At 68.9% G+C, this 53,911-nt stretch carries 66 protein-coding genes and 1 tRNA gene (2 of these 67 only partly in view); 9 read left to right on the top strand and 58 right to left on the bottom strand.

Going from position 1 to position 53,911, the window contains the following annotated elements:
• The 4 genes from ACP15J_RS13045 to ACP15J_RS13030 all read right to left on the bottom strand — a co-directional run.
• Positions 1-1,836: the 5' portion of a discoidin domain-containing protein gene (locus ACP15J_RS13045; protein ID WP_424937592.1), read on the bottom strand. The gene continues 195 nt to the left of window position 1, outside the view; only the first 1,836 of its 2,031 coding nucleotides appear in the window; its start codon is at positions 1,834-1,836; its stop codon lies off the left edge, out of view.
• 625 nt (positions 1,837-2,461) lie between these two features.
• Positions 2,462-3,349 (bottom strand): rhodanese-related sulfurtransferase, encoded by an 888-nt coding sequence (locus tag ACP15J_RS13040; protein ID WP_424937593.1) that lies wholly within the window; start codon positions 3,347-3,349, stop codon positions 2,462-2,464.
• Between the two features lie 55 nt (positions 3,350-3,404).
• A complete protein-coding gene (locus tag ACP15J_RS13035) occupies positions 3,405-4,748 on the bottom strand; it encodes an LssY C-terminal domain-containing protein (protein ID WP_424937594.1) in 1,344 nt (447 codons plus the stop codon).
• A gap of 121 nt (positions 4,749-4,869) precedes the next feature.
• The gene (locus ACP15J_RS13030) at positions 4,870-5,640 is read right to left on the bottom strand and encodes a tyrosine-protein phosphatase (RefSeq protein ID WP_424937595.1); all 771 of its coding nucleotides are present in this window, start codon (positions 5,638-5,640) and stop codon (positions 4,870-4,872) included.
• Between the two features lie 228 nt (positions 5,641-5,868).
• Between ACP15J_RS13030 and ACP15J_RS13025 the strand changes: the two genes are divergently transcribed.
• From ACP15J_RS13025 to ACP15J_RS13015, 3 genes are all read left to right on the top strand, one after another.
• Positions 5,869-5,958: transfer RNA gene (locus ACP15J_RS13025), tRNA-Ser, on the top strand.
• A gap of 110 nt (positions 5,959-6,068) precedes the next feature.
• The gene (locus tag ACP15J_RS13020; RefSeq protein ID WP_424937596.1) at positions 6,069-7,016 is read left to right on the top strand and encodes a phosphatidylinositol-specific phospholipase C; all 948 of its coding nucleotides are present in this window, start codon (positions 6,069-6,071) and stop codon (positions 7,014-7,016) included.
• A 73-nt stretch (positions 7,017-7,089) separates the two neighbouring features.
• Positions 7,090-8,724 (top strand): hypothetical protein, encoded by a 1,635-nt coding sequence (locus ACP15J_RS13015; protein WP_424937597.1) that lies wholly within the window; start codon positions 7,090-7,092, stop codon positions 8,722-8,724.
• Positions 8,725-8,793: 69 nt separating this feature from the next.
• Here ACP15J_RS13015 and ACP15J_RS13010 read toward each other — a convergent pair whose 3' ends face one another.
• Positions 8,794-8,988: a hypothetical protein gene (locus ACP15J_RS13010; RefSeq protein ID WP_424937598.1), complete on the bottom strand. Its 195-nt coding sequence runs from the start codon at positions 8,986-8,988 to the stop codon at positions 8,794-8,796.
• 217 nt (positions 8,989-9,205) lie between these two features.
• Between ACP15J_RS13010 and ACP15J_RS13005 the strand changes: the two genes are divergently transcribed.
• The gene (locus ACP15J_RS13005; protein ID WP_424937599.1) at positions 9,206-9,631 is read left to right on the top strand and encodes an HNH endonuclease; all 426 of its coding nucleotides are present in this window, start codon (positions 9,206-9,208) and stop codon (positions 9,629-9,631) included.
• Here ACP15J_RS13005 and ACP15J_RS13000 read toward each other — a convergent pair.
• From ACP15J_RS13000 to ACP15J_RS12975, 6 genes are all read right to left on the bottom strand, one after another.
• Positions 9,553-10,068 carry an N-acetyltransferase family protein gene (locus tag ACP15J_RS13000; protein ID WP_424937600.1) on the bottom strand — a complete coding sequence of 172 codons (516 nt, stop codon included), beginning with the start codon at positions 10,066-10,068 and terminating at the stop codon, positions 9,553-9,555. The genes ACP15J_RS13005 and ACP15J_RS13000 overlap by 79 nt on opposite strands.
• Positions 10,069-10,237: 169 nt before the next feature.
• Positions 10,238-10,888: a phosphatase PAP2 family protein gene (locus ACP15J_RS12995; protein ID WP_424937601.1), complete on the bottom strand. Its 651-nt coding sequence runs from the start codon at positions 10,886-10,888 to the stop codon at positions 10,238-10,240.
• A gap of 99 nt (positions 10,889-10,987) precedes the next feature.
• On the bottom strand, positions 10,988-12,217 hold the full coding sequence (locus ACP15J_RS12990) for a multidrug effflux MFS transporter (protein WP_424980962.1): 1,230 nt from the start codon (positions 12,215-12,217) through the stop codon (positions 10,988-10,990).
• Between the two features lie 582 nt (positions 12,218-12,799).
• Positions 12,800-13,771, bottom strand: a complete 972-nt coding sequence (locus ACP15J_RS12985) for a carbohydrate ABC transporter permease (RefSeq protein ID WP_424937603.1) — start codon at positions 13,769-13,771, stop codon at positions 12,800-12,802.
• Positions 13,771-14,991, bottom strand: a complete 1,221-nt coding sequence (locus ACP15J_RS12980) for a carbohydrate ABC transporter permease (protein WP_424980961.1) — start codon at positions 14,989-14,991, stop codon at positions 13,771-13,773. Before ACP15J_RS12980 ends, ACP15J_RS12985 begins: the two co-directional genes overlap by 1 nt.
• 210 nt (positions 14,992-15,201) lie before the next feature.
• Complete coding sequence (locus tag ACP15J_RS12975) at positions 15,202-16,530, bottom strand: extracellular solute-binding protein (RefSeq protein WP_197220140.1); 1,329 nt, start codon at positions 16,528-16,530, stop codon at positions 15,202-15,204.
• A gap of 278 nt (positions 16,531-16,808) precedes the next feature.
• Between ACP15J_RS12975 and ACP15J_RS12970 the strand changes: the two genes are divergently transcribed.
• Positions 16,809-17,819 carry a LacI family DNA-binding transcriptional regulator gene (locus ACP15J_RS12970; protein WP_424937604.1) on the top strand — a complete coding sequence of 337 codons (1,011 nt, stop codon included), beginning with the start codon at positions 16,809-16,811 and terminating at the stop codon, positions 17,817-17,819.
• 54 nt (positions 17,820-17,873) lie between these two features.
• Here the strand turns inward: ACP15J_RS12970 and rplL are convergent, their stop codons facing one another.
• From rplL to ACP15J_RS12765, 41 genes are all read right to left on the bottom strand, one after another.
• Positions 17,874-18,263, bottom strand: coding sequence for a 50S ribosomal protein L7/L12 (gene rplL, locus ACP15J_RS12965; protein ID WP_424937605.1), 390 nt, complete (start codon positions 18,261-18,263; stop codon positions 17,874-17,876).
• A gap of 42 nt (positions 18,264-18,305) precedes the next feature.
• Positions 18,306-18,821, bottom strand: a complete 516-nt coding sequence (gene rplJ / locus ACP15J_RS12960; RefSeq protein ID WP_310018818.1) for a 50S ribosomal protein L10 — start codon at positions 18,819-18,821, stop codon at positions 18,306-18,308.
• Positions 18,822-19,157: 336 nt separating this feature from the next.
• On the bottom strand, positions 19,158-19,703 hold the full coding sequence (rplQ, locus tag ACP15J_RS12955; protein ID WP_424937607.1) for a 50S ribosomal protein L17: 546 nt from the start codon (positions 19,701-19,703) through the stop codon (positions 19,158-19,160).
• A 34-nt stretch (positions 19,704-19,737) separates the two neighbouring features.
• Positions 19,738-20,727 (bottom strand): DNA-directed RNA polymerase subunit alpha, encoded by a 990-nt coding sequence (locus tag ACP15J_RS12950; RefSeq protein ID WP_424937608.1) that lies wholly within the window; start codon positions 20,725-20,727, stop codon positions 19,738-19,740.
• Between the two features lie 119 nt (positions 20,728-20,846).
• Positions 20,847-21,245: a 30S ribosomal protein S11 gene (gene rpsK, locus ACP15J_RS12945; protein ID WP_045249905.1), complete on the bottom strand. Its 399-nt coding sequence runs from the start codon at positions 21,243-21,245 to the stop codon at positions 20,847-20,849.
• Between the two features lie 28 nt (positions 21,246-21,273).
• The gene (rpsM, locus tag ACP15J_RS12940) at positions 21,274-21,648 is read right to left on the bottom strand and encodes a 30S ribosomal protein S13 (protein WP_424937609.1); all 375 of its coding nucleotides are present in this window, start codon (positions 21,646-21,648) and stop codon (positions 21,274-21,276) included.
• Positions 21,649-21,829: 181 nt separating this feature from the next.
• Positions 21,830-21,946: a 50S ribosomal protein L36 gene (gene rpmJ, locus ACP15J_RS12935; protein ID WP_005050492.1), complete on the bottom strand. Its 117-nt coding sequence runs from the start codon at positions 21,944-21,946 to the stop codon at positions 21,830-21,832.
• Between the two features lie 67 nt (positions 21,947-22,013).
• Positions 22,014-22,235, bottom strand: a complete 222-nt coding sequence (gene infA, locus ACP15J_RS12930; RefSeq protein WP_018171468.1) for a translation initiation factor IF-1 — start codon at positions 22,233-22,235, stop codon at positions 22,014-22,016.
• A gap of 171 nt (positions 22,236-22,406) precedes the next feature.
• Positions 22,407-23,069 (bottom strand): thioredoxin domain-containing protein, encoded by a 663-nt coding sequence (locus ACP15J_RS12925; protein ID WP_197220029.1) that lies wholly within the window; start codon positions 23,067-23,069, stop codon positions 22,407-22,409.
• A 125-nt stretch (positions 23,070-23,194) separates the two neighbouring features.
• Positions 23,195-24,061, bottom strand: a complete 867-nt coding sequence (gene map, locus ACP15J_RS12920) for a type I methionyl aminopeptidase (protein ID WP_424937610.1) — start codon at positions 24,059-24,061, stop codon at positions 23,195-23,197.
• A gap of 1 nt (position 24,062) precedes the next feature.
• A complete protein-coding gene (locus ACP15J_RS12915) occupies positions 24,063-24,677 on the bottom strand; it encodes an adenylate kinase (protein ID WP_424937611.1) in 615 nt (204 codons plus the stop codon).
• Positions 24,674-25,996: a preprotein translocase subunit SecY gene (gene secY, locus ACP15J_RS12910; protein ID WP_197219988.1), complete on the bottom strand. Its 1,323-nt coding sequence runs from the start codon at positions 25,994-25,996 to the stop codon at positions 24,674-24,676. The genes ACP15J_RS12915 and secY overlap by 4 nt, the downstream gene beginning before the upstream one ends.
• A 104-nt stretch (positions 25,997-26,100) precedes the next feature.
• Entirely contained in the window at positions 26,101-26,664 is a 564-nt protein-coding gene (rplO, locus tag ACP15J_RS12905) for a 50S ribosomal protein L15 (protein ID WP_424980958.1), read from the bottom strand.
• Positions 26,664-26,849, bottom strand: a complete 186-nt coding sequence (gene rpmD / locus ACP15J_RS12900; protein ID WP_060960260.1) for a 50S ribosomal protein L30 — start codon at positions 26,847-26,849, stop codon at positions 26,664-26,666. Before rpmD ends, rplO begins: the two co-directional genes overlap by 1 nt.
• Positions 26,849-27,538, bottom strand: a complete 690-nt coding sequence (gene rpsE / locus ACP15J_RS12895; RefSeq protein ID WP_424980957.1) for a 30S ribosomal protein S5 — start codon at positions 27,536-27,538, stop codon at positions 26,849-26,851. The genes rpmD and rpsE overlap by 1 nt, the downstream gene beginning before the upstream one ends.
• Complete coding sequence (gene rplR / locus ACP15J_RS12890; protein WP_424937613.1) at positions 27,535-27,894, bottom strand: 50S ribosomal protein L18; 360 nt, start codon at positions 27,892-27,894, stop codon at positions 27,535-27,537. Before rplR ends, rpsE begins: the two co-directional genes overlap by 4 nt.
• 2 nt (positions 27,895-27,896) lie before the next feature.
• The gene (rplF, locus tag ACP15J_RS12885; protein ID WP_424937614.1) at positions 27,897-28,433 is read right to left on the bottom strand and encodes a 50S ribosomal protein L6; all 537 of its coding nucleotides are present in this window, start codon (positions 28,431-28,433) and stop codon (positions 27,897-27,899) included.
• 7 nt (positions 28,434-28,440) lie between these two features.
• Positions 28,441-28,839 (bottom strand): 30S ribosomal protein S8, encoded by a 399-nt coding sequence (gene rpsH, locus ACP15J_RS12880; RefSeq protein ID WP_197219908.1) that lies wholly within the window; start codon positions 28,837-28,839, stop codon positions 28,441-28,443.
• 132 nt (positions 28,840-28,971) lie between these two features.
• Positions 28,972-29,562: a 50S ribosomal protein L5 gene (gene rplE / locus ACP15J_RS12875; RefSeq protein WP_424937615.1), complete on the bottom strand. Its 591-nt coding sequence runs from the start codon at positions 29,560-29,562 to the stop codon at positions 28,972-28,974.
• Entirely contained in the window at positions 29,562-29,921 is a 360-nt protein-coding gene (rplX, locus tag ACP15J_RS12870) for a 50S ribosomal protein L24 (RefSeq protein ID WP_206702621.1), read from the bottom strand. The genes rplE and rplX overlap by 1 nt, the downstream gene beginning before the upstream one ends.
• Before the next feature lie 2 nt (positions 29,922-29,923).
• Positions 29,924-30,292: a 50S ribosomal protein L14 gene (rplN, locus tag ACP15J_RS12865; RefSeq protein WP_197220284.1), complete on the bottom strand. Its 369-nt coding sequence runs from the start codon at positions 30,290-30,292 to the stop codon at positions 29,924-29,926.
• Positions 30,289-30,582, bottom strand: coding sequence for a 30S ribosomal protein S17 (rpsQ, locus tag ACP15J_RS12860; RefSeq protein WP_197220283.1), 294 nt, complete (start codon positions 30,580-30,582; stop codon positions 30,289-30,291). The genes rplN and rpsQ overlap by 4 nt, the downstream gene beginning before the upstream one ends.
• Positions 30,582-30,896, bottom strand: coding sequence for a 50S ribosomal protein L29 (rpmC, locus tag ACP15J_RS12855; protein ID WP_197220282.1), 315 nt, complete (start codon positions 30,894-30,896; stop codon positions 30,582-30,584). The genes rpsQ and rpmC overlap by 1 nt, the downstream gene beginning before the upstream one ends.
• A complete protein-coding gene (gene rplP, locus ACP15J_RS12850) occupies positions 30,896-31,315 on the bottom strand; it encodes a 50S ribosomal protein L16 (RefSeq protein ID WP_197220281.1) in 420 nt (139 codons plus the stop codon). The genes rpmC and rplP overlap by 1 nt, the downstream gene beginning before the upstream one ends.
• The gene (rpsC, locus tag ACP15J_RS12845; protein ID WP_424937616.1) at positions 31,315-32,064 is read right to left on the bottom strand and encodes a 30S ribosomal protein S3; all 750 of its coding nucleotides are present in this window, start codon (positions 32,062-32,064) and stop codon (positions 31,315-31,317) included. The genes rplP and rpsC overlap by 1 nt, the downstream gene beginning before the upstream one ends.
• Entirely contained in the window at positions 32,064-32,456 is a 393-nt protein-coding gene (gene rplV, locus ACP15J_RS12840) for a 50S ribosomal protein L22 (RefSeq protein WP_424937617.1), read from the bottom strand. The genes rpsC and rplV overlap by 1 nt, the downstream gene beginning before the upstream one ends.
• 25 nt (positions 32,457-32,481) lie before the next feature.
• Positions 32,482-32,763, bottom strand: a complete 282-nt coding sequence (gene rpsS / locus ACP15J_RS12835) for a 30S ribosomal protein S19 (protein WP_197220002.1) — start codon at positions 32,761-32,763, stop codon at positions 32,482-32,484.
• A gap of 12 nt (positions 32,764-32,775) precedes the next feature.
• The gene (gene rplB / locus ACP15J_RS12830; RefSeq protein ID WP_424937618.1) at positions 32,776-33,615 is read right to left on the bottom strand and encodes a 50S ribosomal protein L2; all 840 of its coding nucleotides are present in this window, start codon (positions 33,613-33,615) and stop codon (positions 32,776-32,778) included.
• A gap of 20 nt (positions 33,616-33,635) precedes the next feature.
• Positions 33,636-33,959, bottom strand: a complete 324-nt coding sequence (gene rplW, locus ACP15J_RS12825) for a 50S ribosomal protein L23 (protein ID WP_197220220.1) — start codon at positions 33,957-33,959, stop codon at positions 33,636-33,638.
• Positions 33,956-34,612, bottom strand: a complete 657-nt coding sequence (gene rplD / locus ACP15J_RS12820) for a 50S ribosomal protein L4 (RefSeq protein ID WP_424937619.1) — start codon at positions 34,610-34,612, stop codon at positions 33,956-33,958. Before rplD ends, rplW begins: the two co-directional genes overlap by 4 nt.
• Before the next feature lie 5 nt (positions 34,613-34,617).
• Positions 34,618-35,277, bottom strand: coding sequence for a 50S ribosomal protein L3 (rplC, locus tag ACP15J_RS12815; protein ID WP_424937620.1), 660 nt, complete (start codon positions 35,275-35,277; stop codon positions 34,618-34,620).
• A 10-nt stretch (positions 35,278-35,287) separates the two neighbouring features.
• Complete coding sequence (gene rpsJ / locus ACP15J_RS12810; protein ID WP_017201594.1) at positions 35,288-35,596, bottom strand: 30S ribosomal protein S10; 309 nt, start codon at positions 35,594-35,596, stop codon at positions 35,288-35,290.
• Between the two features lie 493 nt (positions 35,597-36,089).
• Positions 36,090-36,314, bottom strand: coding sequence for a hypothetical protein (locus tag ACP15J_RS12805; RefSeq protein ID WP_424937621.1), 225 nt, complete (start codon positions 36,312-36,314; stop codon positions 36,090-36,092).
• A gap of 142 nt (positions 36,315-36,456) precedes the next feature.
• Positions 36,457-37,650 carry an elongation factor Tu gene (gene tuf / locus ACP15J_RS12800; protein ID WP_197219841.1) on the bottom strand — a complete coding sequence of 398 codons (1,194 nt, stop codon included), beginning with the start codon at positions 37,648-37,650 and terminating at the stop codon, positions 36,457-36,459.
• Between the two features lie 170 nt (positions 37,651-37,820).
• Entirely contained in the window at positions 37,821-39,935 is a 2,115-nt protein-coding gene (gene fusA / locus ACP15J_RS12795; RefSeq protein WP_197219842.1) for an elongation factor G, read from the bottom strand.
• 95 nt (positions 39,936-40,030) lie between these two features.
• On the bottom strand, positions 40,031-40,501 hold the full coding sequence (gene rpsG / locus ACP15J_RS12790; RefSeq protein WP_067247205.1) for a 30S ribosomal protein S7: 471 nt from the start codon (positions 40,499-40,501) through the stop codon (positions 40,031-40,033).
• Positions 40,502-40,506: 5 nt separating this feature from the next.
• Positions 40,507-40,875: a 30S ribosomal protein S12 gene (gene rpsL / locus ACP15J_RS12785; protein WP_135063305.1), complete on the bottom strand. Its 369-nt coding sequence runs from the start codon at positions 40,873-40,875 to the stop codon at positions 40,507-40,509.
• Between the two features lie 211 nt (positions 40,876-41,086).
• Positions 41,087-41,734: a hypothetical protein gene (locus tag ACP15J_RS12780; RefSeq protein WP_424937622.1), complete on the bottom strand. Its 648-nt coding sequence runs from the start codon at positions 41,732-41,734 to the stop codon at positions 41,087-41,089.
• A 69-nt stretch (positions 41,735-41,803) separates the two neighbouring features.
• The gene (locus ACP15J_RS12775; RefSeq protein ID WP_424937623.1) at positions 41,804-42,235 is read right to left on the bottom strand and encodes a hypothetical protein; all 432 of its coding nucleotides are present in this window, start codon (positions 42,233-42,235) and stop codon (positions 41,804-41,806) included.
• Between the two features lie 91 nt (positions 42,236-42,326).
• Complete coding sequence (locus ACP15J_RS12770) at positions 42,327-43,412, bottom strand: hypothetical protein (RefSeq protein WP_424937624.1); 1,086 nt, start codon at positions 43,410-43,412, stop codon at positions 42,327-42,329.
• Between the two features lie 100 nt (positions 43,413-43,512).
• Complete coding sequence (locus ACP15J_RS12765; protein ID WP_424937625.1) at positions 43,513-43,665, bottom strand: hypothetical protein; 153 nt, start codon at positions 43,663-43,665, stop codon at positions 43,513-43,515.
• A gap of 121 nt (positions 43,666-43,786) precedes the next feature.
• Here ACP15J_RS12765 and ACP15J_RS12760 point away from each other — a divergent pair, with 121 nt between their 5' ends.
• The 4 genes from ACP15J_RS12760 (at position 43,787) to ACP15J_RS12745 (ending at position 48,613) form a co-directional block, all read left to right on the top strand.
• Positions 43,787-45,088 (top strand): sensor histidine kinase, encoded by a 1,302-nt coding sequence (locus ACP15J_RS12760; RefSeq protein ID WP_424937626.1) that lies wholly within the window; start codon positions 43,787-43,789, stop codon positions 45,086-45,088.
• Positions 45,085-45,777, top strand: coding sequence for a response regulator (locus tag ACP15J_RS12755; RefSeq protein ID WP_424937627.1), 693 nt, complete (start codon positions 45,085-45,087; stop codon positions 45,775-45,777). The genes ACP15J_RS12760 and ACP15J_RS12755 overlap by 4 nt, the downstream gene beginning before the upstream one ends.
• A gap of 654 nt (positions 45,778-46,431) precedes the next feature.
• Complete coding sequence (locus ACP15J_RS12750; protein WP_424937628.1) at positions 46,432-47,784, top strand: acyltransferase family protein; 1,353 nt, start codon at positions 46,432-46,434, stop codon at positions 47,782-47,784.
• A gap of 136 nt (positions 47,785-47,920) precedes the next feature.
• Positions 47,921-48,613: a hypothetical protein gene (locus ACP15J_RS12745; RefSeq protein WP_424937629.1), complete on the top strand. Its 693-nt coding sequence runs from the start codon at positions 47,921-47,923 to the stop codon at positions 48,611-48,613.
• A gap of 33 nt (positions 48,614-48,646) precedes the next feature.
• Here the strand turns inward: ACP15J_RS12745 and ACP15J_RS12740 are convergent, their stop codons facing one another.
• From ACP15J_RS12740 to ACP15J_RS12715, 6 genes are all read right to left on the bottom strand, one after another.
• Positions 48,647-49,135, bottom strand: coding sequence for a YajQ family cyclic di-GMP-binding protein (locus tag ACP15J_RS12740; RefSeq protein ID WP_424937630.1), 489 nt, complete (start codon positions 49,133-49,135; stop codon positions 48,647-48,649).
• Positions 49,136-49,203: 68 nt separating this feature from the next.
• On the bottom strand, positions 49,204-50,421 hold the full coding sequence (locus tag ACP15J_RS12735; RefSeq protein WP_424937631.1) for an alpha/beta hydrolase: 1,218 nt from the start codon (positions 50,419-50,421) through the stop codon (positions 49,204-49,206).
• 99 nt (positions 50,422-50,520) lie between these two features.
• Complete coding sequence (locus ACP15J_RS12730; RefSeq protein WP_424937632.1) at positions 50,521-51,753, bottom strand: Dyp-type peroxidase; 1,233 nt, start codon at positions 51,751-51,753, stop codon at positions 50,521-50,523.
• The gene (locus ACP15J_RS12725) at positions 51,750-52,382 is read right to left on the bottom strand and encodes a copper chaperone PCu(A)C (RefSeq protein ID WP_424937633.1); all 633 of its coding nucleotides are present in this window, start codon (positions 52,380-52,382) and stop codon (positions 51,750-51,752) included. Before ACP15J_RS12725 ends, ACP15J_RS12730 begins: the two co-directional genes overlap by 4 nt.
• A 130-nt stretch (positions 52,383-52,512) precedes the next feature.
• Complete coding sequence (locus tag ACP15J_RS12720) at positions 52,513-53,202, bottom strand: copper resistance CopC family protein (RefSeq protein WP_424937634.1); 690 nt, start codon at positions 53,200-53,202, stop codon at positions 52,513-52,515.
• Positions 53,203-53,391: 189 nt separating this feature from the next.
• Positions 53,392-53,911, bottom strand: the 3' portion of a protein-coding gene (locus ACP15J_RS12715) for a hypothetical protein (RefSeq protein ID WP_424937635.1). It continues 125 nt past the right edge of the window; only the last 520 of its 645 coding nucleotides appear in the window; its start codon lies beyond the right edge, outside the window — the gene reads right to left on this strand; its stop codon occupies positions 53,392-53,394.

The raw sequence follows: 53,911 nt of genomic DNA, 5'->3' as shown, positions 1-53,911 counted from the left end.
GAACTCGGAGCTCCCGTTGTTCTCGAAGGAGATCATCGCCCCGGACACCGTGCGGGGCTGCGGGAAGACCACGTCGAGCCATTGGCGGTCGGTCCAGTCGCTCGCCCACCGGGTGTTCCTCCCCTCCGTCAGCACGTTCGCCGGGACATGTCCCCCCTGATGCCCGTTCGCGTAGGCCGTACAGGTCGCGAGGTCCACGAAGGTCTCGACCGTCGACCCCGCGTAGGTGAAGGTCGAGAACGATCGCGCCTGGAGGGTAATCGCCGCCTCCCTGTCTCCGTCCCGCACGGTGACCGGGACATCGTGGTCGTTGCGGTTGGCGAACAGCAGCGACGCCGTGCCGACCGCCCCCGCGATCCCCGTGACGTCGACGTTGGGCGTCGTGAGGTAGGCGGTTCCCGAGGTGGCGATGCTCCTCGTGCCGGGCTGGACGACCCGGCTGACCTCTCTGAGCACGTGGTAGGAGGGGTTGTACATGACGACCGGCGTTCCCGGGACGGAGAAGTCGACCGCCACCGGAGCGTGGCAGTTGTTGTTGACGTGGTGCGGCCCGCCGGCGGAGTCGAGGACCATGTTCCAGTCGATCCAGGTCTCCGTGCCGTTCTCGATGTCGTTGATGATGTCGTAGGCGTAGCGCTCGGCGGGGGTCCAGCTCCGCAGCCACGGACCGTTCTCCTGACCGCCCTCGGTCCCGTAGAGATGGATGTCGGGGAACTCCGCCTTGATCTCGCGGAGAGAGGCGAAGTCCTCGGACCACATCGGCGAGCCGGAGATGAGGTGCCACAGATCGCCGGCGTACCAGTGGAAGGCGATCCCGTCGATGTACGCCCGCGCCTGCGGGTCTGACAGGACAGCACGGTTGAAGCCGAGGAAGCCGTCGTGGTGGAGCGCGTCGTTGCCCTTGTCCCAGTCCCAGATCACGAGCCGGGTCTCCGGGGCCCGGCTCCTGATCCGCGGGCCGAGATGCTGCGAGATGAAGGCAGCCATGTTCCCCGTCGACCACCAGCAGCACTCCCACGGCGGGATGTTCTGCGCCTCGTTCTGCGTCGACAGCGCGTACACGGGAAGCCCCTCGGCACGGTACGCCTCGACGTACCTCGTCAGATACTCCGCGTAGAGCCCGTAGTGCTCGTCCTTGAGCGCACGCCCGCCCCGGGCGTAGCGCGTGACCGATTCCCCGCCCGCTCGGCCGGGCGCCTGCATCATCCAGGCCGGCGGCGCCCAGGGCGCGGCGAAGAGCTTGAGGTCGGGATTGATCGCCTTCGCCGCCTTGATCGCGGGGATCAGCAGCTCCCGGTCCTTGGCGATGCTGAAGCTCTCGAGAGTGGTGTCCTCCTTGTCCGCGTAGCTGTAATCGGACAGGGAGAAGTCGCAGGAGCCGACCGAGCTGCGCAGCACCGAGTACCGCGCCCCGTCCCGGGAGAAGTACGCGTTGTAGACCTCCTGCCGCTGCGCCGGAGACAGCCTGCTCAGCACGGACGCCGACGCCTCGGTCATCGCCCCTCCGATGCCCAGCATCGTCTGACGCCGCTGCCCGGAGAGCACCCGTACCAGGTTCGGAGACGGCGCCGAGGGCGTGGTGCTCGACGACCAGGTGATCTCGCTCTGCGACGAGATCGGCGCCGCACGGGACACCTGGGCACGCCACCCCACTCCCCGGCTCGCGTCTGCCGCCCCGCTCGCGTCCGCCGCGTCAGCGCCCTCCGCCCGACCCGCATCGGCACCCGCCCAGCGCGAGGCCACATCGCCCGTGGCGCCCGCCTCGGGCGCCGAGGCACCGGCGCCGATGGCCAGCGTCGTCATCACGCCTCCGACGAGCAGCGCGCGCCGGCTCACCGCAGCATCACCGGCATGTCCCGGATCCCGCTCCTCGGAGCTCCCTTGCGCGTCCGCAGTCCGACGTCCGACATTCTTCGATCTCTTCATTCCTTGCTTCCTTCTGACGTCACCGCTGTCGCCCGCCGGGAGCCGCGGACACCTGGTCGCCCACGAGGTCTTCGAGACGCGGGACGGTGCGAGAGCGCGCCGGGCCACGCCCCTCCGACGATCCGTCGCGCCACCAACGTCCGAAGACCCGCCCTCACGGGAGGCCTCGCATCGAGGCCTCAGAGTCGCCGGACGACGATCCGTGCGGCAGAGACCTCAGTCCCCTGCGATGACACGGATCATGGCCGGGCGGTCACGCTCTGAGAGGGCCGGTGGCTCTTCGATATCGGCAGCGCCTTGCGCTCTACGGACCTCCACGACGAGACGGACGGAACAGCGATGTTCTACGCCCCTACAACATCGATAACGGCCCCGGATGCCACGCGGACGAGGCTCTGGCCTCCACGTCCGCGCCCTTTGGCGCCCGAGACCTCCATCCCATCATCGTTTCCGTGATCGACGGGGACCGGACAGCGCGTGTCGTACCCTCCGGCCGTGAGAGCAGGGTGCTCCGCAGACAGGCCGCGCCGGCGCCTCAGGCGTGCGCGACGCAGGGAACCGCGCCGCAGCTCGTACAGACGACGGCCTGACGACGACAGGAGAGCTCCGGACAGTTCGCGGTCCGGCTGGTCGCCGCACCGCAGCCCGCGCAGGAGCCGAGCACCGCGGCGTGATCGCTGAAGTCGATCGAGCCTCGCCCGTCGAAGACGTAGAGAGACCCTTCCCAGAGTCCTTCGTCCCCGAACGTCTCCCCGTACCGCACGATCCCGCCGTCGAGCTGATAGACCTCGCCGAAACCCCGCGCGCGCATGAGGCTGGAGAGCACCTCGCAGCGGATCCCGCCGGTGCAGTAGGTGACGACAGGGCGATCCTTGAGGTCGTCGTAGACGCCGGAGTCGAGGAGCCCGACGAAGTCTCGCGTCGTGGTCGCATCCGGCACCACGGCACCACGGAACCGGCCGATCTCCGCCTCGAGCGCGTTGCGCCCGTCGAAGAACACCACCTCCTCGCCCCGTTCGGCGACCAGGTCATGGAGCGCCTCCGGCGTCAGCCGCGCCCCGCCGCCGATCACGCCGCGCTCGTCCACCCTGAGCTCACCGGGCGCGCCGAAGGAGACGATCTCCTCCCGCACCTTCACGCTGAGTCGGGGGAAGTCCGTGCTGTACCCCGCATCGTCGACGGCGGTGCCCTCACTCCACTTCACGTCCGCGTCACGGAACGGACCGTAGGAGCGGAACGAGCGCAGCCATCTCTTCACCGCGGGCAGGTCGCCGCCGAGGGTGCCATTGATCCCGTGCGGCGAGAGCAGGATCCGCCCCCGCAGATGCAGGGCCTCGCACAGGTCGCGCTGCCAGAGCCGGATCGCCTCGGGGTCCGGCAGCGGCGCGAAGGCGTAGAACAGCACGATCTTCGGGGTGGCCACCCGGAGAGTCTAGGACGAGAGCCTGGGCCGCGGTTCCCGTCCGCGACACGCCTCCTCAGGACGAAGCCGGCCGTCCCTTCGACGCGCGCCGACGCCGTGCCCAGGCTCCTGCGGCGTCGCTCGACAGCGCGAGCAGAGCCAGGCAGCTCATCGAGGCGGTCAGCAGCGTCCCATTGAAACGCAGCGCTTCCTGGCCGTCGACGTAGCTCACCGCGGTGCTGATCACGTTGACGGTGATCAGCACCATCAGGATCGCGCGCGAGCGCCGCCCCCGCCGGAGCACGAGCCAGCCCATGACCGCCTGGGCGAAGGTCAGCGCGACGCCGAAGCCCAGGGCGACGAAGCCGACGACACGGTCGACCTCGCTCTCCGCGGCGATCGCCTCCGTGATCTCGGGATCGAAGACGAACTTCAAGAGGTCGATGGCCGCGCCGAGCAACACGACGGCGACCGCGAAGATCACCTCCAGCGGCGCCCGGTGCACGATGTCGTCCGACTCGGCGGAGGCCCCGACGGGAGCCGCCGCGTCACGGGCGTCCTGCTCGTCGACGGCGACCTTGCCCACGTCCAGGATCGGCAGATCCCCGTCGGTGATGAACCGGTCGCCTCCGCCGTTACGGGCGTGATAGCCGGTCGTGAAGTCGCGGAGCACGCGCACCTCGACCGCGTCGTCCGCCTTCTTCGCACTTTCGACGACGTAGTCCCGCTCGATGTCGGTGTTCTCGTCGATGCGGTGGGTGAGCTGGAGGGTGAACAGCGACAGGCCGACGTCGGTGTCGTAGGTCCCCGCGCCGAGCCAGCCGACCTTCGCCCCGCCCGGCAGCATCCATCCCGGCGGGCAGTGCCAGAACCGCACGTGGTGGCGCTGCTTCGGATTGCCCGCGACCTCCTGCTGGTAGGCGACGTCATGTCGCCTACCGAAGAGCATGAGCGGCGAGACCGGCGCGGTCGGATAGCTCCGCCGCGTGATCGTCGAGACGATGATCCTCCAGGTCGAGGCGGCCGTGATCTCGTCGGCGCGATGCCATCCGCCTCTGGTCATGACGGCGTCGAGCTGGACCGCCGAGCCGTCCACCGCGAGGTTGACCGGGTCGCCGAGCAGCCCCTCGGCCGTGCGGGTGCGCCCGAAGAAGTAGTCCGGCACGTAGAGGTCGGAGAGCATCCGGTGCAGCCGTGGCAGGACGAGGTAGGCGGTGATCGCCCAGACCGGGATGAACAGCAGCACCGACCAGGGATAGCGGAACCCCTGCAGGCCGATGATCGTGCACAGCCAGACGGCCGAGGCAGTGCCGACGAGGAAGGCGACCCGGTCGAAGACGGTGGATGCGGGGAGCGGCTGCTGCATCCGCATGGCCCACCGCCGGCGCGACGGATGCTGTTCCAGCGACGGATCCTTCATCTGCTCCTCCTGGCTCTATCCTCGCACCCGTCGCCTCGCCGTTCGCTTCCCTGTCCTCGCCGTCACGGCGGGAGAGACGCGGCAGGAGGGCGGCTGCCGGAGTGCGAGATGGGACCGCGGATCAGGCCGTGAGGCGGGAGCGCAGGTCGTCCAGCTCGGCGTCCGAGAGCCCGCCCTCCGACAGGTACGCCGCCGATCCGCCGTTCCCGTCGATCCAGGCGAGCGCCGTCTCCATCGCCGCCGGGGGCGTGGCGGTGATGAGGTCGGTCACGGCCGGGATGATCGGCACGCCCCAGCCGCTCACCCGGGCCAGCATGCGGTCGGCCCATTCCCCCGCCAGATTGGCCTCGCTCGCGGCGTAGTCGGCGACGATCGCCGTGCGCTCGGCCCCGACCGCGTCCAGCAGGAGCGCCGTCGCGATGCCCGTGCGGTCCTTGCCGGCGGTGCAGTGCACCAGCACGCCGCCGCGCGCAGGGTCAGAAGGCCGCGCCACGAGCCGCGCGACCTCCGCGAACGCCGCCGCGCCGTGCTGGAGCATCCCGACATAGAGGTCGGGGAGGGTGGGGATCCGGGCCATGAGCTCCCGCAGGACCTCGGGCGTCATGTCCTCCGGCCGGGGCGCGGACATCGCCCCCTCGAGGACGGAGAGCTCGACGGTGCGGATCGCGGCGCCGGACGGCAGCCGGTCGGCCGCGTCGGCGCGCTCGACGTCGGTGCGGAAGTCCACGACCGCGCCGATCGGCCCCTCGGCGATGACGCGCAGCCCGTCATCGGTCACCGTCGCCAGCGCGTCGGAGCGGAAGAGCACGTCGGCACGGGTGGATCCGCCGTCGCGAAGCGGCATCCCTCCGGTGTCGCGCGAGTTGTGGGTCCCTGCGATCAGCACGGTCATGCGTCCTCCTCGGGGCGGTCGTCCTCATGCGCACGTCGTACGGCGACCGCGCGACGTTCGGCTTTCGTCCTGACATGATCCGGACGTGAGATCCGGGCGGTATGGCATCCGCACGGACACCCGAAGCCTATCGAGGACGACGTCGTGGTGTTCGGATGCCCACTCCCCCCGATGGACGTGAGCGGCCCGGGGGTCGGGTAGGATGGTCTGCGGCCCTCCGGGGCTCCTGGAGGATTCGCCTAGTGGCCTATGGCGCACGCTTGGAAAGCGTGTTGGGGATGAAACCCCTCGGGGGTTCGAATCCCCCATCCTCCGCCAGCAGCCTCCCTAGCCACCACTGGGGAGGCTTCTTCTTTGCCAGGACGCCCCACCCCCGCATCCAGGAAGTTCCCCGAATCTCTACTGATACACCTAGTATGTTCAGTCGGATGAGCCACCTCCCCCTCACCCGACGAGGATTCCTCTACGGCGCATCCGCGCTGATCGCCCTCGGCGCTCCCCTGGCCGCAGACGGCACGCAGGCTGCGGCGGCCACGCTCCCGCACCCTCGTCTCGCCGCAGACGCCGTCCCCCTGGACGGATGGATGTCGTTCCTGCCGGACACGGCTTCGCTGACATCCCTCTCCATCCCCGGGACGCACGACAGCCTGGCGCGGTACGGGGGCGCCATGGTCGCGTGCCAGCAGTACGGGGTCGCGGAGCAGCTTGAGCGCGGTGTCCGGTTCCTCGACGTGCGCTGCCGCGCGATCGACGGGGTCTTCACGATCCATCACGGCTTCGTCTACCAGGAGATCAACTTCGGGAAGGTCCTCCAGCACTGCAGGGACTTCCTCCGTCAACACCCGCGCGAGACCATCCTGATGCGCCTCCAGCAGGAGTACTCGTCGGCGTCGGCGGATGAGTTCAAGAGAATCTTCGACGCCGAGTACCTGTCGGCCGCGTCGGACATCCTTCGCATCGCCCAGACGGTGCCCACGCTCGGACAAGCGCGGGGAAAGGTGATCCTCCTCTCCGGCATGCCCTACGTGGGCGGCATCTGGTTCAACAGCGACAACCCCGACCTGGTCCTCGAGGACGAGTACTCGATCCCCACGCTCTTCCACCGAGGGCGCAAGTGGGACACCATCGTCGCCGCGCTCGAGAAGGCGCGAGAGGCTCCTCACGACAGGAGACTCCACATCAGCTTCACGAGCGGTTGGGGAATCGGGTGCTGCCCCTTCCTGGCGGCGGGGTACATGAACCCCGCTCTCGTCGAATGGCTCCGCACGCAGCCCGGCTCGACTCCCCGCCGCCTGGGCGTCATCCCGATCGACTGGATCGGCTGCTACGAGAAGGACCTGGTCTCCCTCATCGTGCAGCAGAACTTCGCCCCCTGATCGCGCGCTCCGACGACGAGACCGCCCCGGTGCTACTGTGCGGCCCAGCGACGGACAAGCCGAAAGGACCGCAATGGATGACCTCTGGCGCACGATCGAGGTCGCCGGCGCCCTCCCCGAGGAGTTCCTGAGAAGCGACGACGCCGCGGAGGCGCGCGAGATCGTCCGGGCGAGGCTGCGCCTCCTCTCCCTCGGCGCCGCGCCCGGGGCGCGGACGACGACCGCGCTCTCGCAGGCATCCCTCGCCGCAGTCAGCACGCGACTGGACGAGCGGTTGGCGCTCTATGAGCAGCGGGCTTCGGAGCTCCTGGCGGAGGTGAACCCGAGGACGGCGAGCAATCTCAGCTACTTCATCGCCGCGGGTTCCCGGCTGCGAGGACGACCGACGCCGGCCGAGGCCCCGCTACGACGCTGGATCTGGGTGGTCGGCGCGGGCGGCGGCGGCCGGCGCCCACCGGGGACCGGACTCGCAGCGTTCCTCCAAGCCGCCCTCGACTGGCGCAACCTGGCCATGGTGCGGCACATCGTCAGCCCGCTCGGGTTCGGCGGCGTCGAGACGATGACCGCGATGGAGCACGAGCAGCTGATCGGCTCACGAGTGCGATTCGGATGGAGCGCCGCGGAGGTCGCCCGATCCGTCGCCGCCCTGCGGCCCTCGCTGATCGACCCCGAGACCCTGGAGCGACTCCTCGAGTACTGCCGCGCGATGGCGGAGTCACCCGCCTGGTCTCACGGCCAGCCGGCGCCCGTGGCGAGCAGCGCCCGTGCGCTCGCCGCGGAGATGGCGGTCCGTCCGGGCCAGTATGCAGGGAGCACGTTCGGCGAGCTGAACGGCTCGCGACAGGCTCTCCTGCGTCCGTTCGTGATCGTCGACGAGGGGGTGTTCCCCGCCAGTCTCGACGCCGCCACCACGAGGATCCATCTGCCCGTCATCGGCTACGTGCGAAGGTCGATGCGTCCGAACGAGTCAGCTGCTCTCCTGGAACAGGTCTGCGAGAGCCTCCTCGCCCGGTGCCCCGGCCTGAAGACGATCGAAGGCCACAAGACCCTCACCGTCTCCGAGAGCAACGAAGGGGAGATCGACGTCGCTGCCGTGGATCGGGACAGGAGCCGATTCCTCGACGTGGAGGTCAAGGCCCATCTCGAAGGGGACATCGTGCCGACGACGCCCAGGCTCTTCGAACGAGGCGTGCGGAGCGTCATCGACCAGCTGGCCCTCCGTCGCGAGGCGTTCGAGGCCGGTCGGCGCCCCTCTGCGAACGGCGCTCCCGTCCCGCTCTCCGCCACCGCGCGCTTCACCGCGCTGGCGGTGCTGCTGCACGATTACTCCGGGACGATCTGGCGGCATCAGGAGGCCGGGGCACCGCTCGGCGCCAGCCTCATGACCATCGCCGATCTCGCCCTCGTGACCGCCGTCGTCCACGACGACAGGGAGCTCTTCCAGTACCTCGACATCCGAGATCGGGTCTTCGCGCGAGGCGGCGGCTTCGCCTGCGACGAGGTCGACCTCGTCGCGCTCTTCCTGGAGCACGGCCACGACGATCTCCGTGTCCAGCTCGACGCCCTCCCGCCTCGCGGCACGTTCCTCATCCCTCCGCGAGACGCGCCATCGCACCTGGTCACCGAGATGCGCACTCCTTCCCGAACGGCCGTCCGGAGGACGATCGCCGGCCTTCCTCGCGTCACCCCGCCGCTGCACGGGCTCTGATCGCTCACGAGCACGATGAACGCCCCCGCCGCGGGTCGCGGCGGGGGCGTTCATCGTGGACGAGACAACTCAGTCTCGCAGCTCGTCCTTCGCGTCGTTGCGCGCCTTCACAGCGTCGCGCTCCGCCTCGGCCTTCTTGACCTTCGCCTCGGCGGTCTTCTCGTCGACCTTGTCCTTGACCTTGTCGACGGTGTCCTCCACTGCACGACCGGCCTGCTTCGCAGCCTCGCCGATCGTCTCCTTGGCATCGTCGAAGACTCCCATGGGTCCGACCTCCTCCTGTTTCGTGGATGTCCGGCCAGGCTAGGAAACCGACCTGAGAGAATCCGAAAAGCGACACTCTCAGGCGACGCCCACCCCGGCAAAGGCAGCCCCCGCCAGACAGGCAGCTCTGCTCCCGGCATACCCCTGCACGCTGGCACGACGCTCCCTCCTGGCGCGGCGGCGCTCTCCGCCGCCCCGAGCGGGATACGGTCTCCTCATGGCCGTCCGTCAGACCCGTCGAGCCCGCGCGAGTCGTCGCCGCGCGCGACGGGTAGCAGCCTCGGGCAGCGACCTCAGCGAGGCGCAGTGGCGCCGCATCCTCGATGCGTGGGCGTGCTGCGCCTATTGCGGAGCCGACGGCGCCGCCCTGCAGAAGGACTGCGTGCTGCCCATCTCGCGCGGCGGACGCTACACGCTGGAGAACGTCGTCCCCGCCTGCCGATCCTGCAACGCCAGCAAGAGCAACGACGAGGTCACCTCCTGGATGAGGCGTCGACGCCTCGACGAGCCGCGGTTCCTGCTCCGATGGGCGAGGATCCTCCAGGCCATGCGGGAGCTCCCCGATCAGGCCTCGCCGACGCGGATCCCGAGGATCGCCGTCCCCTCCGGCGAGGGCAACGGGGAGAACCCGAGCCGGTCGTAGAACGCAGCGGCGCCGGTGTTCGCGGGGCTCATCCCGAGGTGCAGACGACGGACGCCGCGCCTCTCGAGCTCGGAGAACAGACTCCGCACGAGCTGACGCCCGAGCCCCTGCCCCTGCGTCTCGGGGAGGAGGTCGATGTGCAGGTGCGCCGGATACTCGACCGCGTTCGGCTCCTTGCCCGGGCCTCGTCCGTCTGCATAGTCGAGCAGCTTGTCCTGGCGGGTGGGCTCAGCGGCGGCGGACCGGGCATAGCCCCCCGCGCGCGGCGGCCACCACTCGTCGCGGAACCAGGTCTCGAACGCCTCGGTGTCGTCGGTGGCGACGATGTAGCCGATCGTGCGCCCGTCGTCCGACTCGACGACCCAGCTGAGCCCCGGGTCGCGCTCCACGTACGGGACGGCGAAGAGATCGCCCCAAAGCCGATCGTCGGCGAGCATCCCCGTCGCGTCTCCTCCGGAGTCGGCCGTTCTCAGGCACACCTCATACAACGCTTCGCGATCAGCGGGACGGTACGGACGGATATGCGGCACGGCGAGCTCCTGGAAGCGGGCGAGGCTGAGGTGAACGAGCTGAGGCGGGCGGGCCGAGACAGCGGGCCCGTCCAGCCTAGCGAGCGGAGACGCCGGACACACGGGCGAGGATCCCCCGCCCGGTCCGTCCGCGCACGATCCACGGCCACACAGCCGCCGCGACGAGGAGCGCAGCGCCGACGCCGATCACGGTGCCCCCGATCACGTCGCTGAACCAGTGGACGCTGAGCACCGTCCGCGAGAACGCCATCGCGATCACCCACAGCGTGCCACCGATCACGCTCAGGATGTTCGGGAAGAGCAGGCACAGCACCACGGCGATCGTCGCCGCGTTCGCCGCGTGACCCGAAGGGAAAGAGCCGAAGTCGGAGGCGACGAGGAGGTCCGGCGGCCGAGGCCTCCCGACGACGTGCTTGACGAGCTGAACCAGAGCGGCGCTCGCCAGGAAGGCGGCGAGCGCGAACGCGGCGGATCGCCACCCCCGGACCAGCAGCAGGATCGCCGCCAGGACGAGGGGGACGAGGAAGGTCGCGATCCATCCTCCGCCCAGACCGTTCATCACCAGGGCGAATCCGACAAGCGCCGGGGAGCGCCACTCGCCCATCTTGAGGTTCCAGGCGGCGTCGAGCGGCTGGAGGACACCTGCTCCCGCCATGACCAGCGCGCCGAGGACGGCGGCCACGCCCAGGCAGGCGATACCGGCGGCGAGGGCGCTGCGTCGGGTCATCCTCCCATTCTCGACGGCCGCGCTGGGAACCTCCTGCGGCGTCGGGCTGACTCCTATCCGGCTCTTATCGAGCGGCCTCGCGCCGGGCCCAGGCGCAGCTCAGGGGCTCAGCATCCCGACCGTCCGCGGCCTCACGATCAGCCACAGCGAGAGGATGCCCACCACCGCGCAGCCCACCATTACCGAGGCCATCGTCGTGGCGGTGATCCCGGCGTCCTTGGCGATCCAGCCGACGATCGGGGAGATGAGAGCTGCGACGCCGTTGTTGCTCGCGCCGAGGATCGAGGCGGCCGTGCCCGCGGCCTTGCCGTGCCTGTCGAGCGCGAGCACCTGCACGCAGGGGAAGCTGAACCCGCACGCGGTCATGAAGAGCCACAGCGGGACGACGGTGCCCCACAGGCCCAGACCCAGCTGGTCGGTCACGATGATCGCCGTCCCCGACAGCAGGAGCACCGCCGTGGAGACGGCGAGGACCCACTGCGGGCCGAACCGCGCGGCCAGACGAGAGGAGACCTGCACGCCCACCACCACGCCGACCGAGTTCGCGGCGAAGAGCAGGCCGTACTGCTGCGCATCGAGGCCGTGCGTCTGCTGGAACAGGAACGGGGACGCGGACAGATAGGAGAAGAGGCCGGAGAACGTCATCCCGCCGATGATGAGGACGCCGACGAAGACCCGATCCGACAGCACACTGCGATAACGCTGCCAGACAGTGGTGGCGCCGCGTTCCTGCCGTCGCTCGCGCGGAAGCGTCTCCGGGATGAGCACGAGCGCGGAGACCAGCATGACGGCTCCGTACACGGCCAGCACGATGAAGATGCCCTGCCAGGGCATGACGCCCAGCAGCCACGATCCGATCAGCGGGGCGACCACAGGAGCGACGCCGGAGACGAGGGCGAGTCGGGAGAGCATGACGACAAGCCGGCGCCCGCCGAACAGGTCCCGGACGATCGCCATCGCCACGACGCCGCCCGCGGCCGCGCCGATGCCCATCAGCACGCGCGCCGCACCGAGCAGGAGGAGCTCTGAGGAGAACGCCGCGGCCACGCTCGCCAGGACGTGCAGCGCCGTCACGGCGATCAAAGGGAAGCGCCGTCCCACCTTGTCGCTCAGCGGGCCGACGATCAGCTGGCCGATCGCGAACCCGATCATTGTCCCGGTGAGGGTGAGCTGGATCGCCGCCGCCGTCGTCTGGAAGTCGGCCTCGAGCACGGGGAAGGCCGGCAGGTAGAGGTCGATCGTGAACGGCCCCAGAGCCGTGAGCGCGCCGAGCAGGATGATGTAGACGACGCGCCGCGCGGCCGGGATCGCGTCGCCCGGATGCAGCATCACGGGCGCGGTGGCCGGGTTCGCCCCGAGCGTGCGGATCGCTCCGGTCGGTGTGGAGGTGCGGATGCTGCCGGTGATCGTCCGGATGCTCCCCGTCACGGCGCGTTCGGTCCCACTGTGGTGGTCGGTCCCGGTGTGGTCTGCCCTCGGATGCTCCGTGCCGGCAGCGCCGTCCCCCGCGCCGCCGGCCGCCGCACGCGCGACGGCGTCGTCGCCGGAGGGAATGGGCGCGGTAGGGGGAGTGGACGGGGTGTGTTCAGTCACAGGGGGACCTTCCAGGGAAGGGGCGGACAGGGACGACCGGAGGGACCGACCGGAGAGCACGGAGCGGACCGCGGATCACGCCACGCGCCGAGCATGAACGAGGCGACGCCACGAGCCCGGCGCCAAGACCGGTGCGCCGCGGACACAGGATCGCGGATGCTCGGTCGAACCGATTCGACCCGCGAATCCCCCCAGCCTACTCCCCGATCGGCCTGCGCGCAGCCGCACGCACGCCCGACCATATGCGCCCCGGACGCGCGAAAGCCGGGCCGGCGGAGGCGCGTACGCGCTCCTGCCGACCCGGCTCGCCGCCGCGTGCTACCCCTTGGTCGCTCCCGCGAGAAGGCCGCGGACGAAGAACCGCTGCAGCGCGAAGAAGACGATCAGCGGGACGATGATCGAGATGAACGTCCCCGCGGACTGCAGGAACCACTTGTCGCCCCACGATCCCGACAAGGAGTTCAACGTCTGCGTCAACGGCAAGGAGGACGATGGCGCGAAGATCGTCGCCACGAGGAGATCGTTCCAGACCCAGAGGAACTGGAAGATCCCGAACGACGCGATCGCCGGCATCGCCAGCGGCAGGACGATCCGGAAGAAGATCTGCCCGTGACCTGCGCCGTCCACCCGTGCCGCCTCCACGATCTCCCCGGGGATCTCGGAGATGAAGTTGTGCAGCATGAAGATCGCCAGCGGCATCGCGAAGATCGCGTGGGCGATCCACACGGTCGCGAAGCTGTGGTCCACGTCGCGCAGACCGAGCCCGGGGAACACCTGCACCTCTCCGATGGTGAGACCGCGCGAGAACAGCGACAGCAGCGGGACGAGCGCCATCTGGATCGGCACGATCTGCAGCGCGAACACGAACACGAAGATCACGTTCTTGCCCCAGAAGTCGATCCATGCGAACCCGTAGGCCGCGAGCGACGCGATCACGATCGGGATGACCGTGGCCGGGATCGCGATGGCCAACGAGTTGAGGAAGGACTCCCCGAGCGTCAGCGCGGTCCCGCCGGAGGTGAGCGCCTGGAAGTAGTTGTCCAGCGTGAAGCTCGGGTTGACGAAGACCGTCCACCAGCCCGTGCTGTTCGAGTCCGCGCCGGGCCGGAACGAGGTGACGAAGAGACCGAAGGTCGGGATCGTCCAGAAGATCGCGATGATCACGGCGCCGATCGTGGCGCCCTTCGACGTGAGCCGCTTCTGGGCGGTCTTCTCGTTGCGGCGGGTGTCGCGCTCGACCTGTCGCTTCGTGCGGTTGTCGGCGATGATCGCCGTCTGCGTGGCGGACATCAGCGGATCTCCCTCTGCTTGCGCATCTGTCGGGCGTTGTAGATGATCAGCGGCAGCACGAACAGGAACAGGACCACGGCAAGGGCCGAGGAGTGCCCGTAGCTCTGGAACCGCTGCTGCTGGTTCACCATCTCGAAGCCCAACACGGTGGTGTTCGCCCGTCCGCCGGTCATGACCGCGACGATGTCGTACACCTTCAGCGAGGCGATCGTGATCGTGGTGAGCACGACGATCATCGAGCTGCGGATCCCGGGGAAGGTGACGTTGCGGAACCTCTCCCAGGCGTTGGCGCCGTCAAGCGCGGCGGCCTCCAGCTGCTCGGTGGGAACCGCCTTGATCGCGGCGGAGAGGATCACCATCGCGAAGCCGGTCTGCGTCCAGATGAACACGATCAACAGGAAGAACGTGTTCAGCAGGGGCTGGGCGTCGAGCCAGGACACCGGCTCTCCGCCGAAGAACGTGACGATCGCGTTGAGCAGTCCGATCTGGTCGCCCTGCCGGAAGTCGTACATGAACTTCCAGATGATGCCGGCCCCGACGAACGAGATCGCGACGGGCATGAAGACCAGGACCTTCAGCACCTTCTCACCACGTGCCCGGTCGATGAACACCGCGTAGGCGAGGCCGATCGCCGCCGAGAAGGCCGGCGCGATCAGCGCCCAGATGAGGGTGTTGATCACCGACCAGAAGCCCTCGGGGTTGGTGAAGGCCCAGACGTAGTTCTCGAACCCCACGAACGTCTTGCCGCTCTTGTCGAAGAACGACTGCACGATGGTGCTGATCGCCGGGTAGACCAGCCCGAGGACGAGCAGGGTCGCCGCCGGAGCCATGAAGAGGACGAGCTGCACGAGGTAGCCCGACCCCTGTCGCGCACGGTAGTCGGCGAAGAACAGCAGCCCGCCGGCGATCAGCGCGATCGCCATCACGTACAGGACCGCGTTCTGATACGGCCTCAACAGCATGAACGCCAGCGCCGGGATCGCGAAGCTCGCGATGAGGCGGAGCCAGAAGTAGCCCTTCCCCGGGCGCGGCGCGTACTCGATCAGCAGCAGCAGGATGCCGACGACGGCGCCGAAGACCACCAGGATGATCGGGATCTGCACCAGCGGGCTCAGCCCCCCGATCCAGACGAAGAAGCTCCGGAGCGAGAAGCCCAACGACGTTGGGCTGGGCTCCGGCGCCGGTGCGCTGACGAGCAGCGCGATGAAGATCGCGGCCATCGCGATCGCTCCGACGACGATGGCCGTCACGGTGACGGATCGTGAGGCGATCGTCCGGCCGCTCGTCGACGTGGCCACGGATGTCTGCGACATGTGGTCCCCCTTCTCGGTTCTCCGTCGAACTCATCAGGCACACCTGCTGGGACGGCTGCGGGGGCCGCCCGCCGAAGCGGACGGACCCCGCAGCGCAGTCCCGCAGGTAACGCCAGACTAGTTCTTGTAGCCCGCCTGGATGTCGTTCAGCACGTCAGCGGTCGGCTTTCCGTCGATCCAGCTCACCATGCCCTTCCAGAAGGAGCCCGAGCCCACCACGGACGGCATCAGGTCGGAGGCGTCGAAACGCATGACCGTCTTCTCGTCCTGCAGGGTCTTCATCGCGTCGGTGAGGAACTCGCTCGAGGCCAGCGACGGGTCGGCGCCCTTGTTCGCGGAGATGACCCCGCCGAGCTTGACCCGCGCGTCTGCGAAGTCAGCCGAGGACATGTACTCGAGGACCTTCTTGGTGGCATCGGTGTCGGTGAGACCGGCGACGAACTCGCCGCCACCCTCGATGGCGAGCTCGCCCTCCTTCATGCCCGGAAGCACGAAGGCGTAGACGTCGCCGTCGGCCGCGACCTTCGGGGCCTGTCCGGCCGCGGTCTTCACGTCGAGGAAGTTCGCGGAGAGGAACGAGGCCTGGTGGGTCAGCGCGCAGCTGCCGTCCGCGACCTTGGCCGCGACGTCTGCGAACGCGGTCGAGTTGATGCTCTTCACGTCGCCGAAGCCGGCGTTCACGTACTCCGGGTTCAGGAGGATCTTGCCCACGGCGTCGAAGGCGTCCTTGATCTCCGGGTCGGTGAACTTCACGTCGCCCGCGGCCCACTTGTCGTAGACGTCAGGACCGCTCTGGCGCAGGACGAGGTCCTCGATCCAGTCGGTGCCCGGCCAGCCGGAGGCGTCGCCGGAGGCGAACCCGGCGCACCACGGAGCCGCACCGCTCTTCTCCTTGACCGTCTGGGTCAGCGTCAGCAGCTCGTCCCAGGTCTTGGGGACCTCGACGCCCCACTCCTTGAACTTCGCCGGGGAGTACCAGACGTAGCCCTTCACGTTGCCGAGCATCGGCGCGGCGTAGAAGGTGCCGTCGACCGTGCCGTACTTCTTCCAGTCGGCGGACCAGTTCTTGTCGACGTTCGCGGTGACCGCCTCCGTCGCCTTCTTGACCTCGCCGGTCTCGATGAGGCTCTTGAGCAGGCCGGGCTGGGGCACGATCGCGATGTCGGGCGCATTGCCGCCCGTCACCTTGGTGACGATGTTGCCTTCGAAGCCCTTGTCACCGGTGTACTCCACCTTGATGCCGGTCTCCTTGGTGAAGTCCGCGAAGGCCTCATTGAGCTTGTCCGCCTCGGAGCCGGTGATGCCACCGGAGATCTTGACCGTCTGACCCTTGTCGGATCCTCCGCCGCCACCCGAGCTGCCCTCCGCGCAACCGGCGAGTGCGAGGCCCAGAACGCCGATGACGGCGAGCGGGGCGACGAGACGACGTCGCTGAGACATTCCCATACGTTTCTCCTTTGAACCGCGCGGGGAACGCTTCCCCGCGCCGGGGCTCCTCTCAGGAACCGCTTCCAGGCGACTCTAGGCGAGGTCCGATTCGCAACACAACACCAGTGGATCACAACCTGACAACCATTCTCGGCTCGCCCGCCTCCGTCTCATGGGAGCGGTACCATCCGGAAGGACATGGAACCGGTTCCTTTTTTTGGCCGTGCGCACTACGCTGGAGGCTCGCACCATCGCCGGGCTAGGGGATCCCACGACGGGGAGAGGATCTCGGATCGATGACGACCATTGCCGACGTCGCCGCGCGGGCAGGCGTGTCGAAGGCCACCGCCAGCCGCGCCCTCAGCGGGCACGGATACGTCTCCCCGCCGACCAGGGAGCGTGTGGAACGCGCGGCTCAGGAGCTCTCCTACATCGCACATTCCGGCGCCACCAACCTCGCCACCGGACGGATGCAGACCGTGGGCGTGATCATGCCGTCCGTCGACCGGTGGTACTTCGCCGAGCTGCTGTCCGGCCTCCAGCAGGCGCTCGTCGCCGCGCAGCTCGACCTCGTCCTCTACAACGCGCCGGAAGGCAGTTCCGACCGGGAGCGGATGCTCGATCACGCGCTCTCCCGGAGACGTTTCGATGGCATCATCGCGGTCTGCGTGCAGCCGGGCGCGGACGAGCTGGACCGGCTCGAGGCCGCCGGCCTCCCCCTGGTCACCGTCGGCCCGTTCCACGAGCGATCCAGCGCCGTGTCGATCGACGACGTCGCCGCCGCGCGCGTGGCCACCGAACACCTCATCGACCTGGGGCACGAGGACATCGCGTTCCTCGGCGGCATCCCGGAGCCAGATCGCTTCGGGATCGGGGATGAATGGCGAGCGGCCGGATATCGCTCCTCGATGATCGCCGCAGGGCTGGAGGGCAGGATCAGGGAGGTGCCGGCGGCGTCGACGATCCCCGACGCGTTCATCGCCGCGGTCGATCTTCTCGCCGACCGACGGCATCGCCCCACCGCTCTCGTCGCCGTCTGCGACGAGAGCGCGATCGGCACGATCGTGGCCGCGCGGCGGCTCGGCATCGGCGTGCCCTCCGAGCTCAGCATCGTCGGCATCGACGACCACCGCTACGCGGAGATGTTCGCGCTCACCACCATCCGGCAGAACCCGCTCGCCCAAGGGGTTGAAGCGGTACGGCTGCTGCGGGATCGGATGGCGGAGCCCGAGGGCGCCGCAGAGCACGTCCTCGCCCCGTCCTCGCTCGTCGTGCGCTCCTCCACCGCCGGTCCACGCGCCGGATGAAACGCAGGAAGGCCCCGGGCGAACCCGGGGCCTTCCACGCGTCGAGACGCGAGATTACTTGAGGGTGACCGACGCGCCGGCCTCCTCCAGAGCAGCCTTGGCCTTGTCGGCGGTCTCCTTGTTGGCGCCCTCGAGGACAGCCTTCGGAGCACCGTCGACGAGCGCCTTGGCCTCGCCGAGGCCGAGCGAGGTGAGCTCGCGGACGACCTTGATGACCTGGATCTTCTTGTCGCCGGCGGCGTCGAGGATGACGTCGAACGAGTCCTTCTCCTCGACCTCCTCGGCGGCACCCGCGCCACCGGCAGCGCCGGCGGCGGCAACCGCGACCGGAGCCGCAGCGGTGACGTCGAAGGTCTCCTCGAAGGCCTTAACGAACTCGGAGAGCTCGATGAGGGTGAGCTCCTTGAACGCGTCGAGCAGCTCCTCGGTGCTGAGCTTTGCCATGATGTATCTCCTTGATTGGGGTTTGTCTTGCCGTGCCCGTTATCAGGCAGCGGACTCCTGCTTCTCACGCAGCGCGTCGACCGTGCGGACGGCCTTCGACAGCGGAGCGTTGAAGAGGTACGCCGCCTTGGTGAGCGAGGCCTTCATCGCGCCGGCGAGCTTCGCCAGCAGGACTTCACGGCTCTCGAGGTCGGCGAGCTTGTTGACCTCGTCTGCGGTCAGCGGGTTGCCATCGAAATAGCCGCCCTTGATCACGAGAAGAGGGTGTGCCTTGGCGAAGGCACGCAGGCCCTTCGCGACGGCGACCGGGTCGCCGTGCACGAACGCGATGGCCGACGGACCCTTGAGGTCGTCGTCCATCGACGAGATCCCCGCGTTGTTCGCGGCGATCTTCGTCAGCGTGTTCTTCACCACGGCGTACTCCGCGTCCTGACGGATGCTGTTGCGGAGCTCCTTGAGCTCGGCAACCGTCAGACCGCGGTACTCGGTGAGCAGAACGGCGGTCGAGTCCTCGAAGTTCTTCGTGAGCTCGGCGACCGATGCTTCCTTCTGCGCCATGGCCACTCCTTGTGTGTACGAGATGCCTCACGGCGGTGGGGCATCGGCCTTGACCTCGGTCGCTCTCGGCGCTGTGGGCAAAGAAAAAGCTCCGGCGCAAGCGCACGGAGCGGACATCCAGAATCTGGAGGACGATCGTGTCACCTGCGCGGGCCCCTTCGCAGGATGCGGGATCCTGGTCAGCAGTGCTTCGATCGGGATCCGCTCGCGCGCACCCCGATGACCGGCGGTCTTCGGTTATGTCCAGGATACCCACGCCGGAGCCGCCCGGCAAATCCACGAGGCCCGCCTCCCCGAAGGGGCGACGGGCCTCGTGCGGATCGAGCGATCGGGCGCTTACTCAGCGGCCTTCTCGTCGGTGGCCTTCTCCTCCGCGGCAGCGGCGGGGGCCTCTTCGACGACCTCGGCGGTCTCCTCGGCCGGAGCCTCCTCCGCAGGCTTCTGCTCGGCCTTCGGCTCCTCCGCCTTGGCGGACTTGGCCGCCGTGGCGGCAGGCTTCGCGGCAGCCTTCTTCTTCGGCGTGACGGGCTCGAGCACGAGCTCGATCACGGCCATCGGCGCGTTGTCGCCCTTGCGGTTGCCGACCTTCGTGATGCGGGTGTAGCCGCCCTCGCGCTCGGCGACCAGCGGAGCGATCTCGGCGAACAGCACGTGCGTCGCGTCCTTGTCACGCAGGATCGAGAGCACCCGACGACGGGCGTGCAGGTCCCCGCGCTTGGCGAAGGTGACGAGACGCTCGGCGAGCGGACGCAGGCGCTTGGCCTTGGTCTCGGTCGTCTTGATCGACTTGTGCGTGAACAGGGCCGCGGCGAGGTTCGCAAGCAGCAGACGCTCGTGGGCGGGGCCGCCTCCGAGGCGGGGACCCTTCGTGGGCTTGGGCATTGTTGTCTAACTCCTGGATCGGAAAAGGGAGGATTCAGTAGGACTCGTCTTCGGAGCCGCCGTAGAAGTGGGCGCCGTCGAAACCGGGCACCGAGTCCTTCAGCGACAGGCCGAGCGAGACGAGCTTGTCGCGCACCTCGTCCACCGACTTCTGTCCGAAATTGCGGATGTTCATGAGCTGTGTCTCCGAGAGGGCGACGAGCTCGGACACCGTGTTGATGCCTTCGCGCTTGAGGCAGTTGTACGAGCGGACCGACAGGTCGAGGTCCTCGATCGGCATGGACAGCTCGTTCGAGAGCACGGCCTCGACCGGCGCAGGGCCGATCTCGATGCCCTCGGCCTCGACGTTCAGCTCGCGGGCGAGGCCGAACAGCTCGGTCAGGGTACGACCGGCGGAGGCGACGGCGTCACGCGGGGCGATCGCCGGCTTGGTCTCCACGTCCAGGACGAGCTTGTCGAAGTCGGTGCGCTCCCCGGCACGGGTCGCGTCGACGCGGTAGCTCACCTTCAGGACCGGCGAGTAGATCGAGTCGATCGGGATCTGCCCCGCCTCGGCGTACTCGCTGCGGTTCTGCGCCGCCGACACGTAGCCGCGGCCGCGCTCGATCGTGAGCTCGAGCTCGAACTTCGCGGTGTCGTTGAGCGTCGCGATCACGAGCTCGGGGTTGTGCACCTCGACACCGGCGGGGGCCGAGATGTCGGCCGCCGTGACCTCGCCCGCGCCGGTCTTGCGCAGGTAGGCCGTGATCGGCTCGTCCCGCTCAGACGAGACGACGAGCTGCTTGATGTTCAGGATGATCTCGGTGACATCCTCCTTCACACCCGGGATGGTGCTGAACTCGTGGAGGACGCCGTCGATGCGGACGCTGGTGACCGCGGCGCCGGGGATCGACGAGAGCAGGCTGCGACGCAGCGCGTTGCCGATCGTGTAACCGAATCCGGGCTCGAGCGGCTCGATGATGAACCGGCTGCGGTTCTCGGAGATCTTTTCCTCGGTGAGAGTGGGACGCTGTGCGATGAGCACTGGGTGTTCCTTTCGATCACGTGCCCGCTATATGACACGTGTTGGGTGAGGTGTTGAGTTGTGAGAGAGACGCGGGCGAGGATGCCTCGGAGAGTTCCGGAGGCATCCTCGCGAGGCGATCAGACGCGGCGCCGCTTCGGCGGGCGGCAGCCGTTGTGCGCCTGCGGCGTGACGTCCTGGATCGAGCCCACCTCGAGGCCGGCGGCCTGCAGCGAGCGGATCGCGGTCTCGCGGCCCGAGCCGGGGCCCTTCACGAACACGTCGACCTTCTTCACGCCGTGCTCCTGCGCCTGACGGGCGGCGGACTCCGCGGCCATGCCGGCGGCGTACGGCGTCGACTTGCGCGAGCCCTTGAAGCCCACGCCACCGGAGGAGGCCCAGCTGATGACGGCGCCGGACGGATCGGTGATGGAAACGATGGTGTTGTTGAACGTCGACTTGATGTGGGCCTGGCCCAGCGCGATGTTCTTCTTCTCCTTGCGGCGCGGCTTGCGCGCGGCGGCCTTGGGTGCAGCCATGAAAGTCTTCTCCTCTTACCCGGGCCGCTTAGCGGGCCTTCTTCTTGCCGGCGACGGTGCGCTTCGGGCCCTTGCGGGTACGCGCGTTGGTCTTGGTGCGCTGACCGCGGACCGGCAGGCCACGGCGATGACGGAGGCCCTCGTAGGAGCCGATCTCGACCTTGCGGCGGATGTCGGCCGCCACCTCACGGCGAAGGTCACCCTCCACCTTGTAGTTGGCCTCGATGTAGTCGCGGAGCGCGACGAGCTGGTCGTCGCTGAGGTCCTTCACACGGATCGACTCATCGATCTCGGTGGCCTTGAGGATCTCCACGGAGCGGGTACGGCCAACGCCGTAGATGTAGGTGAGGGCGATCACCACGCGCTTGTCGCGCGGGATGTCGACGCCGGCAAGACGTGCCATGCGATTCTCCTGAGTGTTGATGGAGGTGTGGAGCAGGATCGGTGCCCGGGCCTCCGCCCCGAGGTGTCCCCGGCCGTCCGGTCGCACGAGGGCGCCGAGCCGGCCGGATCTGATCCTGCCTGTGTCAGATATTGAGTTGTGGATGCGCGAGCGCGGCCGCGCAGCGGAGCGAGCCTGCGGCTCAGCCCTGGCGCTGCTTGTGGCGCGGGTTGCTCTTGCAGATCACCATGACGCGGCCGTGACGGCGGATCACCTTGCAGTGATCGCAGATGGGCTTGACGCTGGGGTTGACCTTCATGATGTTTCCTGTTCGCTGTCTTCACCGGGCAGACGCCGAGACGCCTGGGGTGTTACTTCTCGACCGATCAGCGGTAGCGATAGACGATGCGGCCTCGTGTGAGGTCGTAGGGCGAGAGCTCCACGACGACACGATCCTCGGGAATGATGCGGATGTAGTTCTGCCGCATCTTGCCGGAGATCGTGGCAAGGACCTTGTGCCCGTTGCTGAGCTCAACGCGGAACATCGCGTTGGGCAGCGCCTCGGACACGACGCCCTCGATCTCGATGACACCGTCTTTCTTAGCCATAGCCTCGCTGACGCTTGTGCAGACCGATCGATCTGCGGTGGATGGGATGGATGCGGGCCAGGCCGTCGGACACGCCGAACAAAGGCGCAAGGCACCAAAGATCTATGTTAGACGCGTTCCCCGCATCCGGCAAGCCGGGCGGGGAACGCGTCGGTCGAGGCGTCGCGAGGATCAGCCGAGCAGCGCGTCCAGCTCCTTCACGCCGTCCTTCTGCAGGTCGAGGCGCTTGCCGTTGATCTCGATCGTGGGCGTGCTCTGGACCTTGGCCTTGACCGCCTGCGCGGCCGGGTACTTGAGGTACTTCTCGTCCGTGATGCACGAGGTGGCCTCGTCGGCGCCGACCTCCTTGGCGTATCCGGCGATCTGGTCGTTCGTGAGGCCGGGGGTGTTCTCCTGCGGCTGGTTCTTGAAGAGCGTCCGAGCGAAGGCGAGGTACTTGTCGGGCGACGTCTCCGCCACGCAGAACGCCGCCGCGCCAGAGCGGGAGGAGTACTGCGTGCCCTGCGAGTAGCGGTCGAGGATCGCCACCGGGTGGTATTCGAGCGTGATCTTGCCGTCGTCGGCGGCCTTCTTGAGCTTGTCCCCGTACTGCGTCTCGAAGGTGTTGCACGCGGGGCACTGGAAGTCGAGGTACACGGCAACAGTGTCCTTGCCCTTGCCGAACGTCAGCGCGCCGGTGTCGGCGTTGAGGATCTCGCTCGTCGGCGCGGGACCCGCGTCGGTGGCCTTGCTGTTCAGCCAGAACACCACACCGCCGAGTGCGACGAGCACGACGACGACGGCGATGGAGACTCCGATGGCGAACCCGTTGCTCTTGCCCTTCGCAGCGGCCATTCTCTTCCGTTCTCTCGGGGACCGCACGGGGCCCTCGTACTGTGTTCCTCCATCATGCCCGCAGGATTCTGTGTCCTGCGTGAGAAATCGCGCAGGACGAGCGGGAGCCGACGCGCACGACGGCTCTAGGCGTCGGCGATCGGCGTCGGCGTCACTCCGAAGGGAGCAAGTCCCGCCGCCCCTCCGTCCGGAGCCGTCAGCACCCAGATCCCGTCCCGGTGCACGGCCACGCTGTGCTCCCAGTGCGAGCCGTCTGAGCCGTCGACGGTGGTGACGGTCCAGTCGTCGTCCTCGACGAAGGTCTCCTCACCGCCGGCGGTCACCATCGGCTCGATCGCCATCACGAGCCCTGGACGGACTTCAGGACCGGCGTCCGAGGTGCGGTAGTTGAACAGGCTCGGCGCCTCGTGCATCTTGCGTCCGATGCCGTGGCCCACATACTCGCGGAGGATGCCGTAGGCCTCGATGTCGTCCGTCGCGCCGGACGGAGCACCCGCGGCGTGGATCCGGTCCTCGATCGCCGCGCTCACGTCGCCCAGCGTCCGCGCGGAGGCCATCGCGGCGATCCCCGCCCACATCGACGCCTCGGTCACACGAGAGAGCTCCTCCCGGCGCGCCACGAGCTCCGGTCGCTCGGGATCGGGCACCACGACCGTGATCGCGCTGTCGCCGTTCCAGCCCCGGAACTGCGCCCCGCAGTCGATCGAGACGACATCCCCGGGCTGCAGGACGCGATCGCCGGGGATCCCGTGCACGACCTGCTCATTGACCGAGATACAGGTCGAGTGATGGTAGCCGCGCACGAGCATGAAGTTCGGCTCGGCGCCGCGGCTCCGGATCAGACGCTCCGCGGCCGCGTCGAGCTCGGCGGTCGTGACGCCGGGGCGGATCAGCGCCGTGGCCGCGGCGAGGGCGGCCGCGGTGATGAGGCCGGGCTCGACCATCGACCGCAGCTGAGCGGGCGACTTGTAGATCGAACGACGGAAGGCCACGTCAGGCCGCGACCGCGCGCTCGAGCCCGCGGGCCTCGAGCGCGGAGAAGATCCGACGCGTGACCGTCTCGAGCTCGCCCACGCCGTCGATGCGGTCCACGATCCCCCGCGCCTCATAGGCGGCGATGATCGGCGCGGTCTCGTTCTCGTAGATGTCGAGGCGATGAGCGATCGCCTCGGCGGTGTCGTCCGAGCGCCCCTGCTCCGCCGCACGCCGCGTGAGGCGGGCCAGGCTCTCCTCGCGCGGCACGTCGAGCAGGATCACCGCGTCCAGGCTCGCCCCGTGCTCGGCGAGGAAAGCGTCGAGGTGGGCCACCTGGACGGTGTTGCGCGGATACCCGTCCAGGAGGAACCCGTTCGCCGCGTCCTCCTGGCCGAGCCGGTCGCGCACGATCTCGCCGGTCAGCTCGTCCGGGACGAGGTCTCCGCGATCGAGGATCGCGGTGACCTGCGTGCCCAGCGCCGTGCCCGCCTTGATGTTCGCCCGGAAGATGTCCCCTGTGGAGACGACAGGGACGCCGAAGGCCTCGGCGATCCGCACCCCCTGGGTGCCCTTGCCGGACCCCTGCGGTCCGACGATGAGAAGGCGTGCAGAGGAGTGTGCGGATGCCGTCATCGGAGAAGCCCTTCGTAGTGTCGCTGCTGTAGCTGCGCGTCGATCTGCTTCACCGTCTCCAGCCCGACTCCCACGATGATCAGGATCGAGGCGCCGCCGAACGGGAAGTTCTGGTTCGCGCCGACCGTCGCGAGAGCGATGAGCGGGATGAGTGCCACGGCGCCCAGGTAGAGCGAGCCGGGGAACGTGATGCGCGTGAGCACGTAGTCGAGGTACTCGGCGGTGGGGCGGCCGGCGCGGATGCCGGGGATGAAGCCGCCGTACTTCTTCATGTTGTCCGCGACCTCGACCGGGTTGAAGGTGATCGCCACGTAGAAATACGTGAAGCCGATGATCAGCAGGACATAGACCGCCATGTAGAGCGGGTGGTCGCCGCGCGTGAAGTACTGGATGATCCAGGTCGCCCACTCCGGCGGCGTGGAGCCGTCCTGCGGGATGTTGAACTGCGCGACGAGCATCGGGATCGCCAGGAGCGAGGAGGCGAAGATGACCGGGATCACACCGGCCATGTTCACCTTGATCGGGATGTAGGTGTTGGTGCCGCCATAGGTGCGGCGCCCGACCATGCGCTTGGCGTACTGCACGGGGATGCGTCGCTGCGACTGCTCGATGAAGACCACGAGCGTCATTACGACGATGCCCATGAGGAGCACGAGGAGGAACACCTCGAAGCCGCGGCTCTCGAAGATCGCCACCATCGAACCGGGGAAGGTCGCGGCGATGGAGGTGAAGATGAGAAGCGACATGCCGTTGCCGATGCCGCGCTCGGTGACGAGCTCGGCGAACCACATGATGAGTCCTGTGCCCGCCGTGAGCGAGATGATCATGAGGACCTGCGCCCACCAGGCGTCGTTGGTGAGGAGCTGCTGGCAGGCCGCTCCCCCGCCCTGGCCGAAGAGCTGCCCCGACCTGGCCACGGTGACGAGCGTCGTCGACTGCAGCAGCGCGAGCGCGATGGTCAGGTAGCGGGTGTACTGCGTGAGCTTAGCCTGCCCCGCCTGCCCCTCTTTGTGGAGCGTCTCGAAGTGCGGGATGACGACGCGCAGCAGCTGCGTGATGATCGTCGCCGTGATGTACGGCATCACGCCCAGCGCGAAGATCGACAGCTTCAGCAGCGCACCGCCGGAGAAGAGGTTGACCAGTCCCAGAAGGCCTTCGGTGCCGCTGTTCATCGCGATGCACTCCTGCACGTTCGGGAAGTTCACGAACGGTGCGGGGACGGTCGCGCCCAGCCGGTAGACGGCGATGATCGCCAGCGTGAAGAGAATCTTCCGACGCAGGTCCGGCGTGCGGAAGATCCGCGCGATAGCGCTAAACAAGGGCGTGCCTCCTGAACGGGGATGCCGAGCCGATGACGGACGGCTGAGAAAACCAGGGTAACGCAAGAGGGGCCGGGAGCTTCTCCCGGCCCCTCTCGGCGGTCTTAGTTGACGGATCCGCCCGCGGCGACGATCTTCTGCTCCGCGGAGCTCGAGACCTTGTCGACCGAGACGCTGAGCTTCACGGCGATGTCGCCGTTGCCCAGGACCTTGACCTTCTCGTTCTTGCGAACCGCGCCCTTGGCGACGAGGTCGGCGACCGTGACGTCGCCCCCCTTCGGATAGAGCTCCGCGAGCCTGTCCAGGTTCACGACCTGGTACTCGACCCGGAACGGGTTCTTGAAGCCGCGCAGCTTCGGGGTGCGCATGTGCAGCGGCATCTGCCCACCCTCGAATCCGACGCGCACGGTGTTGCGGGCCTTGGTGCCCTTCGTGCCGCGACCGGCGGTCTTGCCCTTCGAGCCCTCACCACGGCCCACACGGGTCTTGGCGGTGTTGGCTCCCGGGACGGGGCGCAGGTGGTGCACCTTCAGCACGCCGGGGCGCGAGACCGGGGCCTCGGGCTTCGCCGCAGGCTTCTTGGCGGCGGGCTTCTTCGCGGCGGCAGCCTTGCGAGTCGCCGGCTTCGCGGCGGGCTCGGCGGCCGCGGCCTTCTCGTTCTCTGCCATTAGTCGATCTCCTCAACCTTGACGAGGTGAGCGACGGTCTTGACGTAGCCGCGCGTCTGCGCGTCGTCCGGCCGGACGACCGAGTCGCCGATCCGCTTGAGACCGAGGCTGCGCAGCGTGTCGCGCTGGTTCTGCTTCTCGCTCACCTTGGACTTGATCTGCGTGACCTTGAGCCGGGCGGCCATCAGGCACCTTCCTTCTGCGCCGCGACGGCCTCGGCCTCGGCGCGGACGAGACGCGCCGGAGCGACCTGGTCGAACTCGAGGCCACGACGCGCGGCGACCGCACGGGGCTCCTCGAGCTGCTTCAGGGCCTCCACCGTCGCGTGCACGATGTTGATCGTGTTCGACGAGCCGAGCGACTTCGACAGCACGTCGTGGATACCGGCGCACGAGAGCACGGCGCGGACGGGACCGCCGGCGATGACACCGGTACCCGCGGCGGCCGGACGCAGCAGCACGACGCCCGCGGCGGCCTCACCCTGCACCGGGTGCGGAATGGTGCCGCCCACGCGCGGGACGCGGAAGAAGTTGCGCTTGGCTTCCTCGACGCCCTTCGAGATCGCCAGCGGGACCTCGCGGGCCTTGCCGTAGCCGACCCCGACAAGACCGTTGCCGTCGCCCACCACGACGAGCGCGGTGAAGCTGAATCGACGACCGCCCTTGACGACCTTCGAGACGCGGTTGATGGTCACCACGCGCTCGAGGAACTGGCTGTCGGCGCGATCGCGCGAGTTACGGTCGCGGCCGCCCTGACCACGGTCGCGGCCTCCGCGGCCGCCACGGCGCTCCTCGCGCTGCGGGGCCTCGGAACCGGCCGCGTTCTCGGCGGCGGGAGCCGTCTCGGTCACTTCGTTCTCCTTGATGTCACTCACAGTGCCAGCCCCCCTTCACGGGCGCCTTCGGCGATGGCGGCGACGCGACCGGCGTAGCGGTTGCCACCGCGGTCGAACACCGCCTCAGCGATGCCAGCGGCCTTCGCGCGCTCGGCGACGAGCTCGCCGACCTTGCGGGCCTTGGCCGTCTTGTCGCCGTCGAGCGAACGCAGGTCCGTCTCGAGGGTCGAGGCCGAGGCCACGGTGCGGCCCTTGCTGTCGTCCACGAGCTGCACGAAGACGTGACGCGCAGAACGGGTGACGACCAGGCGCGGACGCGCCTCGGTGCCCACGATCTTCTTGCGAAGACGGGCGTGACGACGCGAACGCGCGTCGGACTTCGACTTCACAGCCATGGTTACTTACCAGCCTTTCCGGCCTTGCGACGCACGACCTCGCCGGCGTAGCGCACGCCCTTGCCCTTGTACGGCTCGGGCTTGCGGATCTTACGGATGTTGGCGGCAGCCTCACCGACGGCCTGCTTGCTGATGCCGCTGACGGTGAGCTTGTTCGTGCCCTCGACCGTCAGGGTGATGCCGGCGGGCGGCTCGACCAGGACCGGGTGCGAGAAGCCGAGGGCGAACTCGACCGAGCTGCCCTTCTGCTCGACACGGTAACCGGTGCCGACGACCTCGAGGCCCTTGGAGTAGCCCTGGCTGACGCCGATGATGTCGTTGTTGATGAGAGTGCGGGTGAGGCCGTGGAGAGCGCGCGACTCACGCTCGTCGTCGGGGCGGGTGACCAGGACCTGGCCCTCCTCCACCGCGACCTCGATGGGGGCGGCCACCGTGAGGGAGAGTTCCCCCTTGGGGCCCTTCACCGACACCTCTCGGCCGTCGACCGAGACGGTCACGCCCGCGGGGATGTCAATGGGAAGTCGTCCGATACGCGACATGGTTCGATCACCACACGTAGGCGAGAACTTCTCCGCCCACGCCCTTCTGCTCGGCCTGACGGTCGGTGAGAAGACCGGAGGAGGTGGACAGGATGGCGACGCCGAGGCCGCCGAGCACGGTGGGGAGCTCCGTCGACTTCGCGTACACGCGGAGGCCGGGCTTCGACACACGCTTGATGCCTGCGATCGAACGCTCCCGGTTGGGGCCGTACTTCAGCGTGATGGTGAGGTTCTTGCCGACGCGGGCGTCGCTCACCTCCCACGCGGAGATGTAGCCCTCCTGCTTGAGGATGTCGGCGATGTGCGTCTTGAGCTTGCTCGACGGCAGGGTCACGGAGTCGTGGTGCGCCGAGTTCGCGTTGCGCAGACGGGTCAGCATGTCTGCGACCGGGTCTGTCATTGTCATGGTGTGTTTCCTTCGTTCATGAGGTTCCGGCTGCCGTTACACGACAGACGGCCTGCGATGAGCACGCAATTTTCAATTGTACGACACGCCCGGCGGGCCCGATGACCGTCGGTCTCGGGCCCGCCGGTGCGCTCACGCCTGTGCGTCGACCGCGCGGAACGGGAAGCCGAGGTGGCGGAGCAGAGCCCGGCCCTCGTCGTCGTTCTTCGCGGTCGTGACGACCGTGATGTCGAAACCGCGCACACGATCGATCCGGTCCTGGTCGATCTCGTGGAACACGCTCTGCTCGGTGAGACCGAACGTGTAGTTGCCGTGGCCGTCGAACTGTGTGGCCGACAGGCCGCGGAAGTCGCGGATGCGCGGCAGCGCGAGGTTCACGAGGCGGTCCAGGAACTCCCAGGCGCGGTCGCCGCGAAGCGTGACGTGCGCGCCGATGGGCTGCCCTTCGCGCAGCTTGAACTGCGCGATGGACTTGCGGGCCTTGGTGACGATCGGCTTCTGGCCGGTGATCTTGGTGAGGTCGTCGACCGCGCCATCGATCACCTTGCTGTCGCGCGCCGCCTCACCGACACCGGTGTTGACGACGACCTTGACCAGGCCGGGGATCTGCATGACGTTCTCGTAGCCGAACTCGTCCTGCAGAGCCTTCTTGATCTCGCTGTTGTACTTCGCCTTCAGGCGGGGCTGCACCTTGACAGCGCCCGCAGCGTCAGTAGCCGCCATCAGAGGTCCTTACCGCTCTTCTTCGCGTAGCGCACGCGGACCGTGCGCTTGACGCCGTCCTTGACCTGCTCCTCGACGCGGTGGCCGACGCGGGTCGGCTTCTTCGTCTCGGGGTCGACCAGTGCGACGTTCGAGATGTGGATGGGAGCCTCGATGGTCTCGATGCCGCCCGTCTTCGTGCCGCGCTGCGTCTGACCGACGCGCGTGTGCTTGGTGGCGTAGTTCACGCCCTCGACGATGACGCGGTTCTGCTCGGCAAGGACCTCGAGGACCTTGCCCTGCTTGCCGCGGTCGCCGCCGCGCTCGGGCTTGGCGCCCGAGATGACCTGAACCAGGTCGCCCTTCTTGATCTTCGCCATGATCAGATGACCTCCGGGGCGAGCGAGACGATCTTCATGAACTTCTTGTCGCGAAGCTCACGGCCGACCGGGCCGAAGATACGGGTGCCACGGGGCTCCCCGTCGTTCTTCAGGATCACGGCGGCGTTCTCGTCGAACTTGATGTACGAGCCGTCGGCACGGCGCGTCTGCTTGACGGTGCGGACGATGACGGCCTTGACCACATCGCCCTTCTTGACGTTTCCACCCGGGATCGCGTCCTTGACGGTCGCGACGATGGTGTCGCCCAGACCCGCGTAGCGACGGCGCGAGCCGCCGAGGACGCGGATGGTGAGCAGCTCCTTCGCGCCGGTGTTGTCGGCGACCTTGAGGCGGGACTCCTGCTGGATCACTTGGCCTTCTCCAGAATCTCCACCAGACGCCAGCGCTTGGTGGCGCTCAGCGGGCGGGTCTCGTTGATGAGGACGAGGTCGCCGATGCCGGCGGTGTTGTTCTCGTCGTGCGCCTTGACCTTCGACGTGCGGCGGATGACCTTGCCGTACAGCGGGTGCTTCACGCGATCCTCGACCTCGACGACGATGGTCTTGTCCATCTTGTCGCTGACGACGTAGCCACGACGCGCCTTGCGGTAGCCGCGGACGACGGGCTCGGCCTGGACGGCGGCAGCCTTCTTCTCAGCCATTACTCGGCCTCCTCCTTCGGCGCCTCAGCCTCGTCGGCCTTCTTCGCCTTGCTCTTGGACGCCTTCTTCGCCGGAGCCTCGACAGGAGCCGGCGTCGCACGGATGCCGAGCTCGCGCTCGCGGATCACGGTGTAGAGGCGCGCGATGTCGCGCTTGACGGCGCGGATGCGGCCGTGGCTCTCCAGCTGGCCGGTGGCCGACTGGAAACGGAGGTTGAACAGCTCCTCCTTGGCCTTGCGCAGCTCCTCGAGGAGGCGCTGGTCTTCGAACGTGTCGAGCTCGGCAACAGCGAGCTCCTTGGTGCCGATCGCCATTACGCGTCGCCCTCCTCGCGCTTGATGATGCGTGCCTTGAGCGGCAGCTTGTGAATGGCACGGGTCAGGGCCTCACGAGCCAGCTGCTCGTTGACGCCGGCGACCTCGAAGAGGACGCGACCCGGCTTGACGTTGGCGACCCACCACTCCGGCGAGCCCTTGCCGGAGCCCATGCGGGTCTCGGCGGGCTTCTTGGTGAGCGGACGGTCCGGGTAGATGTTGATCCACACCTTCCCGCCACGCTTGATGTGACGGGTCATCGCGATACGCGCGGCCTCGATCTGACGGTTGGTCACGTAGGCCGGCGTGAGCGCCTGGATCCCGAACTCACCGAAGGAGACCTTCGTGCCGCCGGTGGCCTGGCCATCACGCTTGGGGTGGTGCTGCTTGCGGTACTTGACCTTGCGAGGGATAAGCATCAGGCAGACGCTCCTTCTGCGACGGGAGCCTCGTTGCGCGGCGCGCGGCGACGGTCGCCACCACGGTCGCGGGACGGCTTCTGGTTGGCCTGCTCGCGAGCGAGCTCCTTGTCGGTGAGGTCACCCTTGTAGATCCAGACCTTCACGCCGATGCGGCCGAAGGTGGTCTTGGCCTCGTAGAAGCCGTAGTCGATGTTCGCACGCAGCGTGTGCAGCGGCACACGACCCTCGCGGTAGAACTCCGACCGGCTCATCTCGGCGCCGCCGAGACGGCCGGAGACCTGGATCCGGATGCCCTTGGCCCCGGCGCGCTGAGCGCCCTGGAGGCCCTTGCGCATCGCACGACGGAACGCCACACGGGCGGACAGCTGCTCGGCGATGCCCTGGGCGACGAGCTGAGCGTCGGCCTCGGGGTTCTTGACCTCGAGGATGTTCAGCTGGATCTGCTTGCCCGAGAGCTTCTCGAGGTCGCCGCGGATGCGCTCGGCCTCCGCGCCGCGACGACCGATCACGATGCCGGGGCGCGCGGTGTGGATGTCCACCCGCACGCGGTCACGGGTGCGCTCGATCTCGATGTTGCTGACGCCGGCCCGGTCGAGCTGCGTCTGCAGGAGCTTGCGGATCTTGATGTCCTCGGCGACGTAGTCGGCGTAACGCTGACCCGGCTTCGTCGAGTCCGAGAACCAACGCGACACGTGGTCGGTCGTGATGCCGAGGCGGAAGCCGTACGGGTTTACCTTCTGTCCCATTACTTGCTCGCCTTCTTCTTGGCTGCCGGGGCCTCAGCGACCTCGGGGGTTGCCAGCACGACCGTGATGTGGCTCGTGCGCTTCTTGATCTGGAACGCGCGGCCCTGGGCGCGGGGCTGGAAACGCTTGAGCGTCGTCCCCTCGTCCACGAAGGCGTTCTTCACGTACAGGTCCTGCTCGTCGAGGTACTCCCCGTCACGATCGGCCTTGACCTGAGCGTTCGCCATGGCCGAGTGCACGAGCTTGTAGATCGGCTCGCTGGCGCTCTGCTGCGCGAACTTCAGGATGGCAAGGGCCTCCTGGGCCTGCTTGCCCTTGATGAGAGCGACGACACGACGAGCCTTCTGAGGGGTCACGCGGATGTGTCGCACGCGGGCGATGGACTCCACCATTTCTCTCTCCTCTTGCGCCACCGCGTCAGCGGCGACGGCCCTTCTTGTCGTCCTTCTCGTGGCCGCGGAAGGTGCGGGTGGGCGCGAACTCGCCCAGCTTGTGGCCGACCATGGTCTCAGTCACGAACACGGGGATGTGCTTGCGACCGTCGTGCACGGCGATGGTGTGTCCCAGCATGGCGGGGATGATCATCGAGCGGCGCGACCAGGTCTTGATGACGTTCTTGCTGCCGGCTTCGTTCTGCCCGACCACCTTGCGAAGCAGGTGCTCGTCGACGAAGGGGCCCTTCTTGAGACTGCGAGGCATCTTCTCTTACTCCTACTTGCGCTTCTTGCCGGCGTTACGGCGACGCACGATGTACTTGTCGCTTTCCTTGTTGGCGTGACGGGTACGACCCTCCGCCTGACCCCACGGAGTGACGGGGTGACGTCCACCGGACGTCTTGCCCTCACCACCACCGTGCGGGTGGTCGACCGGGTTCATCGCGACACCACGGACCGTCGGGCGCACGCCCTTCCAGCGCTTGCGGCCGGCCTTGCCCCAGTTGATGTTCGACTGCTCGGCGTTGCCGACCTCGCCGATCGTCGCACGGCAGCGCGCGTCGACGTTGCGGATCTCGCCCGAGGGCAGGCGCAGCTGGGCGAACGGGCCGTCCTTCGCGACGAGACGCACCGAGGCGCCCGCCGAACGGGCCATCTTCGCGCCGCCGCCGGGGCGGAGCTCGATCGCGTGGATGACGGTACCGGTCGGGATGTTCTTCAGCGGGAGGTTGTTGCCCGGCTTGATGTCGGCCGCGGCGCCGGACTCGACGATGTCGCCCTGCTTCAGCTTGTTCGGCGCGAGGATGTAGCGCTTCTCGCCGTCGAAGTAGTGCAGCAGCGCGATGCGCGCGGTGCGGTTGGGGTCGTACTCGATGTGCGCGACCTTGGCGTTCACGCCGTCCTTGTCATTGCGACGGAAGTCGATGACGCGGTACTGGCGCTTGTGGCCGCCACCGATGTGACGGGTCGTGATGCGGCCCTGGTTGTTGCGGCCACCGGTCTTCGACAGCGGGCGCAGCAGCGACTTCTCCGGCGTGGATCGGGTGATCTCGGCGAAGTCGGCCACCGACGAACCGCGGCGACCCGGGGTCGTGGGCTTGTACTTGCGAATAGCCATGTTCTGTCCTTATCCCCCGGTCAGTTCACTGCCGTGAAGATGTCGATGGTGCCCGACTTCAGGGTCACGATGGCGCGCTTGGTGTCCTTGCGCTTGCCGACGCCGAAGCGGGTGCGACGGGCCTTGCCGACGCGGTTGATCGTGTTGACCGCGGCCACCTTGACGTCGAAGATCTTCTCGATGGCGAGCTTGATCTCGGTCTTCGAGGCACGGGGGTCCACCAGGAAGGTGTACTTGCCCTCGTCGATGAGCCCGTAGCTCTTCTCGGAGACGACCGGCTTCAGGATGATGTCGCGCGGGTCCTTGTTTCCAGCCGTGGCGAGGATGTTCTCCTGCGCGCTCATGCCGAGACCTCCTCGGTTGCGCCGGTCTTCGCTGCGACGAACGCGTCGAAGGCGGCCTTGGTGAAGACGATGTCGTCGGAGACGAGCACGTCGTAGGCGTTGAGCTGGTCGGCGTACAGCACGTGGACGCCGGCCAGGTTGCGAACGCTCAGGGCGTTGGTGTCGTCCGTGCGGTCGAGGACCACGAGGACGGTCTTGCCCGGGAGCGCCTTCAGGTACGCGGCCGCCGTCTTGGTGGAGGGCTTGCCGTCGATGCCGAAGGACTCGACCACGTGCAGACGCTCGCCACGGAAGCGGTCGCTGAGGGCGCCGGCGAGGGCGGCCGCGATCATCTTCTTGGGCGTGCGCTGCGAGTAGTCGCGCGGCTTCGGGCCGTGGACGATGCCACCGCCGGTCATGTGCGGCGCACGGATCGAGCCCTGACGGGCGTTGCCCGTGCCCTTCTGCTTGAAGGGCTTGCGGCCGGCGCCGGAGACCTCGCCACGACGCTTGGTCGAGTGGGTGCCCTGGCGGGCCGCCGCGAGCTGCGCGACGACGACCTGGTGGATCAGCGGGACGTTGGTCTTGGCGTCGAAGATGCTGGCGGGGGCGTCGACCGTGCCGGTCTTCTTGCCGCCTGCGAAGACGTCGAGAGTGAGAGTCGTGTCAGCCATGAGACTTAGGCACCCTTCACTGCGTTGCGGACGTAGACGATGCGGCCGCGCGCGCCGGGGACGGCGCCCTTGACGAGCATGAGTCCCTTCTCGACGTCGATGGCGTGCACCGTGAGGTTGAGGACGGTCACGCGCTCGCCGCCCATACGGCCGGCCATGCGCATGCCCTTGAAGACACGGCTCGGGGTCGACGAGGCGCCGATCGAACCGGGCTTGCGGTGGTTGCGGTGCGCACCGTGCGAGGCGGAGACGCCCTTGAAGTTGTGGCGCTTCATGACACCGGCGGTGCCCTTGCCCTTGCTGGTGCCGACGACGTCGACCAGCTGGCCGGCCTCGAACAGGCCGTCCACCGTGAGCTCCTGGCCCAGCGAGTAGTCGCCCGCGTCCGCGGTGCGGATCTCGGTGACGTGGCGGCGCGGCGTGACGCCGGCGGCCTCGAAGTGCGCGGTCAGGGGCTTGGTGACCTTGCGCGGGTCGATCTGACCTGCCGCGATCTGCACGGCGTTGTAGCCGTCCTTCTCGGGGGTGCGGATCTGGGTGACCACGTTCGGAGCCAGCTCGATGACGGTGACGGGAACGAGCTTGCCGTTCTCGTTCCAGACCTGGGTCATGCCGAGCTTCGTGCCCAGCATCCCCTTGGAAACCTTTGCGTTGATGTCGACCATCGTGATCCCCTTACAGCTTGATCTCGATGTTGACGTCGGCCGGGAGGTCGAGACGCATCAGCGAGTCGACGGCCTTGGGCGTCGGGTCGACGATGTCGATCAGACGCTTGTGGGTGCGCATCTCGAAGTGCTCGCGGCTGTCCTTGTACTTGTGGGGCGACCGGATGACGCACACGACGTTCTTCTCGGTCGGAAGCGGCACGGGGCCGACGACGGTCGCGCCCGCACGGGTCACGGTGTCGACGATCTTGCGCGCCGACGTGTCGATGACCTCGTGGTCGTACGACTTCAGGCGAATGCGGATCTTCTGTCCCGCCATTTGTCTGCTCACTCTCTTCAAGCGTCTTACCGTCCCGGACCAGGTGGGCCCGGGGGCATTGGACGCACGTCGGCGCTCTTCACGCCTTGCACACGGGATCGTCTCGGGAGCCGATCCGCGCACCACTGTTCTGCTGTCAGCCCGGGCTCCCTGCGGATCCCGGATGCCGACCCCCGTGCATGACGAGGCCTCGGTGAGGAGTGTCGGTTGTGTGTTCTGCTGCCCGCGGCCTAGAACCCTGCGCGAGCCTCCCGGAGGAGGGCGCCGTCTATGCACTGCCTGGCAGTGATCCGGCCACGCTGAACGTCGCCGGAATGTGGAACCTGTCTATTCTGCCATGCCCGATTCGCCTCCCGCAAACCCGGGCGTGTCGTGCCCGCCGGACCGTCCGTCGCGGGCCTCGCCCGCGCCCGCCCGCTCGGCCTGAGACGAGAAAGGGCGGCGCACCCCGGGGATGCGCCGCCCTGCCCTCAACAGCCGGGGCAGTCGAGGATCACTCGTTGCCGACGGCCTTGTCGACGTTGTCACGGACCTCGTCGATCTTGTCCGCGGCGCCCGGAGCGACCTTCTTGGCGAAGCCGGCGACGCCGTCGAGGATCTTGTCGCTGATGCCCTCGGCCTGCTCGCTGTGCACCGCCTCGTTGATCTTGTCGGCGTTCTGCGCGACGAACTCCTTGCCCTTGTTGACGGCGTCGCCGATCGACTCTTCGATACCCATGGGTCTCCCCCTCGTCTCTGACTGTCGTGCTGGCGGCGCCAGCACCTCTCTTTCTACGGTATCGGCTGCCCCGAGGGGAAGCCCCGGACACGACGAAGGGGCCGGATCCGAGGATCCGGCCCCTTCGGGCAGCAAGCGATGCTTACTTGATGACCTTGGTCACCGTGCCGGCGCCGACGGTGCGGCCACCCTCACGGATCGCGAAGCCGAGGCCCTCCTCCATGGCGATCGGCTGGATGAGCTCGACCGACATGTCCGTGGTGTCGCCGGGCATGACCATCTCGGTGCCCTCGGGCAGCGAGATGACGCCGGTGACGTCCGTGGTACGGAAGTAGAACTGCGGGCGGTAGTTCGTGTAGAAGGGGTTGTGACGGCCACCCTCGTCCTTGTTCAGGATGTAGGCGGTGCCCTCGAACTCCGTGTGCGGGGTGATCGAGCCCGGCTTCACGACGACCTGGCCGCGCTCGACGTCCTCGCGCTTGGTGCCGCGGAGGAGAAGACCGCAGTTCTCGCCGGCCCAGGCCTCGTCGAGCTGCTTGTGGAACATCTCGATACCGGTGACGGTCGTCTTCTGCGTCGGGCGCAGACCCACGATCTCGACCTCGGAGTTGATGGCCAGGGTGCCACGCTCGGCGCGACCGGTGACGACGGTGCCACGACCGGTGATCGTGAAGACGTCCTCGATCGGCATCAGGAACGGCTTGTCGCGGTCACGCACCGGGTCGGGGATGTTCTCGTCGACAGCGTTCATGAGCTCGACGATCGACTCGACCCACTTCTCGTCGCCCTCGAGGGCCTTGAGACCGGAGACGCGCACGACCGGCACGTTGTCACCGTCGAAGTCGTTCTTCGACAGCTGCTCGCGGACCTCCATCTCGACGAGCTCGAGGATCTCCTCGTCGTCGACCATGTCGGACTTGTTGAGCGCGACGAGCAGGTAGGGCACGCCGACCTGCTTGGCGAGGAGGATGTGCTCCTTCGTCTGCGCCATCATGCCGTCGGTGGCGGCGACCACGAGGATCGCGCCGTCCATCTGAGCGGCACCGGTGATCATGTTCTTGATGTAGTCGGCGTGACCCGGGGCGTCCACGTGAGCGTAGTGACGCTTCGGGGTCTCGTACTCGACGTGCGAGATGTTGATCGTGATGCCGCGCTGACGCTCTTCCGGAGCCGAGTCGATCGACGAGAAGTCACGAACGACGTTGACGTCCGACGGGTACTTGTCGGCGAGCACCTTCGAGATCGCCGCGGTGAGCGTGGTCTTGCCGTGGTCGACGTGACCGATCGTTCCGATGTTCACGTGCGGCTTGGTCCGCTCGAACTTGGCCTTAGCCACTGGGTCCTCCTCAGGACGGTCGTGTAGAGCCACCGGGCACTGGGTTGCGACCGGACCTCTACGGATTGGGTTCTCAGTTTAGTAGAGAGGGAATATGAAGTTGTGAGTCCGCCCGGCCGGACCCTCCGCGCTCCGCGAACGGTGCGGGAGGCCCGGCCGGACGGCAGGGCTCATTCGCCCTTGGTCTTCTGGATGATCTCGTCGGCGACGGCCTTCGGGACCTCGGCGTAGCTGTCGAACTCCATCGAGTAGACCGCACGGCCCGAGGTCTTCGAGCGCAGGTCACCGATGTAGCCGAACATCTCCGACAGCGGCACCGACGCACGGACGACCTTGACACCCTGGGCGTCCTCCATCGTCTGGATCTGGCCACGACGTGAGTTCAGGTCGCCGATGACGTCGCCCATGTACTCCTCCGGTGTGCGCACCTCGACCGCCATGAGCGGCTCGAGGAGCACCGGGTTCGCACGGCGAGCGGCCTCCTTGAAGCCCATCGAGCCCGCGATCTTGAACGCCATCTCCGAGGAGTCGACGTCGTGTGCGGCGCCGTCGACGAGGGTCGCCTTGACGCCCACCATCGGGTAGCCGGCCAGGACGCCGACGTTCATCGCGTCCTGGAAGCCCGCGTCGACCGACGGGATGTACTCGCGCGGGACGCGGCCACCGGTGACGGCGTTCTCGAACTCGTACGACTTCTCGGCCGTGACTTCGAGGGGCTCGATCGTGAACTGGATCTTCGCGAACTGACCAGACCCACCCGTCTGCTTCTTGTGGGTGTAGTCGTGCTTCTCGACTGCCTTGCGGATCGTCTCGCGGTAGGCCACCTGGGGCTTGCCGACGTTCGCCTCGACGCGGAACTCGCGCTTCATGCGGTCGACGAGGATGTCCAGGTGCAGCTCGCCCATGCCCTTGATGGTCGTCTGACCGGTCTCGGGGTTGAGCTCGGTGCGGAAGGTCGGGTCCTCTTCGGCGAGCTTCTGGATCGCCAGGCCCAGCTTCTCCTGGTCGGCCTTGGTCTTCGGCTCGATGGCGACCTCGATCACCGGCTCCGGGAACGTCATCGACTCGAGGACGACCGGCTGCTGCATGTCGGCCAGGGTGTCGCCGGTGGTGGTGTCCTTCAGACCGATCACGGCGTAGATGTTGCCCGCGGTGAGCTTCTCGACCGGGTTCTCCTTGTTGGCGTGCATCTGGAAGATCTTCCCGATGCGCTCCTTCTTGCCCTTGGTCGAGTTGATGACCTGAGCGCCCGACTCGAGCTCGCCCGAGTAGACGCGCACGTAGGTCAGACGGCCGAAGAACGGGTGCACGGCGACCTTGAAGGCCAGCGCGGCGAAGGGGTCCTTCGCGTCGGGGTGACGCTCGATGACCTTCTCCTCGTCCTTCGGGTCGTGCGCCTCGATGGCGGGCACGTCCAGGGGCGAGGGCAGGTAGTCCACGACCGCGTCGAGCATGGGCTGCACGCCGCGGTTCTTGAACGCCGAGCCGCAGAGCACCGGGTAGATGTCGCCGGCGACGACCATGTTGCGGATCGCGCCCTTGATCTCGGCGATCGTGAGCTCCTCGCCGCCGAAGAACTTCTCCAGCAGCACCTCATCGCTCTCGGCGACGGCCTCGAGCAGGGCCTGGCGGTACTCGTCGGCCTTGTCCTTGAGATCGGCCGGGATCTCCTGGATCTCGTACGACGCACCCATGGTGACGTCGCCCTTGGCGTCGCCCGGCCACACCAGCGCGCGCATCTCGATGAGGTCGACGACACCGATGAAGTCGCTCTCGGCGCCGATCGGGAGCTGCAGCACGAGCGGCTTGGCGCCCAGGCGGTTGACGATGGTGTCGACCGTGAAGTAGAAGTCGGCGCCCAGCTTGTCCATCTTGTTGACGAAGCAGATGCGGGGCACGTTGTACTTGTCGGCCTGACGCCACACGGTCTCGGACTGGGGCTCCACGCCCTCCTTGCCGTCGAACACGGCGACCGCACCGTCGAGGACGCGGAGCGAGCGCTCCACCTCGACCGTGAAGTCCACGTGGCCGGGGGTGTCGATGATGTTGATCTGGTTGCCGTTCCAGAAGCAGGTCACCGCGGCGGAGGTGATGGTGATGCCGCGCTCCTTCTCCTGCTCCATCCAGTCGGTGGTCGACGCGCCGTCGTGGGTCTCGCCGAGCTTGTGGTTCACACCCGTGTAGAACAGGATGCGCTCGGTCGTCGTGGTCTTACCGGCATCGATGTGCGCCATGATGCCGATGTTGCGGACCTTGCTCAGGTCGGTGAGCACTTCTTGTGCCACGGGTGGTTTCCTTGTCTTCTTGCTGTCGTCCTGCGACGAGGTGAAGGTGGTGTGCCCGCCCTGGCCGCGGTGAGGCGGCCAGGGCGGGCGAGCTGTTACCAGCGGTAGTGCGCGAAGGCGCGGTTCGACTCGGCCATCTTGTGGGTGTCCTCACGGCGCTTGACCGCGGCACCGAGGCCGTTCGAGGCGTCCAGGATCTCGTTCTGAAGACGCTCGGTCATGGTCTTCTCACGACGGCTCTTGGCGTAGCTGACGAGCCAGCGGAGGGCGAGGGTGTTCGCGCGGTGCGGCTTCACCTCGACCGGGACCTGGTAGGTCGAGCCGCCGACGCGACGGCTGCGGACCTCGAGGGTCGGGCGCACGTTGTCGAGCGCTTTCTTGAGGGTGGCGACGGCGTCCTGGCCGCTCTTGGCCTCGACGCCGGCGAGGGCGCCGTAGACGATCGACTCGGCGAGAGACTTCTTGCCGTCGACGAGGATCTTGTTGACGAGCGAGGTGACGATCGGCGCACCGTAGACCGGGTCGTTGACGACCGGGCGCTTGGGGGCTGGACCTTTACGAGGCATCTATCTCAACCCTTCTTCGCGCCGTAGCGGGAACGAGCCTGCTTACGGTTCTTGACGGCCTGGGTGTCGAGCGCACCGCGGACGATCTTGTAGCGGACACCGGGGAGGTCCTTCACACGGCCGCCACGCACGAGCACGAGCGAGTGCTCCTGCAGGTTGTGCCCCTCGCCGGGGATGTAGGCGGTGACCTCGGTGCCGTTGCGGAGCTTCACACGAGCGACCTTGCGCATCGCCGAGTTCGGCTTCTTCGGGGTGGTGGTGTACACACGGGTGCACACGCCGGCCTGCTGCGGGTTCGACTTCAGGGCGGGGGCCTTGGTCTTCGAGACCTTGGGCGCACGACCCTTGCGAACCAACTGCTGAATAGTTGGCACTGCTTCTCCTTGTTGTGCTGCACGGTGACAGCGTGATGGGTTTCACATCATGACCCGCCGCACGCCGGAACCGGTGCGCTTCGTGGCGGGTATGCCGTGGGGGCGGAGCGGCGAGTGCCGACGCCCTGATGCGCACGCCGGAGCACACGCATTCGCGATCAATGGTAATGCGACGTAACCTCGACGGTCAAATACAGGGCGCGCGCGAAGGCTAGAGCGTGTCGGGGTCGAACGGCGAGTCCAGCGCCTCGGTCAGCTCGGCCAGCATGGCCTCGATCTGCGGCTCGACATACTCCGAGATCGCCGCCTGCACACGCAGCCGGTGCCGGAGCAGGAGCCCGCAGATCTCCCGCCCGATCATGTTCGCATACTCGTCCGCCAGCGCGACCTCGCGGCGGAGCGCCGCTTTCGCCTCCTCACTGAGCGGAGGCAGCGGAGGCAGTTCGGCCGCGTCCTCGTCGGCGAGCCCGGCCAGCGTGAACAGGAACGGCGCCCCAGGGACCGGATCGGGGTCGAGCGGCATCCCCTCGTACTCCGGGGCGAGATCTTCTGAAGGCCGATAGCTGCGAGCGCGGTTGCGGGCGGACTGCTGATCGAGCTCGCCCTGGAGCATCGGCAGGTTTCGTGCGGTGTACTCCGCCACGGCATGGTCCACGATCGTCTTCACCCGCGTGGACAGTCCGTGCTGCACCCCGTGCGGCACGTTCGCCCCGATCCCCGCCGCCGAGAGCACGGGAGAGCCCAGGCAGCGACGGCAGGGGGCGAGTCGACCCCGATGGGTGGCCGGCTCCCAGCGCGGCACCCAGCGCAGCCAGGCCTCCACGGCCTGGTCGACCTGCGTCTCGAGTGAGCGCCCCACGCACCCAGAGTACGTCGGACACGTCGGGGAGTCGCGGATTCCTCCCCGATCCGGCCGGTCGTCTGCGCGTCATTCCTCCTCGTGCCGTTCCCAGGGCCAGTGCGGCCGGCGCGCTCTGGTGCGGCGCAACGCGATCCCCGCCCAGCCGGCGACGAGCGCGGCGCCTGCGACCACGGCGCTCCCTCCGCCGAGCACGAGATGGCCGATCGTCGCGGTGGATCGAGCGATCCCTGCGCCTTCCGCGAGCGCGGTGGCCCACACGCCGCCGAGGTGCACGAGGGTCGTTCCCAGCGCGACGAAGAGCGCGGCGGCGTAGGACGGGGAAGGCCCCGTGAGGACGCCGCGCAGGGCGAGGGCGAAGACCCCGACCGCGAGCACCATCCCGACGACGCCTGGCAGCTGTCCGAGCCCGGGAGCCGTGATGAGGTCCCTCTCGGTCAGCAGGCTCAGGAACCCCAGGCCCATGATCGCCAGGGCGAAGAAGGCGACCGTCCCCAGCACGACCGCGAGGACCGACGAGACCCCCGCGGATCCCCCGAGGGGGTCCGGCTCGCGGGGGTCTGTTCGGTCGACCGTGATGGCTCCGTCTCCGTCAGCCCGGCAGCTGAGGCCCTGCCTCGAGCACCCGCTCGTACTCCCGCTGCTCCTCGGCGTTGCGCTCGTTCTTGCGGGCACCGCTGCGGGCGGCCCAGGCGCCGAACCAGACCGCGAGCTCGCGACCGAGAACGAAGGCGACGATCGCCAGCGGCGCGAGGAGCTGTCCGTCGATCACCTCGGCGTTGCGACTGGCGGTCTGCGACCAGAACGGCGCGGCGAAGAGCGCGCCGAGGATGTGCCCTCCGTAGGAGAGAGCGCCGACGAGGATCCCGAAGACCACCCAGAAGCCCCAGCGTCCACGGTTGATGACGGCGCCGAGCAGCCAGAAGGCGACGAAGAACACCGCGGTCGGGATCCAGAGACTCCAGCTGCGGAGGTGGTCAAGGACGACGGTGCCGATGTTGGCAGCGGTCACGTCGCCCTGCAGCGCGCCGAAGCCGAGGGTGGCGCCCAGGTAGAGGACCGCGAAGGCGATCGCGGCGACGAGGCCGATCCCGGCGATCGCGCCGCGGTTGCCGTGCGGACGCGGCGGCTCGGGGGCCTGGACGAAGATCGGCAGCTGGGCCGACGTCACGGGGGCCAGCGGCTCGGGCGGGAGCACGCGCGTCTCGGCCTGCTCGGCCGGCGCGGGCGGCGCATAGGCGGTCGTGGCGATCTCGGGCTCGGCGGGAGCAGCAGGCTCAGCAGGAACGGCGGGGGCCGCGGGCGTCGACGCGTCCGCCGGCGGAGGGGTGAAGGTCCCGCCGAAGGTCCCGGGGAAAGCGGCCTCGGCTGCGGCGAAGGCCGCCAGGTCCGAGTCCTCCTCTGGGGGCCGGCGTGCTGCGGGCGCGTCCGCGGGCCGCTCCTGGCTCGCCTGCGCAGACGACACGGCGCCCGAGGCGTCACCCGGGGCGCCGTCGCCGGGCTCTGTGGCCGCCGAGGCGCCGTCCGGCACGGCGGCGGACCCGGCTGCGCCGTCCGCCGAGGCCACGGACTCCCCCGTGCGCGCGGCGGCAGCGTCGGCAAGGCCCGCCTTCGCGCTGTCCACGACGTCGTCGACGTCGTGCTCCGGCACCGGCTTCGAACCGTCGCGGTCACTCATGGCAAACTCCTCGCGCATCGGACATGTGCATGGCGAGGGTATCGCCGCGACGAGGATGCCCCCCGGAGGCGTGCCGACGTGTCGACGGATGAAGGCCGCCTCATCCCCCGAACGACGCCAGCAGGTCGCCGACATACTGCTCCAGGACCGGGAGCATGGGCAGCGCGAGGAAGCCCAGGCCGGCGATCACGCCGAGGCAGAGGAGCCCGCCGATCCATGCGTGGGCGGTGCTGCGTCCGCCGATCCGTGCCATGGCTCCGAGGATACGTCCGCTCCCCTCCCCATCCGTCTCGGCGCGCGGATGCTACGCCGGTAGCCCCCGGATGCGACGGGAAGGGGACGCGCAGCCGCCCGCGGGGCAATAGCGTCGGAGCATGGCTGAGGAGAACACCGCGTCCGCCCCGTCCGGAACCACGTCCGCCCCGTCCGCGCCCGGGAGCGCCCCGTATACCGAGCAGCGGATCCGCGACGGATGGCGGCTGATCCAGGCGTCCGCCGCGCGGCGTCCTCCCGCCGTGCCCGGGATCGGCTGGATCTCGATGGCGGTGGCCCTCATCCTCGCCGCGGTGACGACGGCGGTCGACGCGAGCGTCTCCGGCGTGCCGGTCGTCGCCGCCCTGGGCGGCGCGCTGCTCCAGTGCGGGAGCATCGCCCTGGCGATGGTGATGCCCCGGCTCGCGATCGTCGCGCACACGCTGGGCATCCTCGTGACCGCGCTCACCGCGTCGGCCGCGTCAGGAGCCCCTTGGCCGCTGACGGTGCCGGGGATGATCTCGCTCTCCGCCTTCCTCCTCGTGCTCGCTCTGCGTGAGCCCTGGGCGCTCCCGGTGACCGGCTTCCTGGCCGCGTTCGGGGCGGCGCTGTTCTCCGTCGCCCTCCGCCCGACCGCTTCCCCTGCCTGGAGCATCGACATCGCCGTGGCCTCGCAGGCGCTCGTCGTCATGGTGCTCGGGATCGGGATCGCGCAGTGGCGGATCGTGCGTGGCGAGCTGCGCGATGCCCAGGCCGCGACCGAGGTCGAGGCCGGACGGGTGCGCTGGGCGACCGAACGGCGGCGGATCGCCCGGGAGATGCACGACGTGGTGGCGCACTCGATGTCGATCGTGCATATGCAGGCCAGCTCCGCCGTGTTCCGGCGTCCTGGCCTCCCGCTGGAGGTCGCGGAGGAGTTCGACGGCATCGCCGTGCGCGCCCGCACCGCGCTGACCGAGATGAGGCAGCTGCTGGGCGTCCTCCGAGACGAAGGCGAGCAGCTCACGGCGCCGCAGCCGACGCTGGGCGATCTCGACGAGCTCGTCGAGCGCTCGCGCGCGGCGGGAGTCAAGGTCACCGCCCAGATCGCCGTGCCGGACCCCCTTCCCGATCCCGCGGTGCAGCTGGCCGTCTACCGGGCGGCGCAGGAGGGCCTGAGCAACACGGTGCGGCACGCAGCGGGCTCGAACGTCCGCGTGATCCTGGAGGAGGACCGCTCTCCCGAGGGTGAGCGACGGCTGCTCCTCGAGGTCATCGACGACGGCACGGGGGCCAGGACCGCCGAACCCTCCTCCCGCCCCGGCCTGGGGATCGCCGGGATGCAGGAGCGCGTCGGGCTCGTGGGCGGTAGCGTCGTCACGGGGCCGCGCGGCCGCGGATGGGCCGTGGTCGTGCAGGTGCCGCTGACTGAGGAGAGCGCATGACCGGTCCGATCCGGGTGCTGGTCGTCGACGACCAGGAGATGTTCCGCGTCGGGCTCGCCGCGATCCTCGACGCGCAGCCGGACATCACGGTCGCGGGACAGGCCGCCGACGGCACCGAGGCCAGGCAGCGGACGCGAAGCCTCCTGCCCGACGTCGTGCTCATGGATGTGCGGATGCCCGTGCTCAACGGCATCGAGGCCACCCGCGAGATCCTGTCCGATCCCGTCTCCGGGCACCGTCCGCGGATCGTGATGCTCACCACCTTCGACGTCGACGACTACGTCTTCGAGGCGTTGCGCGCCGGCGCGAGCGGCTTCCTCCTCAAGGACGCGACGCCGGCCCAGCTGGTGGACGCCGTGCGCACCGTGCATGCCGGCGACGCCCTGCTCGCGCCGAAGGTCACGACGATGCTCGTGCGCGAGCTCGCGCAGACGACACCGCGGCCCCGCGAGCACGGCGCGGTCTTCGCCGAGCTGACCGACCGCGAGCGCGAGGTGTTCGCCCTCATCGCCGAGGGGCTCTCGAACACGGAGATCGCCGCCCGGCTGTTCATCGCCGAACAGACGGCGAAGACCCACGTGAGCCGCGTGCTCGGCAAGCTCGGGCTGCGCGACCGTGTGCACGCCGTCGTCCTCGCCTACGAGACCGGGCTGATCACGCCCGGCGAGCGCGGCCTCCCCGGCTCCTGACCCTCGTCCGCTTGCTCGTCCGCCCGCTCGTCCGCGCGGCAGAGTCCCGGCCCCACGTTCTCCCGGCCCCACGTTCCGTCGGACCTCTGCAACTCCGTCGGATCCAATCCTCGCTTTCCGCCGACAACGTTCATCTGGCCCGACACTATGAACCCCTCACGGGACGCAAAACCGCGGCTCCCCCGCGGGACGGCTCGGCCCGGCACCGTGCAGGCCCGCACCTTGTCGGTCCGGCACCTTGTCGGCCCGGAGGAACTCTGTCGGTCCGGAACCCCGATTCAGGCCGACCAACTTCCTCCGGCCCGACAATCCGGCTCCGCCGGCCCGACAATCCGGTTCGACAAATCCGGCTCCGCCGGGTCGACAATCCGGCTCCGCCGGCCCGAGATCCGACTCCTCATGCCCGACAATCCGGGGTCTCCGGCCCGACAGCTTAGTCGGGCCCGCGCAACCCTGACGGACCAGAACCGCAGCCCCGGCCGACCACCTTCACCTGGCCCGACCTGTTCATCACGGACGAGATGGGCGCAGACCGGGAAAACAGTACCGCGGTAGGGGGTGCCGGATACCGCCGGGGGACGAAGGCCCCGGTCCCCGCTCCGTACGGTCTGGGCAACGCTCACCGACCGGGTGGGCCGAACCGATCGGAGTGTCGTGTCCGCCCTCGTACCGCCCGCCGCTCTCCCCTCCCCCCGCCTCGGCGCGGCATCCGCGAGCCCCCGCGGCCGCCGCGATCCCGTGATCGACCTCCTGCGGGCGTTCAGCGTCCTCCTCGTCGTCGCCCTGCACCTCTTCGTCGCGAGCATCACGCTCTCGGACGGGGAGGTGCGCATCGGCACCCCGATCCAGGACGAGGCGTGGTTCGGCCCCCTCACCTGGGTGATCCAGGTGATGCCGCTGTTCTTCATCGTCGGCGGCTTCGCGTCGGCCCGGCTGTGGGACAGGATGCGCTCCCGTGGCGCCACCGCGCGCGACTTCGCGGCCGAACGGATCGGGCGGCTCCTGATCCCCGGACTCGTGATGTTCGCGATCGTCGGCGTCCTGCTCGGCCTCGCCGCGCTCGCCGGCACGCCCGCCACGCTGGTCACCGACGGCTCGTACTGGATCGGGCGCCCGCTCTGGTTCCTCGGCGTGTACGTGATCGTGTCGGCACTGGTGCCCGTGATGCTCGCCGCCCACCGGCGCCACCCTCGCCTCGTCCTCGCCGTGCTCGTCGCCGCCGTGCTCGCCGTGGACGTGGCCCGCGGACCCCTCGGCGACGGCGTCACCCTGTGGAACTACGTGTTCGTGTGGCTCACGATGCAGCAGCTCGGGTTCTTCGTCGCCGACGGCTCGATCTTCCGGATCCGCCGCCGCACGGCCGCCCTCGTGATCACGGGCGCCCTGGCCGCCCTCATCGTCCTCACCGCCGCGTTCGGCTATCCCGCCGACCTGCTCCTGGCCGGCAACAACCCGGCGAGCATCCCGCTCGTCGTGCTCGGCGCCGGGCAGTTCGCCGCCCTCCGCCTCGCCCATCCCGCACTGACCCGGTTCGCCGAGCGCGCCCGTGTGTCCGCCGCCGTGTCGTGGGTGAACGCCCGCAGCACGGTCATCTACCTCTGGCACATGACCGCGCTCGCCGCCGTGGTCGCCGTGATGCTCGCCGCCTCGGTGCCCCTGCCCGAGACCTTCAGCCCCGCCTGGTGGATCACCCGTCCCGTCCTCCTCGCCGTGATCGGGCTCGCCCTGCTCCCCTTCCTCGCCCTGGCCCGCGGGACCGAGCGGCGGATCCGCCTCGAGCGTGTGTCCGGCGTCGGGACGGTCCGGGTAGGAGCCGCCGTCGTGCTGAGCGTCGTCGCGGTGATCGTCATGCTGCAGCTGGGCTTCGTGCCGCTGTGGTCGCCGCTGCTCGCGGTCGGCCTCGGCATCGCCGCGCTGTGGTGCGCCGGGTTCCGCCTCGCCCGGCCGGAGGGGGTCGTGCTGCCCTCCATCCTGCGCGTCGGCGCGGTCCGCACCGCCCTGCTCTGACGATTCCGCGGCGCCGGCAGAGGATCGTCCTCCGCCCGGGGCCCGAGGCTAAGGGACCTCCCGTAGCGCAGGGCCGCCCGAAGGTCCCCTTCGCCTACTGTCGCTCCGAAACGCCCCCTCGCGAACGGACGACGACATGCCCGCACAGGCTCCCCGACGGGCCGCTCCGGTCGCCGTCCTGGCGTCCGCCCTGGCCCTGCTCCTCGCCGGATGCGCGGGCGCCGGCCCGGAGAGCTCCGCGGGCGGGCACCATCCGTCGGGTTCCTCGTCCGCCTCCGCGTCTGCGCACGGGTCGAAGACGTCTGCAGCCACCGCCGATCCGGACGACGATGACGACGACCTCGATGATGACGACGTCAACGACGCAGACGAGGACGACGACCTCGACGACAAGGACCTCGACGACGACGATCTCGACGGACTCGGCCTGAAACGCCATCACGTCGACGGCATAGACGACGAGGACGACCTCAAGGACCTCGTCGACGACGCCCGCCGCGCGAGCAAGCCCCAGAACCAAGATCTCCGGTGCGTCCCCGTCCAGCCCTCGGTCGATGACGTCGTCGAGGCCGGCTTCCGTCTCGCCGTCGACGCGGTCGCGGCCGCGCAAGCCGACTCCGGCCGCGGCTTCTACCTCGCCGTCGATCTGGAGGACTCGCGCGTGGCGATCCTGTACACCGAGGAGTCGCCGACCGAGCCCTCCTTCTCGGGGGTACTGCTCGCCGTCGACGACATCGCGCGGGAGACCTCCACGTTCATGGACGGTGACATCAGCCTCGACGCCCTCGCCGCCGACGGCGGTGTCTCGCGCGCGCCGCAGTGCCTCTGAGAGGCCGCGGGACGGGCACGCGGTGACCGGCTCCTACCGGTAGTTGACGAACTGGAGGTCGATGTCCAGGTCGGCGCCCTTGAGGAGGGCGATCACGGCCTGCAGGTCGTCCCGGCTCTTGGACTGCACGCGCAGCTCATCGCCCTGGATCTGCGACTTGACGGATTTCGGCCCCTCGTCCCGGATGATCTTGCCGATCTTCTTCGCGTTCTCGGAGGAGATCCCGTCCTTGAGGGACGAGACGATGCGGTACTCCTTGCCACTCGCGACAGGGTCACCGGACTCGAGGCTCTTGAGCGAGATCCCGCGCTTGATCAGTTTGGTCTGGAACACGTCCAGCACCGCCTTCGCCCGCTCCTCGGCGTTCGCGGTGATCACGATCTGCTCGCCGCTCCAGGCGATCGAGGCACCGGTGCCCTTGAAGTCGTAGCGCTGCTCGATCTCCTTGCGCGCCTGGTTGAGGGCGTTGTCGGCCTCCTGGTGGTCGACCTTGGACACGATGTCGAAAGAGCTGTCAGCCATGCCGCCCAGTGTACTGAGAGCCCTGCACGATGCTCGTCCCGACGGACCGAGGGCCGCCCTCCGTCGCGTCAGCGCGGGTTCGCCGCGGCCCAGCCGGTCACCCACCGGTCCAGGCGTGCGTAGGCCTCGTCGCGTGCCTCCCGCCGGGAGAGGAACACGTCGTGCAGCGCCCCGTCGATGCGCTCGATCGTGACCGAGGGGCCGAGCTTGAGCGCCGCCCGTGCGATGTCGTCGACGACGAGCACGCTGTCCACGCGGGTGAGCTCCTCCGACCAGGAGGTGGGCAGCAGACTCCGTGCCGAGAGCATGACGCACACCGGCGCGTCGATGCAGGTCCCGGCGGCGATGGCCGCATGCCCTGCCAGGATGGCGTGCAGCCAGCCCGCGTGCACGGCCATCGTCTGCTCCGGCCGCCAGTCGAGGTTCACCTCGGTCGGGTCGTCGGGGTCCGACACCTCCTGTTGAGCGCGGGTGTAGTAGCCCAGATCCAGCTGCGGCGCGCGCTCGCGTGGACGGTACCGGGCCTGCAGGCCCACGAGCGGCGCGATCGTCTCTCGGGTGAGGCGCGGCAGCTGGAACTCCAGCCAGGGGCTGTTGAGGATGACCGCGTCTGCCACGCCCGGATGCCGCGCGGCCCAGAGGCTCAGGGTCAGACCCCCGGTGGAGTGGCCGAGCAGCACCAGCCGGCGTGTGCGCCCCTGTCTCCGCCGCGAGACGTGCCGCTCGCCGGGGACGGCGGGCGTGGCCTCCCCTGTGCGGTCCGCACGGTCATCCGCCTCGGCCACGGCCGCGGCCGGCGCTCCCCTGGAGGTCGGCGCCCGCCCCGCGTCCTCCGCGCCCCCGGGTGCCGCAGACGCCCCTGCCTCGGACGAAGGGAACGCCTGCGACCTCGGCACCGGGATGCCCATCTCGGCGAGCGCCGCCGCGATGTCCTCGTCGTAGACACCGAGGTCGGAGATGTAGCCGGGCGTCTGCCCCTGGCGCAGGCTGCGCCCGTACTTGCGCAGATCGAGGGCGAAGAACCGGGCGCCCCGCTCGGTCCAGAACCGCGCGAGCCGCTTCTGGAAGAAGTAGTCCGACCAGCCATGCACGTAGAGGACGTCGACGTCGGCGAGCGAACGCGGGCCGCCGATGATCCGCTGCCAGCGCGAACGATGCGGAAGGGCGCGGACGAGCGTGGCCACGACCTCGCCTTCCTCGTCCGCGCCAAGCGGGATCGTGAGCTGATCGAAGCCTTCGCCGAGGATGTCCGGCCCCCACCGATCGTCCTTCTCCGGCGCACGCATGTCGTCAGCGTATCCCGCGTCGGCCGCCCGACCGGGCTCCCCGCCGGGCGGCCGTTCCTCCGTGCCGCATGGCTCGGCCGGCCGGCCGAGCCATGCGGGTCAGCCGAGCAGTGTCTCCCCGATCCAGCCGCCCTTCTCGCACCCCGGGGGGATCGCGAACACGGCGGAGCCGATGGGCGTCGTCCACGTGTTCAGCAGGTCCAGCTCGTCGAGCCGCCGCTGCAGCGGCACGAACTGCGCGTCGACGTCGGCCTGGAAGGAGACGAAGAGCAGCGCCGACTCAGAGACCTCGTCGCCCGTGGGCGCGCCGTCGTCGTTGTAGGCGCGGCGGAAGATCCGCTCCCTCGGGTTCTCGCTTCGCGCGCGGCGGACGTGCGAGAACGCCGGGATGACCGGGAATCCGATCGAGTCCTTCGCGTCGAAGTCCGGCTCATCGTGCTCCTTCCTCCCGGTGAGCGGAGCACCGTCGGACAGACGGCGGCCCACCGACTGCTCCCGGCCCGCGCGATCGATCCTGTCCCAGCCGTCCACGTCCATCCGGATGCGGCGGAAGACCATGCCGGTCCCGCCCGCGAGCCAGCTGTCGTCGTCGATCCAGACGACGTCGTCGAAGTCGGCGGTTCCCGGCTTCGGGTTGACCGTGCCGTCCACCTGGCCGAACAGGTTGCGCATCGTGGTCCCCGGGGCCTCCGTGCCGTATGCACGGCGGAATCCCTGCTGCCGCCAGCGCACCCGGGCCGTGCCCCGCGCGTCCTTCAACAGCATGCGGGCGGCGTGCGCGACCGTCAGGGGATCCTCCGCCGCGATCTGCAGGAGGAGATCGCCGTCGCCGAGCTCCGGGCGGAGCCGGTCGACACCGAAGGCGGGGAGCGGGCGCAGCCACCCCGGCGCCGCTCCGCCCCCCCGTGCGACGAATCCCGGGCCGAACCCGAAGGTCACGGTGAGCCGCGCGGGTGCGGCGGCGAGCTCGGGTTCGGTGTCGGCAAGCGCCCCCGCGCCCCGCATGAGCCGGGCCGCGTCGTCGCTGAGCGTGCGCATGAGACGGCGGAGCCCGTCGCGGTCCACGCCTTCGCGCAGATCGAGCGCCAGGAAGACCGCATGCGCCTGTGCGGGGGTGGCGATGCCGGCCTGGTGCGCCCCATGGAACGGGACCGTCTCGCCGCCGTGGACGGAAGGCTCCCCGGCTCCGGCCTCCGCGGCGGACGCCGGAGCGCCCGGGAGGATCGTGGTCCCGAGCGCCGCGGCGGCCCCGGCGCCGGCGGCAGCCCCTCCGAGGAGGAACTGCCGCCGGGTGGCACGCACCCGCTCGGAGGAGGCGGATGCGCCGCTCATCGGAGCGCGCCGCCCGCGCCGCCGTGAGCGGACTGACCGTGACCTGCGTGACCCGTCCCGGACGAGCCAGGGGCGGGCGTGCCGGAATCCCCGTCGGAGTACTTCTCGTTCGCGCCGGAGTAGTCCTTGATCGGCATGCTCACGTCCTTCTTCGATCCGTCCGAGAAGGACAGGGTGAAGGTCAGCTCGTCGCCGGCCTTGAGGGGCGCGGCGAGGTCCATGAGCATGATGTGGTTCCCGCCAGGCACGAGCGACAGCGCACCGCCGGCCGCGATCGGGAACCCGCCCTTCTTCTCCTGCATCTTCATCTGGCCGGAGGCGTCCGCCACGGTCTCGTGCAGCTCGACGTCCGGAGAGGCGGTCGTGGCGACGGAGAGGAGGGTGATCTCCTCGTTCCCCGTGTTCTCGATCTCGCCGAAGGCCGCCGTCATCCCGGATTCGGAGGCCTTCGCCCATCCGTCGACGACCTTCACGCTGTCCGCCGCGGCGGCAGCCGAGACCGAGGGGGCCGGCGACGCCGCTGTCCCCCCGGCACAGCCGGAGAGGACGAGGGCGAGGGCGACTCCGGCGCCGCCGAGGGCGGAGGCGCGCATCAGGCGAGGACGGCGAGTGGTGGTGTTGGTGTTCATCGGTTTCTCTTTCTGAGTCGTGACGCGGCTCCGCCCGGAACGGGCGGGACCACGATGATGATCCGGACGGCGCAGAAGGCACGCCCGGTCGAGCCCGGTCGAGACGACGGGGCTCAGGGGGACGACCGGGTCAGAGCCCGGAGTCGTCCGTGGGGGCGTTCCCGTCCTGTCCGCGACGCCGGGCCATGACGACAGCGATGACCACGACCAGCCCGACCACAGCGACGCCCGTGACGACCAGCGCGATGACCAGGCCCGCCGAGACGCCGGACTCCTCCGCCGGCGGCGACGCGACAGGCGCGTTCGCGTCTGTCGGCGCTGCGGTGTCGGCGGCGGAGGGGGCGGCCGTCGGGGTGACCGGTGCGGCCGAGGGCTCGGACGCACCGGAGCCGGCGATCGAGAACGGGATGATCCCGGAGATCGGGTGCCCGTCCTCGGAGGTCACCGCCCAGCGGATCTCATACGCGCCGCCGGGGAGGCCCGGCTTCAGGCCGACGGTGACAGAGGTCTCGGAGACCTTCGGCTCGCCTTGGCGGTAGTCGGTCCCCGCAGCGTCGGTGATCGCCATGATCGCCGTCTGGGGCAGGATGTTCCCCGAGAAGGTGAGCACGACCTCCGCCGGCGCGGCGTCGATCGTCGCGTTCGCCGCGGGGGTGCTGCTGAGCAGCTCGTCGTGAGCGGACGCCGGGATCGCCGTGCCGAGCACGGCGGCGGCGCCGATCGCGATCCCCGCGAGGAGCGCGCGAAGCCGGAACCGGCGCGAGGCACGGTCCCTCGGAGCGGCCGTCGCGACGGCCGTGCGGATGGTCGGAGTGTTCATGCTGTCTTCCTCGGCCGCGGACGCGGCCTCGTCGTGCACGGGCTCCCGCCGTCGCCCTGTAGGCGCGGCCGGGTCGTCCCGGTGCTGTTCTGCGTGCAGGCGACGCGCCCCCGGGTGGGAGCGGGGCGCGCTCAAGCGGAGCCTCGACGAGGCTCGGACGGCCGCCTCAGGGAACGGGGCGGCGGACGGTCACGCGAACGCGCGGGGCGGACCGCGCCGGACGACGGCGGAAAGGTGCACGGCGCGGAGGACGCGCGGCGCGAGGCTCTCTGCCGGCACGAGACGGTGCCGCGGGGAGGACGGAAGCGGATCGACGAACGCCCGGACCATCGCGAGCACCTGGCGCTCGATCCAGGAACCCGTCTGCACGGCGATCTCGAGAAGGCGGCGGAGGGCGCTCTCACCGCGGTGCAGCGCCGCGATCGTGAGCACGGCCGCCGTGACGTGAGCGGTCCACATGGCCGCGTCGCCCCAGAGCATCGCCTCTATCGAGGCGTCGCTCGCCGGGACGGCCCCCGCGCCGGCTCCGCCGGGAAGGACCATCATGCCGTGGTGCCCCACGCCGACCAGCCCGGAGGAGGTGCCAGCGCCGAGCACGAACAGGACGTGGAACAGCGCCTGGCTCACGACCACCCCGATGCTCAGCCGGATCGCCGAGAGGCGACGTCCCGCGAGAGGGACGCACACGAGGAGAGAGAACGTCCAGGGA

It is taken from the genome of Microbacterium sp. S308A+, assembly GCF_049800815.1.
In the GTDB taxonomy this organism is placed as follows: Bacteria; Actinomycetota; Actinomycetes; order Actinomycetales; family Microbacteriaceae; genus Microbacterium.
Note: the sequence above shows the minus strand (reverse complement) of the source record. Positions and strands in the feature narration are given on the sequence as shown.

Coding starts and splice junctions, on each gene's coding strand:
- ACP15J_RS12970 (WP_424937604.1), top strand. CDS start 16,809: ATGACGACCATTGCCGACGTCGCCGCGCGGGCAGGCGTGTCGAAGGCC.
- rpsJ (WP_017201594.1), bottom strand. CDS start 35,596: ATGGCGGGACAGAAGATCCGCATTCGCCTGAAGTCGTACGACCACGAG.
- ACP15J_RS12765 (WP_424937625.1), bottom strand. CDS start 43,665: ATGGCACGGATCGGCGGACGCAGCACCGCCCACGCATGGATCGGCGGG.
- ACP15J_RS12735 (WP_424937631.1), bottom strand. CDS start 50,421: ATGCGTGCGCCGGAGAAGGACGATCGGTGGGGGCCGGACATCCTCGGC.
- rplX (WP_206702621.1), bottom strand. CDS start 29,921: ATGGCGAAGATCAAGAAGGGCGACCTGGTTCAGGTCATCTCGGGCGCC.
- rpmD (WP_060960260.1), bottom strand. CDS start 26,849: ATGGCCGCCCGGCTCAAGGTCACGCAGATCAAGTCCAAGGTGAGCGAG.
- ACP15J_RS13000 (WP_424937600.1), bottom strand. CDS start 10,068: ATGCTCGCCGACGATCGGCTTTGGGGCGATCTCTTCGCCGTCCCGTAC.
- ACP15J_RS12990 (WP_424980962.1), bottom strand. CDS start 12,217: ATGCTGCATCCGGGCGACGCGATCCCGGCCGCGCGGCGCGTCGTCTAC.
- rpsH (WP_197219908.1), bottom strand. CDS start 28,839: ATGACAATGACAGACCCGGTCGCAGACATGCTGACCCGTCTGCGCAAC.
- rplF (WP_424937614.1), bottom strand. CDS start 28,433: ATGTCGCGTATCGGACGACTTCCCATTGACATCCCCGCGGGCGTGACC.
- ACP15J_RS12760 (WP_424937626.1), top strand. CDS start 43,787: ATGGCTGAGGAGAACACCGCGTCCGCCCCGTCCGGAACCACGTCCGCC.
- rpsC (WP_424937616.1), bottom strand. CDS start 32,064: ATGGGACAGAAGGTAAACCCGTACGGCTTCCGCCTCGGCATCACGACC.
- rpsS (WP_197220002.1), bottom strand. CDS start 32,763: ATGCCTCGCAGTCTCAAGAAGGGCCCCTTCGTCGACGAGCACCTGCTT.
- ACP15J_RS12740 (WP_424937630.1), bottom strand. CDS start 49,135: ATGGCTGACAGCTCTTTCGACATCGTGTCCAAGGTCGACCACCAGGAG.
- ACP15J_RS12745 (WP_424937629.1), top strand. CDS start 47,921: ATGCCCGCACAGGCTCCCCGACGGGCCGCTCCGGTCGCCGTCCTGGCG.
- ACP15J_RS13020 (WP_424937596.1), top strand. CDS start 6,069: ATGAGCCACCTCCCCCTCACCCGACGAGGATTCCTCTACGGCGCATCC.
- rplC (WP_424937620.1), bottom strand. CDS start 35,277: ATGGTCGACATCAACGCAAAGGTTTCCAAGGGGATGCTGGGCACGAAG.
- rplD (WP_424937619.1), bottom strand. CDS start 34,612: ATGGCTGACACGACTCTCACTCTCGACGTCTTCGCAGGCGGCAAGAAG.
- ACP15J_RS13035 (WP_424937594.1), bottom strand. CDS start 4,748: ATGAAGGATCCGTCGCTGGAACAGCATCCGTCGCGCCGGCGGTGGGCC.
- ACP15J_RS12720 (WP_424937634.1), bottom strand. CDS start 53,202: ATGAACACTCCGACCATCCGCACGGCCGTCGCGACGGCCGCTCCGAGG.
- rpsM (WP_424937609.1), bottom strand. CDS start 21,648: ATGGCACGTCTTGCCGGCGTCGACATCCCGCGCGACAAGCGCGTGGTG.
- rplR (WP_424937613.1), bottom strand. CDS start 27,894: ATGGCTGTGAAGTCGAAGTCCGACGCGCGTTCGCGTCGTCACGCCCGT.
- rplO (WP_424980958.1), bottom strand. CDS start 26,664: ATGGCAGAGAACGAGAAGGCCGCGGCCGCCGAGCCCGCCGCGAAGCCG.
- rplL (WP_424937605.1), bottom strand. CDS start 18,263: ATGGCAAAGCTCAGCACCGAGGAGCTGCTCGACGCGTTCAAGGAGCTC.
- ACP15J_RS13005 (WP_424937599.1), top strand. CDS start 9,206: ATGGCCGTCCGTCAGACCCGTCGAGCCCGCGCGAGTCGTCGCCGCGCG.
- rpmJ (WP_005050492.1), bottom strand. CDS start 21,946: ATGAAGGTCAACCCCAGCGTCAAGCCCATCTGCGATCACTGCAAGGTG.
- ACP15J_RS12995 (WP_424937601.1), bottom strand. CDS start 10,888: ATGACCCGACGCAGCGCCCTCGCCGCCGGTATCGCCTGCCTGGGCGTG.
- rplE (WP_424937615.1), bottom strand. CDS start 29,562: ATGGCGGCTACTGACGCTGCGGGCGCTGTCAAGGTGCAGCCCCGCCTG.
- ACP15J_RS12925 (WP_197220029.1), bottom strand. CDS start 23,069: ATGGCCGCTGCGAAGGGCAAGAGCAACGGGTTCGCCATCGGAGTCTCC.
- ACP15J_RS12725 (WP_424937633.1), bottom strand. CDS start 52,382: ATGAACACCAACACCACCACTCGCCGTCCTCGCCTGATGCGCGCCTCC.
- rplB (WP_424937618.1), bottom strand. CDS start 33,615: ATGGCTATTCGCAAGTACAAGCCCACGACCCCGGGTCGCCGCGGTTCG.
- rplQ (WP_424937607.1), bottom strand. CDS start 19,703: ATGCCCAAGCCCACGAAGGGTCCCCGCCTCGGAGGCGGCCCCGCCCAC.
- infA (WP_018171468.1), bottom strand. CDS start 22,235: ATGGCTAAGAAAGACGGTGTCATCGAGATCGAGGGCGTCGTGTCCGAG.
- ACP15J_RS12770 (WP_424937624.1), bottom strand. CDS start 43,412: ATGAGTGACCGCGACGGTTCGAAGCCGGTGCCGGAGCACGACGTCGAC.
- ACP15J_RS13015 (WP_424937597.1), top strand. CDS start 7,090: ATGGATGACCTCTGGCGCACGATCGAGGTCGCCGGCGCCCTCCCCGAG.
- rpsG (WP_067247205.1), bottom strand. CDS start 40,501: ATGCCTCGTAAAGGTCCAGCCCCCAAGCGCCCGGTCGTCAACGACCCG.
- rpsK (WP_045249905.1), bottom strand. CDS start 21,245: ATGGCTGCACCCAAGGCCGCCGCGCGCAAGCCGCGCCGCAAGGAGAAG.
- ACP15J_RS12915 (WP_424937611.1), bottom strand. CDS start 24,677: ATGACGGCATCCGCACACTCCTCTGCACGCCTTCTCATCGTCGGACCG.
- ACP15J_RS12975 (WP_197220140.1), bottom strand. CDS start 16,530: ATGGGAATGTCTCAGCGACGTCGTCTCGTCGCCCCGCTCGCCGTCATC.
- ACP15J_RS12730 (WP_424937632.1), bottom strand. CDS start 51,753: ATGAGCGGCGCATCCGCCTCCTCCGAGCGGGTGCGTGCCACCCGGCGG.
- ACP15J_RS13030 (WP_424937595.1), bottom strand. CDS start 5,640: ATGACCGTGCTGATCGCAGGGACCCACAACTCGCGCGACACCGGAGGG.
- ACP15J_RS12980 (WP_424980961.1), bottom strand. CDS start 14,991: ATGGCCGCGATCTTCATCGCGCTGCTCGTCAGCGCACCGGCGCCGGAG.
- ACP15J_RS13010 (WP_424937598.1), bottom strand. CDS start 8,988: ATGGGAGTCTTCGACGATGCCAAGGAGACGATCGGCGAGGCTGCGAAG.
- ACP15J_RS12985 (WP_424937603.1), bottom strand. CDS start 13,771: ATGTCCGCCACGCAGACGGCGATCATCGCCGACAACCGCACGAAGCGA.
- rplP (WP_197220281.1), bottom strand. CDS start 31,315: ATGCTTATCCCTCGCAAGGTCAAGTACCGCAAGCAGCACCACCCCAAG.
- ACP15J_RS12805 (WP_424937621.1), bottom strand. CDS start 36,314: ATGGGTATCGAAGAGTCGATCGGCGACGCCGTCAACAAGGGCAAGGAG.
- rplV (WP_424937617.1), bottom strand. CDS start 32,456: ATGGTGGAGTCCATCGCCCGCGTGCGACACATCCGCGTGACCCCTCAG.
- rpsQ (WP_197220283.1), bottom strand. CDS start 30,582: ATGGCTGAGAAGAAGGCTGCCGCCGTCCAGGCCGAGCCCGTCGTCCGC.
- rplJ (WP_310018818.1), bottom strand. CDS start 18,821: ATGGCGCAGAAGGAAGCATCGGTCGCCGAGCTCACGAAGAACTTCGAG.
- rpmC (WP_197220282.1), bottom strand. CDS start 30,896: ATGGCGATCGGCACCAAGGAGCTCGCTGTTGCCGAGCTCGACACGTTC.
- rplW (WP_197220220.1), bottom strand. CDS start 33,959: ATGAGCGCGCAGGAGAACATCCTCGCCACGGCTGGAAACAAGGACCCG.
- ACP15J_RS12755 (WP_424937627.1), top strand. CDS start 45,085: ATGACCGGTCCGATCCGGGTGCTGGTCGTCGACGACCAGGAGATGTTC.